The organism is Rhodoferax sp. U11-2br (assembly GCF_018619435.1).
Taxonomy (GTDB): domain Bacteria; phylum Pseudomonadota; class Gammaproteobacteria; order Burkholderiales; family Burkholderiaceae_C; genus Rhodoferax.
The window spans coordinates 57672-114822 of sequence record NZ_JAHFZF010000001.1 but is presented as its reverse complement, the minus strand read 5'-3'; the positions used below and the strand labels follow the sequence as shown (position 1 = coordinate 114822).

Here is a 57151-nt window from a genome sequence, read left to right as displayed (position 1 = left end):
CCAATAACGGTCCTTGTCGATGGAGAAGCCTACCCACAGCCCCTGTACCTGGTTGACGCTGCTGGCCACGATGGTGTCTGGCCCCAGGCGCGAGCGCAGTTGCTCGACCACATGGCGGTTCAGGTCGGTGGTGGCCAAGGTCTCGAACACATCGCGCGGTTCACGCAGGCGGATGGTCAGGTGCTCCTGATCCTTCATGGTCTTGAACAGGGACACCCGGGCAATCGCGTCCGAGTGCATCACCGCAGCACGGCTCAGGTTCACCACCGAGGCGATCTGGTCGGCTGTCTGCAGCGCACGGGGCTCAAACTCCATCTGCAGCAGGGTCTGGGTCCAGGCAATCACGCTGCCCAACAACAGCAACGCCAGCAGGAAAAAGGTGCGCCAGAACAGGCTCAGGGCGGGTTTGCGGGCACGCGCCGGGCCGCCGTCCAGTGGCACGGACGGGTTACTGGCCGTTGTCATCAGGAATGAACACGTAACCCACACCCCACACGGTCTGGATATAACGTGGCGCCGAGGCGTCGTGTTCGATGAGTTTGCGCAAGCGCGAGACCTGCACGTCCAGGCTGCGGTCAAAGGGCTCGAAGTCGCGTCCGCGGGCCAGTTGCGCCAGCTTTTCGCGCGACAGCGGTTGGCGCGGGTGCCGCACCAGGGCCTTGAGCATGGCGAACTCACCGGTGGTCAGTGCCAGCTCTTCATCACCCTTGTGCAGGGTGCGCGCGCCCATGTCGAAGCTGAACGGGCCAAAAGTGACCACTGCCTTGTCGGCCGAAGGTGAGCCCGGCGCCTCCACCGGCGGTCGCCGGCGCAGCACCGCGTGGATACGCGCCAACAACTCGCGCGGGTTGAAGGGTTTGCCGAGGTAGTCATCGGCGCCCACTTCCAGCCCGACGATGCGGTCGATGTCTTCACCCTTGGCCGTCAGCATGATGATCGGGGTGCGGTCATTGGCACCACGCAGGCGCCGACAGACCGACAGACCATCTTCACCGGGCATCATCAGGTCCAGCACGATCAGGTCCACCGGCTCGCGCCCGAGCACCCGGGTCAGGGCCCGGCCATCTTCGGCCAGCAGCACCTCGAAACCTTCTTGCGTCAGGTAGCGGCGCAGCAGGTCGCGGATGCGGGCATCATCATCAACCACCAGGATTTTGTCGACACGGGAATTTGCAGCCATACTACGATCCACTTGATTTGTATTTGTAACAGCCGCAATTGTTGCGTGCGTTGTCGCTGCGGAAGCCCTATTTGGCGCCGGATTCACACGCTGTTACAAATTCAGCATGCTTTTTACCCGTTCCGGGTTGTTTGTATATTGGGATAATCATCTTGAAAAATTCTTCAAAATTGGTAGCGTGCTGTGCTTTATTGACGTGGGCTAGCGCTTCTTTTTCTCAAATGGCGTCGGCGCCTTTGCCGATGCAGCGGGTGAGCCTGGCGGCACAGGCCAGTGTGCAGGTGGCGCAAGACCTGCTGACCATGTCGCTGAGCACCACACGGGAAGGCACCGACCCGCAGCTGGTGCAGTCTCAGCTCAAAAACGCCCTGGATACCGCCCTGACCCTGGCCAAAAAGGAGGCCCGCCCGGCCCAGATGACGGTGCGCACCGGTCGTTTTGGCCTGTCACCACGTTATGACCGCAATGGCAAGATCACCGGCTGGCAGGGCAGCACCGAGCTGGTGCTCGAAGGCCAGGACTTTGCCCGCATCAGTGAAACCGCCGGCAAACTCAGCACCCTGACGGTGTCTGGCGCCAGTTTTGGCCTGACCCAGGCTCAACGTCAGAGTGCCCAGGCGCAGGCGCAAGCCCAGGCAATTGCGCTGTTTCGCCAGCGCGCCACCGAGATTGCCAAGGCCTTTGACTTCAAGAGCTACAGCCTGGGGGAAGTCTCGGTCAACTATGACGAAGGTGGGCCGGTCTTCCAGCCGCAGATGAAGGCGGTGCGGGCTATGGCTGTTGAGGATGCCTCGGTGCCGGTGGAGGCGGGTATGGCCTCGGTGTCGGTCAATGTGTCTGGCTCAGTCCAGCTTCAATGAGTGTGGCGATAGGCCGGTTTGAGCGCCGGCGCATGTTGGGCCAGGGCGCGCAGGCCGAAGTATGGCTGTCGTTTGACCCCCGGCTTGAGCGCGAGGTGGCGATCAAGCTCATGAAACCGGCGGCCCAGCCCGACAACGGCCTGGTCACCCAGTGGCTGCAGGAGGCGCGCAGCGTCAGCCGCCTGACCCACACCAACATCGTGCCGGTGTTTGAGGCCGATGTGCAAGACAACCAACCTTACCTGGTGTTTGAGTATGTGCCGGGCCTGACGCTGGCCCAGCAACTGGCCCAGCACGGCGCCTTGCCGCCCGTGCAGGCGGTGGCGGTAATGCAGGATGTGCTGGCCGCTTTGGTGGCTGCCCACGCCAGCGGGGTGGTGCACCGCGACCTCAAACCGTCCAACGTGTTGCTGGACCGCAGTGGCCGCGCCCGTGTGATGGACTTTGGCATTGCGGCACGCATCAGCCAGCAGACGCTGGCCCAGGACCGGGTCGAGGTGGCCGGCACACCTGCCTACATGGCGCCCGAGGCGGTGCGTGGTGAGCACATCACCCCCTTGATGGATGTCTACAGCGCGGGCTTGCTGCTGGGTGAGTTGTTGTGGGGCCAACCGATCCGCGACAAAGCCAGGTTGCAGCAGACCCTGCAAAAAATCAGCATCGAGCCGCAGGCCTTCCCGCCGGATCTGATGGCGCGCCTGGACGACGGCTTGCGCTCGGCCTTGCTGACGGCCACCGCTGTGGCGGTGGACCAGCGTTACCCCAGTGCCCAGGCCTTTCTGGATGATCTGCTGGTCTGGTCGGGTCAGCACAAGGACAGCGCCGACAGCGAGTTGCCCACCCCCACCGGCAAGACCAGCAGCACGCTGGACTTCTTGTTGCGCCGCATGCGCAACAAAAGCGATTTTCCGGCGCTGTCCGAGTCGATTGGACGCATCCAGAGCATGGCCAGCTCGGACAAGGAAAGCATCAACAGCGTCACCAACGAGATCCTCAAGGATGTGGCGCTGACCAACAAGCTGCTGCGCCTGGTCAACAGCGTGCACTATTCACGCGGCAGCAGTGTGGGCACGGTGTCGCGTGCGGTCAGCCTGGTGGGGTTCAACGGCATCCGCAACATGGCCTTGAGCCTGGTGCTGCTGGAGCACATGCAGGACAAAGCCAACGCCCACCTGCTCAAAGAAGAGTTTTTGCGTGCGCTGATGGCTGGCGCCATTGCGGCCGCGCTGTGCCCCACCCAGACCGAAGGGGAGGACGCTTTTATTGGTGCGCTGTTCCAGAATCTGGGGCGCATGTTGTCGCAGTTTTATTTTCCAGAGGAAGCGCTGGCAGTGCGCCAGCTGGTGAGTGCACCACGTGACGCGATCAGCGAGGAGGCCGCCGCCACCCGGGTGCTGGGACTGAGTTACGAAGCGCTGGGCCTGGGCGTGTGCAAAGCCTGGGGCCTGCCCGAGAGCATCCAGCGTTGTGTGGTCAAGCCCACCGGAACGCCGCCCAGCCTGCCCATCAAGGACAGCCAGAGCCGTTTGCGCTGGAGCACCCGTGTCGCCAACGAGATGGCCGACGCGGTCTTGCACACCGATGCCAAGGTGGTGGATGTGCGCCTGGGCCAGGTGGCCAAGACCTATGGCCGGGCCTTGGGTATGAGCACCGAACAGCTCAACGCCGCCACGGCGGTGGCGCGCAGGAAGCTGCTGGAGCTGGCCCAAGCCATGGAGATCACCGTGCGCCCCGACTCCTTGGCTGCGCACCTGCTCGATCACAAGCTGGATGCTCTGCAGCAGGAGCCCGCCAACCTGGTGGTTGACCCCGAGGCCGACACCCTGAACGCCAACGCCTTGCATGCCACCCAGATCATGACCCAGCAGACGCTCACGCTGGTCAGCTCGGAGCCCACCGGCGCCATCCTGACGCTGGCCCAGCCCGGCGCCGACAGCCGGGCGCAGACCCTGACCGCCGGTGTGCAGGACATCACCAATGCCATGGTCGAAGACTTCAAGCTCAGCGATGTGCTGCGCATGATCATGGAGGCCATGTTCCGTGCGCTGGACCTCCACCGCATCGTGTTCTGCATGCGCGACCCCAGGACCGACACCCTCACGGGTCGTTTCGGGCTGGGCACGGGGGTGGAGGCGGTGGTGAAACAGTTCAATGTGCCGCTGCGCAGCAACGGCACGCCCGACCTGTTTGCCACCATTTGTCTCAAGGCAGCCGACACCCTGATCAGTGACGCCGCCGACCCCCGCATCGTGCAGCGCCTGCCTGCCTGGTACATCCAGGCCTACAACGCACCGACGTTTCTGGTGTTGCCGCTGGTGCTCAAGGGCAAACCTTTTGGTCTGATCTATGCCGACATGGCGCACAAGGGCGGCCTGCTGGTGGATGAAAAGGAACTCTCCTTGTTGCGCACGCTGCGCAACCAGGCGGTGATGGCGTTCAAGCAGTCGGCCTGATTGATAGCGATTTTGGCCTCTGGCCCTTTTATAGCAAGGGCCTATAGCTACACATGAAGGAGCAAACAGGTGTTGCCACCGATCCGTCTGATCCCCGAGCATGCGGCGCAGTACCGCGGCCTCATGCTGCAAGCCTATGCCCAGCACCCACAGGCGTTCAGCTCCAGTGTGGCCGAGCGCGCCGCTTTGCCCGTGAGCTGGTGGGTCAGGCGGCTGGAACCTACCGACGACGCCCCTGAGGTGGTGCTGGGGGTGTTTGATGCGCAAGAGCTGGTGGCGGTGGTGGGGGTGGGTTTTGAGGCACGCGACAAACTGCGCCACAAGGCCACCTTGTTTGGCATGTATGTGGCGCCCCAAGCGCGTCAGCGCGGGCTGGGTGCCGCCTTGGTACAGGCGGCGCTGGACTGCGCCCGTGCACGCCCAGGCATCCAATTGATGCAGCTCACCGTGACCCAAGGCAACCAGGCGGCGCAGGCGCTCTATGAACGATTTGGATTTGTGAGTTTTGGGTTGGAACCCATGGCGGCTGCGGTGGCGGACGGTTTTGTCAGCAAAAACCACATGTGGCGACCGTTGGCTGAATAAACCCTTGTTATGCACCATAAGTGTGCATTTTTCTCAGGGAAAACCCTCTTCACAGCGTGACAGGCTGCTAGACTTGGAAGGTTTAGCCGTCGGTTAAACCCTGCCATGCAATCTATCTTTTTGAGTGAAATGTCATGTTACGAGCAGACCGTGTGAGCAACCCCCTCCTGAAATCCAAAATCATGTCGGCAGAAGCCGCCGCTGCGCTGATACCGCCGGGCGCCAATGTGGGCATGAGTGGTTTTACGGGTTCCGGCTACCCCAAGCTGGTGCCGGGGGCGCTGGCGCGGCGCATGAAACAGGCACATGCAGCGGGTGAAGCCTTTCGCATCGGGCTGTGGACCGGTGCCAGCACCGCACCCGAGCTTGACGCGGTGTTGGCCGAGGCGCATGGCGTTGAAATGCGCCTGCCCTACCAGTCTGACGCCACCGTGCGCAAACAGATCAATGCTGGCGAAATGCAGTACACCGACCTGCACCTCTCGCACGTCGCGCAGCTGGTCTGGTACGGCTTTCTGGGCCACCTGGACGTGGCGGTGATCGAAGTGGCGGGCATCTTGCCCGACGGGCGACTGATTCCGTCGTCCTCGGTCGGCAACAACAAAACCTGGATCGACCAGGCCGACAAGATCATCCTCGAAGTCAATTCCATGCAGAACCTCGGCATGGAAGGCATGCACGACATTTATTACGGCACCCAGGTGCCGCCAGACCGCCAGCCGATCCCGCTGGTGCGTGCCAATGGCCGTATTGGTGAAGCCTACCTGCGTTGTGACCTGAACAAGGTGATTGCGGTGGTTGAAACCAACCAGCCCGACCGCAACACCCCGTTTGCCGCGCCCGATGAAACCTCGCAGCGTATTGCCAACCACGTCATCGATTTCCTCGGTGCAGAAGTCAAGGCCGGGCGACTGCCTGCCGACCTGCTGCCGCTGCAATCGGGTGTGGGCAACATCGCCAACGCGGTGCTGGCCGGGCTCAACAACGGCCCGTTCGAGAACCTGACTGCGTACACCGAGGTGCTGCAGGACGGCATGCTCGACATGTTGCGCTCGGGCAAGCTGGTCTCGGCCTCAGCCACCGCGATCTCGTTCAGCCCCGAGGCGATGAAAGACTTCAACGACAACATTGAGTTCTACAGCAAACGCATCGTGCTGCGCCCGCAAGAAATCAGCAACCACCCCGAGGTGGTGCGCCGCCTGGGTGTGATCGCGATGAACGCGATGATCGAGGCTGACATCTACGGCAACGTCAACTCCACCCATATCAAGGGCACCAGCATCATGAACGGCATTGGCGGCTCGGGCGACTTTGCCCGCAACGCCTTCCTGTCCTTTTTTGTGACGCCGTCCACCGCCAAGAATGGCGCTTTGTCGTGCATTGTGCCGATGGTGTCTCATGTGGACCACACCGAACACGATGTGCAGATCATCGTCACCGAGCAGGGCCTGGCGGATTTGCGTGGCCTGTCGCCCAAACAGCGTGCGCGCCTGATCATCGAAAAGTGTGCCCACCCCGACTACCGCCCGGCACTCACCGAGTACTACGAGCGTGCCCTGCGCGAGTCCCCCGGCAAACACACCCCACACCTGATGAACGAAGCCTTCAGCTGGCAGGACAACGCCGTGAAGGTGCTCAACACCGAATCTGCCTGATCTGAGGTGGCAGCGGAACTGGGGCGACGTCCCAGTCTTGTGTGCACATCTTGTGTTCTGTGATTTTGATAGCTTTCAGTCCTTTGTGCATAAGGGCTGGAGGCTTTTTTATGGAATACCTCAGAATGGTTATTGGGTGACCGCGTCACTGCGCCACCCAACCCCCATCCATGTTCCAGGCCACACCCCGCACGTTGTTGCCTGCGGGTGAGCAGAAAAACACCGCGAGTGCGCCCAATTCTTCGGGCGTGGTGAATGTTTTAGAGGGCTCTTTTTCGCCCAAGATCAGCGCAACCGCCTCGTCGTTGGAGAGGCCCAGCGACGCCGCTTTGGCATCCACCTGTTTTTGCACCAGCGGGGTCAGCACCCAGCCTGGGCAAATGGCATTGCAGGTGACGCCGCTGCTGGCGTTTTCCAGAGCGGTGACCTTGGTCAGGCCGACCAGGCCGTGTTTGGCGGCCACATAGGCGGACTTTTCGGCGGATGCGACCAGGCCGTGAACCGAGGCCAGGTTGATGATGCGGCCCCAGCCCGCCGCCTGCATGGCCGGCAGGGCCAGCCGGGTGGTATGGAAGGCGCTGCTGAGGTTGATGGCGATGATCGCATCCCAGCGCTCAGGTGGAAAACTCTCGATGCGCGACACATGCTGGATGCCGGCGTTGTTGACCAGGATGTCGACCCGGCCAAAACGCTGGGCAGCAAAACGCATCAAAGCTTCAATCTCTTCGGGGCGGCTCATGTCGGCGCCGTGGTAGGCCACCTGCACACCTAGGGCTGCCACCTCGGCTGTGGGACCGTCCACATCCCCAAAACCGTTCAGCACGATGTTGGCACCTTGCGCAGCGAGTGCCTTGGCAATACCCAGACCAATGCCGCTGGTGGAGCCGGTGACCAGGGCGGTTTTACCTGTGAGCATGGGAACTTCTCCGCAAAAAATAGATGGATTGGGGGCGACCAAAGCGGGGTGGCTGGCCGGATTGATTTAGGATGCAGTCATTATCCAGTGACGCCCCATCATGTCCAACCCCACCCTTGCATTTATCGATTGCCCCGACGCCCAGGGCAGCCACCGCATGGCTTATTGGCAATGGGGCAACCTGGCCAGCCGCCATGTGGTGCTGTGTGTGCATGGACTGACGCGCCAGGGCCGCGACTTTGACACGCTGGCGCAGGCGCTGTGTGAACAGGCGGGTGGCGACATCCGCGTGGTGTGCCCGGATGTGGCGGGCCGCGGCCAGAGCGACTGGCTCAAAGACCCGCAGGGCTACCAGCTGCCGTTTTATGCGGCTGACATGCTGGCCTTGCTGGCGCAGCTGCAGCCCACCCGGCTGGACTGGGTTGGCACCAGCATGGGTGGCTTGATTGGCCTGGTGGTGGCGGGCCAGCCCGACTTGCCGCCTTTTGCCAAGGTACACCGCTTGGTGCTCAACGATGTGGGGCCGGTGATCGAATGGCAAGCGCTGCAGCGTATTGGTCAGTACCTGGGCCAGGTGCCGGTGTTCGACACCGAGCAACAAGCCGCCGACGCGCTCTGGGCCATTGCCAGCAGCTTTGGCCCGCACACCTCTGAGCAATGGCTGGCCCTGACACGCCCGCAGATCAAACCGCTGGCAGATGGCTCTGGCCGACTCACCCTGCGTTACGACCCGGCGCTGGCCGAGCCGTTCAAGGCCATGACGCCTGAGTCTGCCGCCCAGGGTGAGGCGCTGCTGTGGCAGGCCTATGACCAGATCAGTGCACAGACGCTGCTGGTAAGCGGTGCTGAGTCCGACCTGCTCTCAGCGGCCACGGCGCAGGCCATGACACAGCGCGGCCCGAAAGCGCAACTGGTTGAATTTGCCGGTGTGGGCCACGCACCCACGTTTGTGCCGCAGCCGCAGGTGGATGCTGTGCTGTCTTTTTTGCTTGCCCCCGACCATTAGAGGCCACACCCAAGCCCCCCTTTTTTTGATACAGCGTTTTCATGAAAATTTCCGAGATTGAAGTGACCACCCCCGAGCGCTCTGCCCAAGCCGTGCTGCCGGTGGTGGCCGCCACCGCCCAGAGTCTGCCCGAGCACCCACAGGCCTTGGCGCGGGCCCGTGCCTTTGCCGAGCCGCTGCTGTCCTGCGAAGAACTTGACACCGGCGAAAACACCCTAGCCCATGCCGATGCGGTGGCCGTCATTCTGAAAAGTATCGGTGGCTCGGAAGCCATGCAGGCCGCCAGTTACCTGGTGTACGCCTGTGACCACCTGAACAAACCGCAAGAGGTGATTGCCAAGGCCTTTGGTGACAACTTTGCCGCGCTGGCCATGGAAACCACCAAGCTGGTGCGGGTGCAGCGCCAGGCGCGCATGGCCAAGGCCACCCGCCCGGCGGTGGTGGTGGACACTCCGGCGGCGCAACAGGCGGCCGCCGTGCAGACCGAAAACGTGCGCAAGATGCTGCTGGCGTTTTCGCGCGATTTGCGGGTGGTGATGTTGCGCCTGGCCTCGCGCCTGCAGACGCTGCGCTTTTTTGCCGCCACCAAGCGGCCCATACCCGAGGGCATTGCGGCCGAGTCGCTGCAGGTGTTTGCGCCGCTGGCGAACCGCCTGGGCATCTGGGAAATCAAGTGGGAGATGGAAGACCTGGCCTTCCGCTTTCTGGAGCCCGACACCTACAAACAGGTGGCCCGCTTGCTCGATGAAAAACGCGTCGAGCGCGAGGCCCATGTGGAACGCATGCGCAGCCAGCTGGAGGCTGACCTGAATGCCAACGGCATTGTGGCCAAGGTCTCGGGCCGGCCCAAACACATCTACAGCATTGTCAAAAAAATGCGTGGCAAGTCGCTCGGGTTCGAGAAGGTCTACGACGTGCGTGCGCTGCGTATCCTGGTGGCCAGTGTGCCCGAGTGTTATGGCGCCTTGAGTTGGGTGCACCACCATTTCACCCCGATCACCGAAGAGTTTGACGACTACATTGCCAAACCCAAGGTCAACGGTTACCAGTCCCTGCACACCGTGGTGCGTGACGCGGCCGGGCTGCCCACCGAGATCCAGATCCGCACCCAGGCCATGCACGACCATGCCGAAAACGGTGTGGCCGCGCACTGGGCCTACAAGGAAGCGGGCGCCAAGGGTTACGCGGGGGTGTCGGCCACCGGCGCCTACGACGCCAAGATTGCGGTGCTGCGCCAGCTGCTGGCCTGGGAACGCGATCTGTCCGGGGTGCAGACCCAGGACCTGCTGGATGACCGCATTTATGTGCTGACGCCCGATGCCAACATCGTTGAGCTGCCGCAGGGCGCCACCGTGGTGGACTTTGCCTACACCGTTCACACCGACCTGGGCCACCGCTGCCGGGGGGCTCGGGTGGACGGCGCCATGGTGCCCCTCAACACCGCGCTCAAAAACGGCCAGACGGTCGAAGTGACCGCTGCCAAAGAGGGCGGCCCCTCGCGTGACTGGCTCAACACCGAGCTGGGTTACCTGGTGAGCCACCGCGCCCGCACCAAGGTGCGCGCCTGGTTCAACGCCTTGGCCCTGAGTGAAACCATTGCCAAAGGCCGCGAGGCGGTTGAAAAGCTGCTGCAGCGCGAGGGCAAAACCGCGCTCAAACTCGACGATCTGGCGGTGCAGCTGGGTTTTGCCAACGCCACCGCGCTGTTTGAGGATGTGGGCAAGGATGAGTTTTCGCTGCGCGCCATCGAGCAGGTGTTGCGCCCACCCGAGGCACCGCAGTTTGATGCCAACGCCCCGGTGTTGCGCAAACCCCGCTCGGGTGACAACCCGACCAAGGGTGGGCTGCTGGTGGTGGGGGTAGATTCGCTCATGACCCAGATGGCCAAGTGTTGCAAACCGGCACCGCCGGACGCGATTTGTGGTTTTGTCACGCGTGGCAAAGGCGTCAGTGTGCACCGCAAGGACTGCAGCAACCTCAAGGAAATGGTGGCCAAAAATGGCGAGCGCCTGATCGAGGTGGAGTGGGGCGTGGCACGCGCCATGACCGGCTCGGTGTTCCCGGTGGATGTGGCCGTGCAGGCGCACGACCGCCAGGGCCTGCTGCGCGACATTTCCGAGGTCTTTACCAAAGAGAAGATGAACGTGATTGGGGTGCAGACCCAGTCCATCAAGGGCATTGCCTGGATGACCTTCACCGTGGAGGTGTCCGACTCAGGCCGCCTGAACAAGGTGTTGGGCCTGGTGGCCGAGCTGCCGGGTGTCAATTCGGCTCGTCGGAAATAATGTCATTTATGCCATTCAGCCCTTGATTGATAAGGGCTGATAGCTATCTATTTTGTAATACTCTGAACAAGCGTCATGGCCCACACTTTCCTCTGGCACGACTACGAGACCTTCGGTGTCAACACCCGCAGCGCCCGCCCGGCACAGTTTGCCGCGATCCGCACCGACGCCGATCTGAACCAGGTGGGTGAGCCGATCATGTTGTATTGCCAGCCGGCCAACGACTTTTTGCCGGATCCGCAGTCCTGCCTGATCACTGGCATCACGCCGCAGGAATGCCTGGAAAAAGGCCTGCCCGAACACCAGTTTGCGGCGCAGATTGAGCAGGCGCTGGCCTGGCCCGGCACCGTGGGTGTGGGTTACAACACCATCCGGTTTGACGACGAAATCACACGCTTCATGTTCTGGCGCAACCTGATCGACCCCTATGGACGTGAGTGGCAAAACGACTGCGGCCGCTGGGACATCCTGGACGTGGTGCGCACCGCCTACGCCCTGCGCCCCGAGGGCATCCAGTGGCCCAAAAACGCCGAGGGCAAACCCAGCTTCAAACTCACTGACCTCACGGCCGCCAACGGTCTGGTCCACGAAGCCGCCCACGATGCGCTGAGCGACGTACACGCAACAATAGCCCTGGCTCGGCTGATCAAAACCGCGCAACCACGCTTGTTTGACTTCTGCTTTGGTCTGCACAAAAAAGACCGGGTGCTGGCCGAGCTGGGTTTGCCCAGCACCCCCGCCAACGCACGGCCGTTCTGGCATGTCTCAGGCATGTTCTCACCTGAGCGCGGCTGCCTGGCGTTGATGTGGCCGCTGGCCATGCACCCGGGCAACAAAAACGAGCTGCTGGCCTGGGACCTGTCGCAAGACCCGAGCGAATTGGCCAGCCTGAACGCCGCACAAATCCAGCAACGCCTGTTCACCCGCAGCGCCGACTTGCCCGAAGGTGTGTTGCGCCTGCCGATCAAGTCGGTGCATATCAACAAATCACCGATGGTGATGGGCAACCTTAAGGTGCTCAGCGAGCCGATGGCGCAGCGCTGGGGCATCGATGTGGCGGCCCAACTCGCCAACGCTGCAGTCGCACGCGACCTGCCCGACATGAGCGCGATCTGGGCCGAGGTGTTCAAACGCGATGCCGCTGGCCCGGTGGACGTGGACCAAGACCTGTACGGCGGTTTCATCGGCAATGCCGACCGCCGCCGCCTCAACGACCTGCGCCAAAACAGCCCCGAACAACTTGCCCAAGCCCGCCCGGCCTTTGACGATGCCCGGCTGACCGAGCTGTTGTGGCGTTACCGCGCGCGCAACTTCCCGGCCAGTTTGTCGGCGGACGAGGCCGCTGCCTGGGAAGCCCACCGCGCCGCCCGGCTGCTCGAAGGTGAGGGCGGGGCACTCACCTTGACCGCGCTGTTTGACCAGCTCGACCAACTGGCCGAGACGGCCGATGAGCGCGGTGAAGCCGTGTTGGGTGCGCTGTACGACTACGCGGAGATGGTGGCGCCTCAGGTCGATTGACAGCGCCGTGAGCGCTGGCGGACGCCAAAAGCCCCAGGTTAATGGTTTGGCACCGTTGGTTTGCTCTCCACATAGGCCCAGAAATCATCTGTGACTTCGTACTGCGGAAACGCCGTTTTGTGTTGTTCGGCCAGATAGTGCAGGGCCATCAGGATGTCCGCCGGAAAACCCCGGCGGGTGCCATTGCGGGTGCCGTGTAACAGCCCCTCCATGTAGGCCACGAAGTTGCTGTGCCCCCAATAAGCTGTGAGCTTGTCACCGATATGCGGGAAGACCTGGGCCACGGTACGGTACTGCGGGTTGTTGTTGAGCACGGTGAACCTCCTTCCGGTAGTGGCCGCAACAGGCAGCGCCTGCATGCCATGGATGACCAAACAATGTATAGCTGTCAGCCCTTGCTTGTAAAGGGCTACAGGCCAAAAAGCGGATGAAGTGAAGTGCTGCAGGTGTACCTGGCGAGTGCTCAAGTGCTTGTTGTCCGGTCGACTTGTGGGGAAGCGGGCGTTTGCACGCTGCAGGTCATTTCCTGCTATCCGCTATTTGGGGAATGCTGCGTAAGGCTGATTGCAGACTTTTGCACCGATCCGCTGATGTCAGGCCTCACTTAGATCCATGTCGACTCTGCCGCCGAATGAGGCAGAAAAAGTAAACACGGGCGCCGCCTTTGGCTCACCAGCTAGGGTGTGTTGTTTTTGGCGCCGTAATCGGTGCAATTCGCAAGCGTGGTTGTAGCTCTGACCGTTTTCAACTTCAATGTCGGAAAGCGATCCTGACAGGGGTTGAATGGGCTCATAAAACACGTCATGCAGAAAATTTTCAAAAAATATACAATATTATTAAATATTGATGTTTTGTGATTTTAGAAGGAGCGGTGTACGTATGGATCAGACAGCGGCAGCGCCTCGCAACGCACTTGACGCCTCCAGCGTGCCATCGGGTTCGCAGAACCTGGATGTGAGCGAGTTCCTGAGCTTCCAGCTCGGAGAGGAAGAACACGGCATTGAAATCTTGCGGGGGCAGGAAAGCCGCTCCTGTGAACGCCCCACCCGTGTGGTCAACGCGCCCAAGCACATCTTTGGGGGTGCTCAACCGGCATGGGGTGATCGTGCCGAGTGAGTGCATGCGCATCAAGTTCAATGTGAACCCAATGGACGCCAAGCGAAATCGGTGTTTTCCCAACAGTAACGCCACCCAACACGAACATCAATGGGAGCCGACATGACGATAAGACAACACACCGTGTTTCAAAATTTAAGCGTGAAAACCAGGTTTTCCGCCTTAGCTGTGATGTGCATGATCGCGATGGCTATTGCCTCCTTGATCGGTTTATGGAGCGCGGCAAGACTGACGACATTGAGCGAGCGGGTCTTTGTGTCCAAGGATGTGGTCGCTGACATCTTGCCACCACCGATGTACCTGATTGAGATGCGCCTGGTGGTCTCGCGCGTGTTTGAGAAAACGTTGACCCCAGCAGCGGCCGCCCTGGAAGTCGAGCGTCTGGCCAAGGAGTACAACGCTCGGGTTGTGTACTGGACCAGCAATCCGCCCTATGGCTTGGAGAAGCAGCTTCTCGGAGCGCAGCACGCGACTGCTCAACAATTTATCGCTGCGGTGAAAGCGGTGGTAGCCAAAGCGGGTGCCCGCGGACTCGATGAGTTTCAAAGCGAGTTGCTTCAACTGGAAGAACTTTATGAAAAACACCGTGCCGGTGTTGATGCAACGGTGGCCGAAAGTACCAAGTTTGCGGCCATTGAAAGTGACAGTTTCACCAGAGTGGTGAGCCAGAGTCGGTGGTGGTTGTTGATGACCTTGGTGGTGACGGTGACCGTGGTGGTGGTGCTGTTTACCGTGACGATACTGTCCATCACCCGCCCCTTGAGTTCGACCGTTCATGAGATCAGGAAATTGGCCGAAGGCGACATGTCTGTGGCGGTCCCACCGGGGGCGGCGGACGAGATTGGCGCGATTTCATCGGCGCTGAGTGGCATGCAGAGCAACTGGGTCCAGATCGTCGCGAAGGTGCGCCGGGGCTCCGAGAGCCTGGCCACAGCCAGCGCCGAGATCGCTCAGGGCAACAGCGATTTATCGGCACGAACCGAGAGCCAGGCCAGTGCGTTGGAACAAACGGCGACGTCTCTGGAAGAATTGAGCGCCACCGTCAAACAAAATGCCGCCAGCGCACGAGAGGCCAATCAACTGGCACTTAGCGCCTCAAGCGTCGCCGGCAAAGGCGGCGCGGTGGTTGCCCAGGTGGTCGAAACCATGAAGGGCATCAATGAAAGCTCCAAAAAAATCGGCGACATCACCAGCGTCATCGACAGCATCGCCTTTCAGACCAACATCCTGGCCTTGAACGCCGCCGTCGAAGCGGCCCGTGCGGGAGAACAAGGTCGTGGCTTTGCCGTTGTGGCCTCTGAAGTGCGCTCCCTGGCCGGACGCAGCGCAGAAGCTGCCAAGGAAATCAAGAATCTGATAAACGCCAGCGTCGAGCGCGTTGACCTCGGCAGTGCACTGGCCGATCAGGCCGGTGTCACCATGTCCGAGGTTGTCAGCGCCATTCGTCGTGTGACCGACATCATGGGCGAAATCAGCTCGGCAAGCTCTGAACAGGCCGCAGGCGTGGCTCAAGTGGGTGCAGCAGTCAGCCAAATGGACCAGGCGACGCAGCAAAACGCATCGCTGGTGGAGCAGATGGCCGCTGCCGCCAGCAGTCTCAAAGCCCAAGCGCAAGAGTTGGTGTTGATGGTGGCTGTCTTCAAGCTCGGCGGCGACCAGAAGTACCACCCAGTCGCATAACGTGCGGCAGAGCGCTTTCACAGCGCAAAAAAACAAACCGCCGCCTTGCCTGTACTTGGTCGTGCGATCAGTGGTAGTGGGGATTGGGCGACCTTCTGATACGGACAAGCAGAATTGGCATCAATCCAGCCAGGCCAGGCTCCTGCACTTGCGCATGGCTGACATTGGTGGGCTCAGGTGACGCTGTTGACCGGTCCCCCACAGCCAGTTCAACTTGCAGATAAAAATACTAAATCAATAGCTACCATCCCTTATAAATAAAGGGCTGGTAGCCAAAAAGACCATTGACTTACTGCGTGCCAAAGATCCGGTCACCGGCGTCACCCAGACCTGGCAGGATGTAGCCGTGGTCGTTGAGCTGGCGGTCGATGGCTGCTGTGAAGATCTGCACATCGGGGTGGGCTTCGCGCAGGGCCTTGACACCTTCGGGGCAGGTCAGCAGGCAGACAAACTTGATGGAACGCGGCTGCAGCGCCTTGACGCGGGTGATGGCGGCAATGGCCGAGTGGCCGGTGGCCAGCATCGGGTCAACCACAATCACGTCGCGCTCGGGCATGTCCTTGGGCATCTTGAAGTAATACTCCACCGCCTGCAGCGTGGCCGGGTCGCGATACAGGCCGATGTGGCCCACGCGCGCGCCGGGCACCACCGCCAGAAAACCCTCCAGCAGCCCGTTGCCCGCACGCAGGATGGAGGCCAGTGCCAGCTTCTTGCCGTCGATCATGGTGGCGGTCATGGTTTCCAGCGGGGTCTCGACCTCCACATCTTGGGTGGGCATGTCGCGGGTCACCTCATAAGCCATCAGCATCGCCAGCTCATTGAGCAGGGTACGGAAACTGGTGGTGCTGGCGTCTTTGCGGCGCATCAGGGTGAGTTTGTGCTGCACCAGCGGGTGCTTGATCACGTGAACGAAAGGATCGGATGTCGTCATGAATTGCTTTCCTGCATTTATCTTTTGGAACCGCCAAAGATACCACCCAAAACACCCCGAATGATCTGGCGACCCACTTCGCGGCCAATCGAACTCGCCGCACTTTTGAAAAGTTGTTCACCCGCCGAGGTGCGCCGGCCATTGCCACCGCCCAGCAGGCTGCCCAGGCCGGAGCCCAGGCTGTCGAGCAGGCCGCCGGGCTCGGCGGCGGGGGCCTCAGCAGCGCCTGTTTTGTCTGCGCCGTTTTTGGCGGCGGCGTTGGTCCGTTCGGCAGAGCGGCCTTTGAGCTTTTCAAAGGCCGACTCGCGGTCCAGCGTTTTTTCGTAAACCCCGGCGACGATGGATTCGGCCAGCAGGGTCTGGCGCTGCTCGGGGGTGATCGGGCCAATCTGGCTCGCGGGTGGCAGCACAAACACCCGCTCTGTGGGGCTTGGGCGGCCTTTGTCGTCCAGGCAACTCACCAGTGCTTCACCCACGGCCAGTTCGGTGATGGCCGCGCTGATGTCCAGGCCGGGGTTCGGGCGCATGGTGTCGGCGGCCGACTTGACGGCTTTCTGGTCACGCGGCGTGAAGGCCCGCAGTGCGTGTTGAACCCGGTTGCCCAGTTGCGCCAGCACACTGTCGGGGATGTCGAGCGGGTTTTGTGTCACAAAGTACACACCGACGCCTTTGGAGCGCACCAGCCTCACCACCAGCTCGATGCGTTCGATCAGCACCTTGGGTGCGTCGTTAAACAGCAGGTGGGCTTCGTCGAAGAAGAACACCAGCTTAGGTTTGTCCAGGTCACCCACTTCGGGCAGGTTCTCGAACAGTTCACTGAGCATCCACAGCAAAAAGGTGCTGTACAGGCGCGGTGAGTTCATCAGTTTGTCGGCGGCCAGCACATTGATGATGCCGCGCCCGGCGCTGTCGGTCTGCATGAAGTCGTCGATGTTGAGCATCGGCTCGCCAAAGAACTTGTCACCGCCTTGGGTTTCGATCTGCATCAGGCCGCGCTGAATGGCGCCAATGCTGGCGGCGCTGATGTTGCCGTATTCGGTGGTGAAGCTCGACGCGTTGTCACCCACGTGCTGGCACATCGCGCGCAGGTCTTTCATGTCCAGCAGCAGCAAACCCGCGTCGTCGGCGATCTTGAACACCAGTTGCAACACCCCGGCCTGGGTGTCGTTCAGATTGAGCATGCGCGCGAGCAGCAGCGGGCCCAGGTCGCTCACGGTGGCGCGCACCGGGTGGCCCTGTTCACCAAATACGTCCCACAGGGTGGTTGAGAACGCTGCGTATTCTGGAGCATCCAGCCCTCGTTCTGCAAGGACTTTAGCCAGTTTTGGCGTGGAACTGCCGGGGCGCGAGATGCCGGTCAAGTCGCCCTTGATGTCGGCCATAAACACCGGCACACCGAGTTTGGCAAACCCTTCAGCCAGGGTTTGCAGGGTGATGGTTTTGCCGGTGCCGGTGGCGCCGGTGATCAGCCCGTGGCGATTGGCCTTGTCGGGCTGCAGGAAACACTGGGTCTGCCCGTGCTGGGCGATCAGGATGGGTTCAGGCATATCGGACTCAAAAAGTACAATCGAGCCAATAGCGTAACGAATTTTCAAAGGAATTCCCGTGGCAGGACACAGTAAATGGGCCAATATTCAGCACCGCAAAGGCCGTCAGGACGAGAAGCGCGGCAAGATCTGGACGCGCATCATCCGTGAGATCACCGTGGCTGCGCGCTCCGGTGGCGGTGACTTGTCCGCCAACCCGCGTCTGCGTTTGGCCATTGACCGCGCCAAGGCGGCCAACATGCCGGCCGACCGCATCAAATACAACATCGACAAAGCCACCGGTTCGCTCGACGGCATCAGCTACGAGGAAATCCGTTACGAGGGTTACGGCATTGGTGGCGCGGCGATCATTGTTGACACCATGACCGACAACAAGGTGCGCACCGTGGCCGAGGTGCGGCATGCGTTCTCCAAGTTTGGCGGCAACATGGGCACCGAGGGTTCGGTGGCGTTCCAGTTCAAACACTGTGGCCAGATCATTTTTGCGCCCGGTGTGAGTGAAGACAAGGTGATGGAAGTGGCGCTGGAAGCCGGTGCCGATGATGTGATCACTGACGAGGACGGCGCCATTGAGGTGATCACCCCGGTGGCAGACTTTGAAGCCATCAAGGACGCGCTGGTGGCCGCTGGTCTGACCCCCGCTGATGCCGAGGTGACCATGCGGCCCGAAAACCCGATCGAGGTCACAGGCGACGAGGCAGCGCGCATGCAGAAGCTGCTCGACGCGATTGAAGACCTGGATGATGTACAAGCGGTGTACCACAACGCCCAACTCGACACCCAAGACTTATGAAAATCCTCGTCATTGGCGGCGGTGGCCGCGAACACGCCCTCGCCTGGAAACTGGCCCAGTCGCCCAAAACCCACAAAATCTACGTGGCACCGGGCAATGGCGGCACCGCGCTGGACCCGCAGTTCGAGAATGTGGACATTACCGACATTCAGCAGCTGCGTGAATGGGCGCTGGCCCAGAAGATCGCCCTGACGGTGGTGGGCCCCGAGGGGCCGCTGGCCGCTGGCGTGGTCGACGAGTTCCGCAAACACGGTCTGCGTGTGTTTGGCCCGACCCAGGCCGCAGCCCAGCTGGAAAGCTCCAAGGCGTTTTCCAAAGCTTTCATGAAGCGCCACGCCATTCCCACGGCCGAGTTTGAGACCTTTTCTGACCCGGTGCTGGCCCATGCCTACATCGACAAGATGGGTGCACCTATCGTTGTCAAGGCCGATGGCCTGGCTGCTGGCAAAGGGGTGGTGGTGGCCTCCAACCTGGCCGAGGCGCACGCGGCGGTGGACTTCATGCTGCTGGACAACACCCTGGGGGTGAGCCACAACGCCGGTGGCGCGCGGGTGGTCATCGAGGAGTTTCTGGCCGGAGAAGAGGCCAGCTTCATCGTGATGGTGGACGGCAAAAACGTGTTGCCACTGGCCACCAGCCAGGACCACAAACGCCTGCTCAATGGTGATCTGGGCCCCAACACCGGTGGCATGGGTGCGTATTCCCCCGCACCCATCGTCACGCCCGATGTGCATGCCCGCGCCATGCGCGAGATCATCCTGCCAACCATTCGCGGCATGGAAAAGGATGGCATCCCGTTCTCGGGCTTTTTGTACGCGGGCCTGATGATCGATGCCCAGGGCAAACCCAAAACGCTGGAGTTCAACTGCCGCATGGGTGACCCGGAAACCCAGCCCATCATGATGCGCCTGAAGACCGATCTGGTGGACGTGATGCTGGCCGCCACCGAACCCGGCCCACACGGCAAGCTCGACCAGATCGAGCTGGAGTGGGACCGCCGCACCGCCCTGGGTGTGGTGTTGGCCGCCCACGGCTACCCTATGCAGCCGCGCAAAGGTGATGCCATTACCGGCATTCCCAAAGAAGTGGAGGACGCCTGTGTGTTCCATGCGGGCAGCACCCTGGTGGATGGGCAATTGCAAACCTCTGGCGGACGTGTGCTCTGCGTGACGGTGCTGGCCGACAACGTGCGCCTGGCCCAGCAGCGTGCTTACGAGGTGGCCGCAGGTATTCGCTTTGATGGCATGCAATACCGCACCGACATTGGGTACCGTGCTATCAAAGGTACAGCTGCATGACAGCCGAGGTGAGCCAGCCGGGGGATGTGACAGCGCAGGTCAGCAACTACCTGCGTGGCCTGCAGGCGCGTATCACCAGCGCCATCAGTGAGATCGACGGCAGCGCCTTCCTGACCGATGCCTGGCACAAGGAGCCTGGCGACAAGTTGCAAGGGCAGGGCATCACCCAGATTTTGGAAAACGGCCCGGTGTTCGAACGTGCGGGTTGCGGTTTTTCGCATGTGCGTGGCCCAAGCCTGCCGCCCTCGGCCACGCAGCACCGGCCCGGTCTGGTGGGGGTTCCGTTTGAGGCCATGGGGGTGTCGCTGGTGTTCCACCCGCGCAACCCCTACGTGCCCACGGTGCACATGAACGTGCGCATGATCTCGGCCACCGCCAGCGATGGTTCGGTGGTGTGCTGGTTTGGCGGTGGCATGGACCTGACGCCGTATTACGGTTTTGAGGAAGATGCGGTGTTTTTCCACCAGAGCTGCAAGACGGCTTTGACCCCGTTTGGGGACGACAAATACCCGCGTTTCAAGACCTGGTGCGACGACTACTTCTGCAACAAACACCGGGGTGAGCAGCGTGGTGTGGGCGGCGTGTTTTTTGACGATTTCCAGGAGCTGGGCTTTGAGCGCAGCCTGGCCATGATGCAGTCGGTGGCGGACAGTTTTCTGGGTGCTTACCTGCCGATCGTCTTGCGCCGCAAGGACACGCCCTATGGTGAGCGTGAACGCAACTTCCAGCTCTACCGACGCGGCCGCTATGTGGAGTTCAACCTGGTGTGGGACCGGGGCACCCACTTTGGCCTGCAGTCGGGTGGCCGCACCGAGTCGATTTTGCTCTCGATGCCGCCGCTGGTGAGTTGGTCTTACAACCAGGTACACGCGCCGGGTTCGCCTGAGGCCGCGTTGACAGAGCAGTTTCTGGTACGTCGGGAGTGGCTCTGAGCTCGTCTGGCGTGGCGCCCAAACGCATCGGTATCCTGGGCGGCTCATTTGACCCGCCGCACCTAGCGCATGTGGCGTTGGGGCAGGCCGCCGTGGTCCAGCTGGATCTTGACGGTTTGTGTGTGGTGCCCACCGGCCAGGCCTGGCACAAAGCCCGGGTGCTGACCGACGCCACCCACCGCCTGGCCATGACGCAGCTGGCGTTTGCAGGCATCTCTCAAGCCTGGGTCGATCCGCGTGAAACCCAACGCGCCGGGCCCAGTTATACCATCGACACCCTGCGTGAGTTGTGTGCCGAGTTCAGCCAGGCCGAGTTGTTCCTGATCATCGGCGCCGATCAGGCGCAAGCGCTGACGACTTGGCAGTCGTGGCAGGAGATTTTGCAATCAGCTACAATATGTGTAGCTGATCGCCCAGATCTAACGAGGGTCAGGGCCGTGTTTGATGCAGAAAAGGCGTATCCCGAGCGTTTTTTCCACCTGCAAATGCCATCGATGGCCATCAGCGCAACCGACATCCGCTCTGCCATTTCTACCCACCAAAACGTGACGGCACTGGTGGGCGAGAGCGTTGCGCGTTATATTGCCGACCACCACCTTTACCTATCCTCTTGATGACTACCAAAACCACCACCCCGACCGCTGCCAAACGCGCCGCCAAAACCCCCGCCAAATCGGCTGCCAAGACCACCGCGAAAGCGGCCAGCCAGGCGCTGACGCCGCTGGAAGCCGAAGAGCGCCAACGCGCCGTTACCAAACCAGCGGTCAAACCCGTGGACAAGTCCGAGGCCAAGGCGGATGGCAAAAAGAACGTGCAAAAACTGCAACGTGCGATTGTGGACGGCCTCGAAGACGTCAAGGCGCAGGAGATTGTGGTGTTTGACACCGAAGAGTTGTCCTCGCTGTTTGAGCGGGTGATCATCGCCTCGGGTTCGTCCAACCGGCAAACCAAGGCGCTGGCCATGAGTGTGGTGGATGCGGTGCGTGACGCCGGTTTCACCAAACCGAGGGTTGAGGGTGAAGCCAACGGTGAGTGGATCATTGTGGACTGTGGCCAGGCCGTGGTGCATGTGATGCAGCCCAGCTACCGCACTTATTACAACCTCGAAGAGTTGTGGGGTGAAAAACCGGTGCGCCTGAAGCTCGGTGCCGCCAAGCCGGTGGTGGCCAAGGCCGTCAAGGCGCCCGCCGCACCGACCCAGCCGGCTCGTGCCGCCAAACCCGAGACCAGCTTGCGCCGCTCCAGCGCCGCCAAGAAGGGGGTGGAAGACGCCTTCCCCTCCAAAGCTCAGCTCAGAAAGCAGGAAGAGGTCAAGGCAGCTGCTGCGAAAAAAGTAGCTGCCAAAGCTTCACCCACAAGGGCTAGAGGCGCAAAAGATGCTGAGACTGTGGCCAAACCCCGGATCAAGACCCTGGTGGTGAACGCGCCGAGCAAGCCCGCTGCCAAAAAATCTGCGGCCAAGTCTGCGCCCGCCAAACGGGCCGCCAAACCCGCTTCGCGCAAAGCCTGAGTGTGCGGCTGCTGATAGTTGCGGTAGGTCAGCGTGTGCCCGACTGGGCACAAACCGCCTGGGACGATTACGCCAAACGCTTTCCGTTCGAGATCAAGCTCGAACTCAAGGCGGTCAAAACAGAGCCACGCGCCTCCAAGTCGCTGGAAACCATTTACGCCGCTGAGCGCGCCCGTATTGAGGCCGCGATTCCGAAAGGCTGTCGCATTGTGGCGCTGGACGAACGTGGCACCACGCTGACCACCATGGCGCTGGCCGGCAAGCTCAAAGACTGGCAGCTGTCAGGCGGTGATGTGGCACTGGTGATTGGTGGCCCGGACGGGCTGGACCCGGCGTTCCGGCAGGCGGCGCATGAGCGGATTCGTTTGTCAGACTTGACGCTGCCCCACGCCATGGTGCGGGTGCTGCTGGTGGAGCAGCTCTACCGCGCTTGGTCGATCAACGCCAACCACCCGTACCACAGGGAATAGTCAGACATGAAGCCATTCGTTTACCTGGCCTCCCAAAGCCCGCGGCGCAGGCAGCTGCTGGAGCAGCTTGGCGTGGCCTATGAGTTGCTCTTGCCTGATGCGGATGAAGACGCAGAAGCCCTGGAAGCAGCCCTGCCGCGTGAGGCGCCGCTGGCCTATGTGCAGCGTGTCACCCAGCTCAAGCTCGACGCGGCCTTGGCACGGCTGAAAAAGCGTGGCCTGCCAGCCGCGCCCGTGTTGTGCTCGGACACCACGGTGGCGCTGGGCCGGGTGATTCTGGGCAAGCCGCAAGACGATGCCGACGCGGTGCGTATCTTGCGTGCCCTGTCGGGCAAAACCCACCGTGTGCTCACAGCGGTGGTAATCGGCACCGAGCAACAGCGTGAGCAGGCGGTGTCGATCTCCAAAGTGACTTTTGCCACCATGAGTGATGCGCAGATCCAGGCCTATGTGGACAGTGTAGAACCGATGGGCAAGGCGGGGGCTTATGGGGTGCAGGGCAGGGTGGCGGCACACATTGCCCACATCAGCGGCAGTTACAGCGGCATCATGGGTTTGCCGATGTTTGAGACCAACACCTTGTTGCAAGGTTTCGGACTGGGCCGTTAGGCCGCGAGGCGTTACAGTCTGCCCCCTATGCAAGAAGATATTCTGATCAATTGGGCGCCGCAGGAGACGCGTGTGGCCATTGTCGAGGGCGGTGCGCTGCAGGAGTTGCACGTCGAGCGCTCGCTCGAGCGCGGCCTGGTGAGCAATGTCTACCTGGGCAAGGTGGTGCGAGTGCTGCCAGGCATGCAGTCGGCCTTCATCGACATTGGTCTGGAGCGTGCTGCGTTTTTGCATGTGGCCGATGTCTGGCACCCACCTGCCGAGGGTGAAACCATCTCCAACGCACGTGCGGCAGCTTCGCAGATTCCGATTGAAAAACAGGTGTTTGAGGGCCAGAGCCTGATGGTGCAGGTGATCAAGGACCCGATTGGCACCAAGGGCGCGCGCCTGTCCACCCAGATCAGCATTGCCGGGCGCATGCTGGTGTTTTTGCCGCAGGACGACCACATTGGTGTGTCGCAGAAGATACCGACCGAGCAGCGCGAGAGTTTGCGCCAGCGGGTGCAGTCGCTGGTGGGGGACATGGGCGGCGGCTTCATCCTGCGCACCAACGCCGAGGATGCCAGCGATCAGGAACTGGCTGACGACATCGCCTACCTGCGCAAAGCCTGGAAACGCATCCGTGAGGCCGCCACCAAGCTGCCTGCCAGCTCCTTGTTGCACCAGGATTTGAGCCTGATGCAGCGGGTGCTGCGCGACATGGTGGGTGAACGCACCGTCTCTATCCGGGTGGACTCGCTGGAGCAGTTTGAAGCCTTGAAAGCCTTTGGTGTGGAGTTCATGCCGGCTGCGGCGCAAAAGCTGCAGCACTACAAGGGTGAACGGCCGATTTTTGATTTGCACTCGATTGACGAAGACATCGCCAAGGCGTTGGGTCGGCGGGTGGAGCTGAAGTCGGGCGGTTATCTGATCGTGGACCAGACCGAGGCTCTCACCACGGTGGATGTCAACACCGGCGGTTTTGTCGGCGCCCGCAACTTTGATGACACCATCTTCAGAACCAACCTGGAAGCTGCACAAGCCATTGCCCGGCAACTGCGTCTGCGTAACCTGGGCGGCATCATTGTGGTGGACTTCATCGACATGGAGCGTGAGGAACACCGCCAGGCGGTGTTGACCGAAATGCGCAAGCAGTTGGCGCGTGACCGCGTCAAAACCATGTGTGGCGGCTTTTCGCAGCTGGGTCTGGTGGAGATGACACGCAAGCGCACCCGCGAGTCCCTGGCGCACATGTTGTGTGAACCCTGTCCGTTGTGCCAAGGCAAAGGCATTGTCAAAACGCCGCGCAGTGTGGCCTACGATATTTTTCGCGAGATTTTGCGTGAGGCACGCCAGTTCAACCCCAAGGAGTTCCGGGTGGTGGCCTCCCCCAAGGTCATCGAGCTGTTTCTGGACGAGGAGAGTCAGCATCTGGCGGGCCTGAGCGAGTTCATCGGCAAACCGGTGTCGCTGCAAAGCGAAGGTGCCATGGGCCAGGAGCAGTACGATATTGTGTTGCTGTGAGGCCGGTAAGTCGGTTTCTTGCGTGGTGCTAACGCAGAATCAAAGCCACAGGCTATACCGGGAATAATGACGTGACTATTTTAATAATCTCATATTTGGAATGAGTAATAAGTTGCCTATTTTGTTCAGGGTGTATTATTGGATTTTTTTGGCATATTTTTCAATCCTGCCACTTGCCAACACCACAGGATTAAGAAATATTTTCCTGTTTACCCTTGTTTGTTTATTTTTTTACTTCATTTTTTCCAGAACTTTGCTACTTGGAAAAGATTTAGAGCTACATGAGATTCCTGCATCTCTTATTTTTTGGTGTTGTTTTTTAGTTTTTTTCCCACTATGGGCTGAACAATCAGATCTAGCTTGGAAAAATCTCGGAGGGCAATGGGGGCAGTCTATTTTTGCTTGGTGTGTTGGTATTGGTGCTGCAAAAATTCTCGGCCCACGGGGGCCAAGTCTTTGGGGTTTGGCTATTGCCAGCACTTTACCTATTTTCATTCACCTGTCGCTGACATTACTGGCATGGTCAGGTGCATTAGGCGTCAATATTCCTGACACCATATCCATTGATGAGATATGGAGTTGTCTAATCCAGGCTTTTGATTTCTCTTCGCGTGAAGATCTTGTACCGCATAACTTTCCATGGGGGTTTCGTGGATACGATCCCATGCATGGGAATCTGGGCTATGCAGCTTGTCAGGCCATCGTGTTGTTTGTGGTTTGTTCTGTTGTAGCCTGGCAGAAAGGTCAACAATTTAGGTTTTGGATTGCTGCGATCGGTATCACGCTTTGTTTTTTGAGCGTATTGATTGCCAGTTCAAGGGGAGCTGTATTTTTTGGAGTGATTATGCTGACGGGGGCATTTTTTTCTATATTGCTAAGAAATATAAGGAAACGAACTAAAAATCGAAAATCCTGTTCTGGAAGGTGTGTTTTTAAGGCATTTTTTGGTGTTCTAATTTTGCTAGCTTTTTTTGCAACATTTGCAGCAAAGATTGTGAATAATGATGTAAGGTGGAGGGGGGTGGTTGATAAGATATCTGTAGGATTTGATATCGAAAATCCTATAGATTTTCTATGTAATGGTTTGTCGGTGGTTGATCAAGAAAAAATTATATATAAATACAAAGATAAGTTGCCGTCATACTCCGAGGAGTTGATTTCAAGTTTGAACTCAGATGGAGGGCGAGTTGTTTTGACGCGCGCAGGATTCTCCTTGATAGCTGAGAATTTGCGCGGTATAGATGGTTCAAGATCAACTTATGAGAGGCTTATTGAGAAAAAATGTGGTCATCCGCCGGTGATGCATTTTGCGCACACACATCAAGCTTGGATGGACATTGTTTTGGCACTGGGGTTGGTTGGTGCGATATTGCTTGGATGGGTTTTTATCTCTTTTATGCTTAAAGGCTGGCATGGCATCATGGGGCACTCCTTTGATGCCTGGGCATTTGCATTGTTTTTGATGAGTTTGTTCTGGATTCTCAGAGGATTTATGGATTCCGTTTACCGAGAGCATTATTTGCAAATGCAAGCAGCGGTTATCTCTTATTTGTATTTTAAACAATCCAAATCTAGTAATTCTTAATGACTGATGTGTTATCTTTTAGAGAATAAATGGTAAAAATTCTTATTTCTTCTTGCTAATCTGATTTTTAACTTTTCTTTGATTGTGCGTTTGAATGACGTTTTGTAGCTTACGCCGGTGCCACCACCAACTCCGCAAATAATTGGAGGTTCATTAAGTAGGCATGCTTCTATTTTATTTTTTTGAATAGATTCAAGAAAGCACTCTTCTAAACCATGCCCTATATCTTTTTTGATGTTTAAATGAGAATTTATAAAAAATTCTTCATAAGCACTAATGCTGGCTATATAAAATCGAGTGTCAATGTATTTTAGTTTTATGGGTCTGAATAGGGAAAAGGTATTAACGAAAACGCCTTTGAAAAGAAGATTCCCATTCCATGCAGACAGGCACTTAAGATAGTTTTTCACCCAGAGTTTGGATGTGCATTTTGCGAAGCAACCGGCCTTTGATATAGACTCTGAGCGAGCTAATGCATATTTAACGATTTCTCCTTCGCCAAAACCGCGTCCATATTTGCTTACCATGTCTTTGTTGTTTTCAAAGAAAATGCATTCTGTTTTTGAGTTGGGAAATTTTTTTGTAATAAGTGGGGTGAAATCAAAACCGGAGCCGTCACATAAAATAATTTGTAAGCTGGAGTCAATGGCGAGCCATTCCCTGACCGACTCAAGTGCAAACGCTATTCTTTTTTCGGTATCAGTAAGTTTTACACTTGTATCATGTGCGATGACACTTGAAGTTAATAGTATTGGAATGCTATTTGCTTTCAAAGAAGTATGCCTTAATTTTCTTGTTGTGGATTTTTAATATTTTCTGAAAAATATTACGGAAATTTGATAAATTTCATTTTGAGTAGCTCTAATTTTGTGAATTACTTTTTCATCCAGAGTGACTTCCAAATTCTTTTCTTTTTTTTGATAAGGTCCAATCCAAAATCCCAGTTTGATTGTTTAATTATTCCTAAATAATTTTGAGAAATCACTTCTTCGGTTTCGCCAATCTCTTTGCTTTCGTCATATTGCTGTTTGTAATGAAATACTTTAAAAAGAGGTTCTATTGGCATTAAACGAACTGGAGAGTATTTTAGCAATGCTTCGCCATACAATAGCATTTCGTTGGGATACTCTTGAATAAGATTTGAAAAACTGTAATTCCTTGTTGCTATGTATTTTTCATCTAATGCTTTCCAAACTAAAGATGAGCATATGATGGGTAACGGTCCAAAATCATACACTCGCCCCGATCGATCAAAGCGCTGTTGGCCTTGAATACGATCTTTCATAAAATCATTTCTGATTTTATGCTTGCCATGACGAGCAGCAAAGTTGAGAAGATCTCTTCCTTCATGCATGACGGTATAAGGTGTTTCTTTGTCATACATAAAGTCTTTGTGTGCGAAAGGCTTAATAAAATATGCATCTGAGTCAATCATTACATAATTTTGACAAAGTCCCAAACGCCAGAATTCCGACTTGATGACCTGTTGTAGAAGGTTGCCTGGCATCTCATGCATTAAATCAATGGAGTGCTTTGGATTTGCCTGCAAGATCTCTTCATCTTGAATTAGCGTATAAGTTAATCCGGTAAGTTTATTTCGAAACAGGTCTATATCCGTTGCCGGTACAGATATATAGAACGGGATGTGGTCAGTATTATACTTTTGCACACTTTTGGTTAGTTCTACAACGCGAAGAACATCATTTTTATAAGATTTGCAAAAGAGTACCAAATTCTTCATATCAATGCTGCCCGTGTCGCTTTGAATCTCTTTGTGGAGTCAGATTATCCACCAAGGTCACTATTTTGGACACTGCGTCTTCCACAGTGAATGGAGTCGATTTTGGATTGTCTGGAAGCTCACTGGTTTCCCAATTATTGAGTTTTTCTAATAGTTTGTTTTGTAAATCGACAACATCAAGAGCGTTAACTACAGTGTGCTGTCGCTCATTAAGAATATTTTCTAACTGAGCGTTTCTCCAAATCAAACCAAGTATCGGCCGTTTAGCCCAAAGATATTCAAATAGTTTTGATGGAATGTATTCTTCGCAGAAGGGGTCGCTTCCATGCAACAGCAGAAGCACATCTGAGCGGCGCATTGCTTCCAGTACCTGTTGTCTCCCGCTTTTTCCAGTGGCTAAATCTGTTTCTAAGCGGCCATGCTCTACGACAATGCCGGGTAGAGGAAAACGGGTTAAAGCTTCTCTTGAAACCGAGTCTAGTTTAGAGCTGTATATATCTATCTGGACTTTGTTGCCGTACTGCGGATCTTTTTCCAATACTCCATGCAAAGCTTCAATAAAGACTGCAAGATTTCTCGTCTCAGCCAATGAGCCGCAGTGGGTAAAATGTAGACGCTCTTTCTTTTTGTACACGGCGTCTTGAAAATCAGGAGCTGCCACACCCGGTATGATCATGTGACCCCTTGAGCCAAGGTCAGGATTGCGTTCACTTGCCCTAGCTAGGGCCATCTCGGTAAACCACCACGCAACCGAAGCATGTTTGCAGATTTTTTGTTCAAGATATTTGGCCCAGCCGTAAGCCATCCGTGAGTTTCGCCATTCGCCATGAATCATTGGATCGTGAAGTTCGGCGATCCACGGGATGTGATAACGACGAGCTAGCAGAAAGCCTGCGAGATGGGCAGAATTGGCCCCACCAGTAGAATAAATTATCGTCGGATTATGTTTTCGGATCAGTGCCGCCCCCTTGATATAAGCCATGACGAACCAGGACCACTGACTTTCCAGATGAATGAATGTGCGTTCAAGTAGATAGAAAGGTAGCAGTACCAAAGAAAATAGCCCTCTGACAATCTTGAAGGCGAGTGGGTTGCGGAGATACTTCTTTAAAATATGCCGCATGTCAAACTTCAATCCAGAGGGTGCTATAGCCGATACTTGATGATGTTCGATGAAAATATCTTTTGTTCCAGTTTGGGCGCTAACCACAATCGGGGTAATACCCTGTTGTATCAGGAATGGAATTTTATCGGTTATGGTTTGGCTAGCTGCACGACCGTCCATATTAAAAGCGTGGGAAAGTATCAGCCATTTTCCACGGCTTTTGTTCAGCTGAATAGTTTTTGTCATATCGTTATCATGCATTAAGGTGCGGTGTGTTGGCAGGCGGGCCTGCCAAGCAGACCGCCATTGCCGCCAGAACTTCATCTTCTGTAATCTCTAGCATGCAGGGACTCGCAGTTTGTCCACTGTCGTCGCATCCTGCCTTGCCGCAAGGGACACATTCTCGGTCTTTTTGAACGACAACGATATTTCCTCGTTGTAGCCTGCCTCGCTGCTGTGGACATACCTGATCTGGAGAGCCAGGGTTGTACCAAGGGAACCAACGCGAGATAAATGTCGGGCCGTATAGGGCGACCATGGGTATGCCGACGCTTGCTGCTAAGTGACTGATGGCGGTATCCAGACCGAGATAACATTTGGCGCGCTTGAGCAAGCAGGTCATCTGATTGATGGATAGATCACCCGCAATAAGCGTTGGTTGGTGACGGCACAAAAGCGCAGCATTGGCAAGCCCTGCCTTCTCCTCTGCTGAAGGTGATGATGTCCAAACTGGATGCAGGCCATATCGCTCGACAATTGCATCACTGACTGCTGCAAATCTTTCTGGCCGCCAGTATTTGTAGATCCATCGGGCAAAAGGATGAACCACGAAGTAGGGAGTGTTCACACCACGTTCATTGAGAATGCTGTTGACTCTGGCTTCATCTGCGCTGTCCCAAAAAACATCGACTGTCAGATGCGTATAAGGTATTTGTAGTGCTTTGGCAATAACTCCGCAGTGATGTACGACAGGAATATCTTCCGGAAAGACAAGCGAGTGGGTAAGTAGCAGCCGTTGCCATATGTTTTTTAGTGAGTTGCCTTTGTTGCGAAATCCGATCCGCGTGACTCTTCCTGCTAGCAGTACTGCAATATTTCCTCTGTCAGATGAATTCATGTTGATGGCCAAATCATAGCTTCGGAAAATTTGACCTAGGTACCCATCATTTTTTCTGCTGTTTTCAACGTAGATAACTGTTCGTACACGTTGATCTTTTTCTAGGAATTCACCGGTTCCTCGATTGACTAAAATATCTATAGTGGCTTCAGGGTATGCTTGTCTGAGCAAGGCAATGAGGGGGGTCGTCAATATGACATCACCAATCAGACGAATATTGGCGATGAGTATATTTTTTGGAGAGGATGTCATTATTTTTGCTTTTAGTCGCTAGGATTGAGTATGCTCGGCCTCACAAATATATAAACGTCAACATATTGCTGGTGCAAAAATGGGTTATTGTGTCAATCCTGCTGGCTCGGGGCTCAGTATGCAAATGCCTGCTTTTTGCGGGAAACCGCTGTGTTGATCGCTGCACATGTATTGGGCTTAGGTGTCGTTCAGAAGGCTAGCTTTTGTCACTGTCGTGCAACAGCCAACTATTTGCTTTTACATCTGAATCTGGTTCAGATTGGCGTAATAGCCGTCGGCAGAGATCAGTTCAGCGTGCGTGCCAGATTCAACGATACAGCCTTTGTCCAGCACCATGATACGGTCTGAGTTTTCGATGGTGCTTAGTCTGTGGGCAATCACGAGCGTTGTACGGTTTTTCATTAACACCGCCAATGCCGCTTGGACTTGACGCTCTGACTCTGTATCGAGTGCTGATGTGGCTTCGTCGAGAATAAGAATGGGTGCATCCTTGAGCAAGGCACGTGCTATGGCGATACGTTGGCGTTGGCCTCCAGAGAGTTTGGCGCCGTCTTCACCGATCAGCGTGGACAGTCCTTCGGGCAACTGCTGAATAAATTCCCAAGCGTTCGCCGCTATAGCTGCTGCAATCACTTTGTCGCGGTCGCAATGGTTGCTTAGTCCAAAGGCAATATTGGCCTCAATCGTGTCGTTAAAAAGCACAATGTCTTGACTGACCAAAGCAATGTTTTGTCGCAGACTTTCCAATGTCAGCTCAAGGATGTTGATGCCGTCAATGCGAATTTGTCCGGCGGTTGGACTGTAAAAGCGTGGTATCAGTGCGCTGACGGTGGTTTTACCTCCTCCAGACGCTCCAACCAAAGCCACTGTTTGTCCTGCGTTCACGCTAAAACTGATGTTGTTCAGTGCGAGCCGTTCGGCGCCAGGGTAGCTGAAAGTCACATGCTCAAAAACGATATCTCCTTTTGCCTCAATGAGTTTTTTATCACCCGTGTCTGTTTCTGTGTTTTGGTCAAGCAGTGCAAAGACGCTCTCACACGCAGCTAGTCCACGTTGCAAAATTGGGCTGATGCTGGTTAACTGTTTGATGGGAGATATCAGCAACAACATGGCGGTGATGAACGATACAAAACCGCCCGCTGAAGTACTGGCTTGACCAGTGGTTTGGCTCAGTGCCAAGTAGGCGATCAAGGCAACGGCTAGAGATGCTGAAAGATGGGTGATGGGCGTCATCGCTGAAGCTGGCAATGCCTCACGCATCATGGATCTGCGAAAACGCTCTGTGTTTTTGAAGAAGCGTTCGGTTTGCTGGGTTTGGCCACCAAATATCTTGATGATTTTGTGTGCGGAAGCGGTTTCTTCAATGGTGTGCGACATCGAGCGGATCGCTTCAAAACTTGAACGACTGGCAGCACGTATGCGTTTGCTAAATCCTTTCACGATGACTGCAATCAAGGGGCCAATGGCCAGTGTGATCAGTGTCAGTTTCCAGTCCAGATACAGAAGATAAACCAGTAGTGCCACACCTGTCAGGGATTCCCGTACAGCGGTTACCAGGACACTTGTCGCAGCAAGATTGACGTTGTCAGCATCGTACAAAATACGAGAAATCAGTTTGCCTGATGATTGGTCATGGAAAGCTTGTGTTGGCAAAAAAAGGATTTTGTTGAACATCTCGCGTCGCAGGTCTGTGACTAGATGTGTAGAAGTCCATGTCATCAAGTAACTGGTACAAAAAGTCAGTATGCCTCGGATGAAAAACAACGCTACGATTCCGAGTGGAATGAGCCAGATCAGTCTTTTGTCTGGTGTCTGGAACCCGTTGTCCAGCAGGTATTTCATGATGGCAGGGAATACCGGTTCGGTAGCAGCTGTGCATACCATGCCTAAAACAGCCAGGCCAAACGCCTTCCAGTACGGGCGGAGATAGGTCAAGAGCCTGGCATAGAGCGCGCGACTACTTTGCGGAGCGGGGTTAGACATGAAGTGACTGATTGAACGCCTGGTGCATCCATTGCGGATTCACGCAGAGCCTCCTGAAACGGCGAGGCAGTTATTATCAGTTGAACTCTGTCACCTCCAAGAATGTCTATGCGTCTTTCAGTTGTTGTCGTCACCCGCAATGAGCAACTTAACATCGAATCCTGTCTGCGGTCTGTTGAATTTGCTGATGAGCTTGTGGTGGTGGACAACACGAGTTCTGACCAGACTGCTGACTTGGCGCGTCAACGGGGTGCAAAGGTGGCTGTGACTCCAGATTGGCCTGGTTTTGGCCCGCAGAAAAATCGAGCGCTGGATCTGGCAACCGGGGATTGGGTGTTGTCTCTGGACGCCGATGAGCGTGTTACACCTGAACTTCGTCAGGAAATTTTGACGGTGATTGCTAGAGCCGATGCTGCAGACTGTTACAGCATTCCTCGCTCATCCTGGTTTTGTGGCCGTTTCATTCGACACTCTGGCTGGACCCCAGACTATGTGGATCGTCTGTTCAAGCGGGGTTCTGCCCGTTTTTCCGATGATCTGGTGCATGAAAGGCTGGTTCATCGGGGGCAATCGCAACCGCTTAAAAATGCATTGCTTCACTATAGCCACCGCAGTTTCTCGGATGTTTTGACCAAGATTGATCGCTATTCCACAGCCTCTGCACAACAGGCTTGGGGTCGGGGCAAGCGATCCTCCGTATGGGGGGCCGTCGGGCATGGTTTGTGGGCCTTTGTCCGGACCTATGTTTTCAAGGCTGGATTTCTGGATGGTGGTCATGGGCTAGCATTGGCCATCGCCAACGCGGAAGGCAGCTATTACCGACACATCAAACTCTGGCAACTGGCACAGCCAGCTAATCAGTGATCGCGCATGATCTTCAACATTGTTGAGCCCACGCTAAACAGCTACACGGGGCATTGTTACAGTTTGGTTGAGGCCATTGCCAAAACGGCTCCTGCAGAACACATCCGTATCTGGTCGGGGAAAGAGATCGGGCAGTTTTGGACATCTCGCGGGGAGATCCGGCCGTATTTTTCTCGTTCTTTGCGAAAAATCCAAAGTTTTTTTCTCTACAAACGTCTCCTGGATCAGCCGGGGAAAATTCTGCTTTCCACTGCGGGCACCACTGATCTGGTGCTCCTGAATTGGGCGGCTAAAGCTCAGATTCCACCTGACAAGGTGTATGTGTATGTGCACTGGCTGGGCACCAAGGCGTCCAAAGCCGGGAAGCTGGCAGCCATTGCTCGGAGCCAGCCATATATTGAGGTTTTGTGTACAACCGAGACCACCACCGTTTTTTTCAAAGAACTTGGTTTTCGAGCCACCACAGTGGCCTATCCGCATGTGATTGATCGGCCTCAGAGACAAACTTTGTCAGGGTTTCGACACTTGTTGTTTGCGGGCGCAGCGCGGATGGACAAAGGCTTCAGCCGGATTGCCGATTTGGTGGATGACTTGGCGCACAGTCAGGGCACCTTGCCCTTCTGGATTCAAACCTCTGCGACGCACCAAGCCAAACATGGCCCGGACATCTTGACCCACATTGAGCGCCTCAAGCAGTCCAACTATCCACAACTGACGCTGCTCAGCGAGACACTTTCACCTCAAGACTACCGTGCGCTGTTTTTCGGAGGGATCAGCATACAGGCCTATGCAGAAGTTGATTTTCAGGATCGGGTGAGTGGTGTGACTCTGGATGCCCTGACCGCAGGTTGCCCGGTGGTGGTCACAGCCAACACGTGGCTGGGACGTATTGTTTTGGAGCACAATGCAGGGGTGACAACCAGCGATCTATCACCATATGGCCTGCGGCGAGCCATTGAAGAAATTGTGCGTGACTACGATGCATTTTCCCGGCGTGCCTTTCAAGCAGGCCAGATACTCCAAAATCAGCATTCCACAGCCGCCATGATGCAGGCCATATTCCACAAAGAGCGCCGAAGCGCTGTGTAAACTGAAATCCTGGGCCTGTGCGCTGACGTTTCGCAATCTATCCAAAGAAGTGACCTACTGCATGCGATTTCCTTTTGTTTCAACCTTGTTTTGCTTCCTGTTGGCATTGTTTAGCTTGCCTTCTTTGGCGCAGTTCCGCGTTGAAGTCTCCGGCGTGGGCTTGACCCAAGTCCCGATCACGGTGGCGCCTTTTAAGGGCCAAGCCACCGCCATTGCAAAGATTTCCGAGATTGTTCAGGCAGATTTGGAGCGCAGCGGGCAGTTTCGGGCTGTGGCGGCGACCCATGGCGCGCTGGATGAGGTGTCTTTGCCGGATTTGTCCGTCTTTCGCCGCGCAGGTTCTGATGCGGTGGTATCCGGCAGCGTGAGCACCTTGGCTGATGGTCGTGTTGATGTTCGCTTTCGGCTGTGGGATGTGGTCAAGGAGCAAGACCTGGGTGGTCAGAGTTTTGCCGTTAGTGCCGCTGACGCCCGTCTGGCTGCGCATCGGGTGGCTGATTACGTTTATGAAAAACTGACAGGTGACAAAGGCGCTTTTTCGACACGTATTGCGTATGTCACCAAATCTGGGCCGCGTTACCAGCTGTGGGTCGCTGATGCCGACGGAGAAAATGCCCAGTCTGCGTTGGCCAGCCCTGAGCCCATCATTTCTCCAGCTTGGTCACCTGATGGCAACCAGTTGGCTTATGTGTCCTTTGAGTCGCGCAAACCGGTGATTTATGTTCACAACGTGAGTTCAGGCAAGCGCCGCTTGATTGCCAACTTCAAAGGCTCCAACAGTGCGCCAGCCTGGTCGCCTGATGGCAAGACGCTGGCCGTGACCTTGAGCCGCGACGGTGGTTCCCAATTGTTTTTGCTGAGTGCGACCGGTGGTGAGCCGCGTCGCTTGATTCAATCCAACAGCATCGATACCGAACCGGTTTTTTCGCCAGATGGGCGCAGCATATATTTTGTCAGTGACCGTGGTGGTTCGCCGCAGATTTACAAGGTGGGTGTGAATGGTCTGGGCGTCGAGCGCGTCACATTCACCGGGGCTTACAACATTTCTCCGTCCATCAGCCAGGACGGACGTTGGATGGCTTATATTTCACGCACAGGCGGTGCTTTCAGGCTGCATCTGTTGGATATTGACAGTGGCAATGTGCGCGTGTTGTCTGATACGGCTGCAGACGAGAGTCCCAGCTTTGCACCCAATAGCAAAATGGTGGTTTACGCGACCCAGTCCCAGGGCAGAGAGGCTTTGATGACGACCACTTTGGACGGCAAGGTGAAGGCCCGGCTGAACGGTCAGAATGGTGATATTCGCGAGCCGCATTGGGGCCCATTTTTGAATTGATGATTTTTTAGGAGAGTTTGATGAAACGGTTGGTCTTGTCTTTTGTTGTGAGTGCCTTTTTGGTTGGATGCGGTTCGACAGTGCCGTTGAATGATGTACCGGTTTCTGATGCCACGGCCAACCCCGTGTCAGGTAGTGGGGGTGACAACAGCGCCTCAGGTGTCAAGAGTGGTGGTGTCACCCCCGTGGATCTTGGTGCGAATGGTGCCCAGGGTGGGCTGCCGTCGGCCAAGAGAATCATCTATTTTGATTACGACAGTTTTGTCATTCGCCCAGAATTCCAAGCATTGATTGCAGAAAATGCCAAAGTCATTTTGAGTCAGTCTGGTCGCAAGGTGGCTATTGAAGGTCACACCGACGAGACAGGTGGCCGCGAATACAACTTGGCATTGGGTCAAAAGCGTGCTGAGGCTGTTGTTGGTGCGTTGAGTGTGCTTGGTGTGCCCAGCAGTCAGCTTGAAGCTGTGAGTTTTGGCAAGGAGAAGCCAGCGGTGGTCGGCAACGATGAGTCTGCCTATGCCAAAAACCGCCGGGCTGAAATCCGCTATCAATGACTTGGGTGCGTGTGATGCAGCTGCGTTTCCCGAAAGCTCACCTTGTTTTTGTGGTTGGTGTGTTGCTTGCCACTTGGGCACACGCTGGTCTTTTCGAAGACGATGAGGCGCGCAAGGCCATTCTGGATTTGCGCCAGCGTGTTGAGAAGCTCAGGGCGGATGCTGACCAGATTCAAACCAGCAGCAAGGATGAGAATGCCGGATTGGGGCGTGGCTTGCTGGAATTGCAGAGGCAAATTGAGCTGTTGCGCGCAGACCTAGCGTCTTTGCGTGGCGTCAATGAGAAGCTGGCCAAAGACTTGGCAGATCTTCAGCAACGTGACAAGGATGAGACGCAAAGCCTGTCGGAGCGTTTGTCCAAGCTGGAGCCCGCAAAGGTCAGCGTGGATGGTGTGGAGTTTGTTGTGACACCTGCTGAGAAGCGTGACTATGAAGCCGCGCTTGCGGTTTTCAGAAAAGGTGACTTTGTCAATGCGCAAAGCCAGTTCTCGGGATTCCTGTCGCGTTACCCCGGCAGTGGTTATGCGCTGACGGCCTTGTTCTGGCTGGGCAATGCGCAATACGCCACACGTGATTACAAAGAGGCGATCGTCAATTTCCGCTCTTTGATTGCCAAAAATCCGGAGCATCTTCGTGCACCGGAAGCCGTCTTGTCGGTAGCCAATTGCCAGTTGGAGCTGAAGGACAGCAAGGGTGCGCGGACCACTTTGACCAATCTGATCAAAGCCTATCCGCAGTCCGAGGCGGCGGTAGCCGCCAAAGAGCGACTGGCTTCGCTGAAATAGCGCACTTAACTTCCTTGCTTCGCAACGTGGAAGATCGTCGATTTGCTGGTTTGGACCGGCTTTTTGGGGTGACTGGCGCTCAGAAGGTGAGGCAGTCACATGTTGTGGTCGTCGGGGTGGGTGGCGTGGGCTCCTGGGCAGCTGAGTCCTTGGCCCGAAGTGGCGTTGGCAAATTGACGTTGATCGATCTTGACCATGTGGCAGAGTCCAACATCAACCGGCAGATTCACGCGACAGAGGCCAGCTTAGGGCAAGCCAAAGTGATGGCGATGCGTGACAGGATCCATACTTTTTTCCCAGACTGCCAGGTGAATTGCATCGATGAGTTTGCAACACCGTCCAATTGGTCTCAGCTGTTGCCTGCGGGCGTTGATGCGGTCATTGATGCCTGCGATCAGTGGCATGTCAAAACCGTCATGGCGAACTGGGCCATACGACAGCGGGTGATCTTTGTTGCCTCTGGTGCAGCAGGTGGCAAGAGACAAGCGCATCTGACAAGCATGGATGATTTGTCCAAAGTGACGCACGATCCTTTGTTGTCGAAAGTGCGTTATCAGCTTCGCAAAAACCATGGCGCAGCGCGTGAAGGTAAAAAAATTGGCCTGGCCTGTGTGTTCAGTCGTGAACCGGTAGCTCCTCCTGACGCATCGTGCGGCATCGTTGGCGATGGTTCACTCAACTGTCACGGTTTCGGGTCATTGGTCACCGTCACAGCCACGTTTGGACAATGTGCTGCCGGTTATGTACTGAACCAATTGGCAGATAAAAAAACCAGTTGACCACAACGGTTGGTGTTACCGGTGGTCGTGCATGTCGCCTGACAGAAGTGTCACGATCCCTGGATTGACGGCTTGGACTGCTTGAATCAGGGCATGGGCCACATCCTTGGCCAGCACGGCACGGTAGTTCACAGGAAGAAGAGGGCGCAGCCGACGAGCCAGCCACAAGCCAAGTCCTTCAACACCACGCTTGGGTTGGCCCAGGGCGGCCCTGTTGCCGTTCAGCAATGAGGGGCGTGCAATCACCAAGCTCTTCAACCCCAACTGCTTCAGGGCAAGTTCCATCTCACCTTTGATCCGGTTGTAGAACACAGGAGACTTGGCATCTGCGCCCATGGCACTGACAACACCAAATCGTTTGGCACCTGCCGCCTGTGCAGCCAGTACAACAGCCACAACGGCATCCAAGTCGATGGCTTTGAAAGCTGATTGACTACCGGCCAACTTGAGGGTGGTCTTTAAGGCGACATAACACTCATTTACTTTGGGAAGGTTTGGCAACCCCGCAAAGTCGACCACTTGGTGGTGCAATTTGAGGTGCTTGAGCGGCAAGGGCTGGCGACAACACGGTTTAGAGTCGCATGACCCAGTTTAATAGCTCCTCGACCTGCGCTCGAACCATGGGCCTAAACCTTTGCTGTGTGCTCGCTGTCTTCCCAAGGCAAAACGTCACAGCCACAGTCTGCTACGCCTGCGTCTGACTTTACTGGAACGTTGACAGCTGCTGGCAGGTTAAATTTCGGCTTTGTCAGCAGTGAATTGCCGCCTGATCCATCCATGGCAGCGTCTAGGTTCGGAATCCACCGCGTAAACGGCGAGAGATCAGCAACATCGACGATGTACCAACACTTCTTGACTGCATCCCAGCGAGCCCCCAGTGCTTTGACGGCGTCTTTTTCTGCAAACGGTGTAACCAGATTGATTCTCATAGCGGAATTATCTGCACAGGCCGGAACTTACTTCAGCGCTTCCTCAAACTCAGCCAGTTCCTTGCCGATGGAGGCGTATTTCTTCGACTTGGCACGGTTGTCAGCCCAATTGAGCACGGCGCCCTCCAGGTCCTCTTTAAAGTGAGCAAGTGCCGATTCTTTGATCGAGTTGGTTGCGCCACTTGACCAGAGGTCAATGAGGGCCGACAGACCATTGTCAAAGTCTTCAAACGTTTCAAGATGAATCCACTGGCCGTTTTTGTCAAACATCGTTTTCCTTTGGTAAATGTTTCAGTGTAGGTGGTGCGCAGCAGAAACAGAGCGTTGGCATTCCTCAGCGCTATGTCATCCACCTTGCATGTCACCGGACAGGAGTCTTACGACCCCTGGCTTGGCCGACTGGACCGCATAGATCAGAGCATGAGCCACATCCTTGGCCAGAATGGCACGGTAGTTCGCCGGCACAAGAGGCCGCAGTATGCGCATCAGCATCAGGCCCAAAGCCTCACCACCACGCTCGGGCTGGCTCAGGGCAGCCCTGTTGCCATCTAATAAGGATGGGCGGGCTATCACTAGGCTTTGCATGCCCAAGCTGGCAAGGGCAAATTCCATCTCGCCTTTGACGCGGTTGTAGAAAACTCGGGATTTCGGGTTAGCACCCATGGCACTGACAACCCCCAACTTGGTAACTCCTGCTATCTTTGCCGCCTTGGCGACGGCCACAACAGCATCTAGGTCGACCGTTTTGAACGCTTCTTGACTACCAGCAACCTTGATGCTCGTACCCAGTGCGATATAGCACTCATCCACCTTGGGAAGGGCAGGTATCGCAGAGAAATCGACCACGTGGTTTTGGAGTTTGGGGTGTTTGAGTGCAAGCGGTCGGCGACCGAGACAGTGAACGGACTCGACGGTCCGGTCAGCCAGCAGCAAGGCGACGATTTCCCTTCCAATGAGACCCGTGGCGCCAGCCACCAAAACCACACGACCTTGATCCGTCGCCATATTCACCCCCTGTTTCACTTCTTGACTCCATCCTTGACGGAGCGTATCAAATTCGCCTCCGAAGTCTTTGGGATGGGTGTGCAAATCCGTCCGGCATTCACGTAAACAAAGCATCATCAAATGCAGATGGTCGTGACAGAGGCTTCGGCATGGGTAGCCACAATGCCCCAAGGGTGGAAATTGAGCAATTGACTACCCGAACAATGTGGCGCAGAATTTCTTCGTAACCGAGTCCCCAACCTCGGTATAGGAGACATGCTGATGATCAAGGACCACACTGACGCTCACACATGACTGACGGTTTGCCGTCATTACGCTTCCCATACATGAGGAAGCAACAAAGGGTTAGGGTTCGACAGGAGCCCAGCCCTTTTTTGTTGTGGCTACGGTCCACCTGATGCGGCTGCAATTGCTACGGTCAATGCGTCGCTGCCAACGAACTGGTAGTTGATTCAGGTTAGATTCCTGACCAGCAATCTTCCTATACGCCATACCGAATACCCGATCACCAATCCCGCACAGTCGGCGATCCAGTCTTGCCAATCGCCTTGCCGCCAGCCGGTCAATCCCTGCACAACCTCAATACCAGCACCAAACAGAGCCAAGCCCAACATCACCCTCGGCAGGCGTCCCGGATAAGCCATCAGGCCCAGGAACGCCAACCCTGCAAAACCCAATGCGTGTTGTGCCTTGTCCCAGAAATGGAATGCCGAAGGGACTTGCTCTGAAGGGACCAGTGACAGCCAAAGGGTGATCAGAACCAGAGTCCAGAACGATGCCTTCCAGAGCAGACTACTCGTCATCGTCTGAATCCGGTATCACGGCATCGGCGACAGCACCGACCGCCTTGGCAGTAACTTTGACCCCGGTGGCAACGACTGTCACCGCAGCATCTGCAACAGCCACCACGGCACAGCCCTGCAAGGAAAAAATGATGCTACCGACCAGGGCCAGTTTGAACGTGCTGAATGGGAAAGAGGGACTGTCAGGCGGTGTTTTCATGGAAATTCATATGCAGAAGCAAAGCTGCCGAACCGATGCAGAGCCAGAGGCGCTGCAATAGACCCATCCGGACAAAAAAAAGCCCTGGTGATTTCTCACAAGGGCTTTATTCGTTTGGATTTTTTTGGCTCCTCGACCTGGGCTCGAACCAGGGACCTACGGATTAACAGTCCGGCGCTCTACCAACTGAGCTATCGAGGAATAAGCCTTAGATTATAGACAGAAGTTTTTGCTGTTCCGGCTGCGCGGCAGATAAAAAATATGATTCTTGTTGCTGTTGATTGCCAGGATGCGCGTGACTATGGCATAATACAGGGCTTGTCTACAACGACAAGGGCGGTTAGCTCAGGGGTAGAGCACAGCATTCACACTGCTGGGGTCGGAGGTTCGAAGCCTCCACCGCCCACCATGAATACCCAAAGACATCAAGGACTCGGCAGAAATGCCAAGTCCTTTTTTCATGGCCGGTGTTTGTTACGTGCTTTGAACGGTCAGACTCTTGGTGGCAGGGCTGGTGATCAGCTTGGACCGTGCAGCTTCAGCCGCGTATCAGCCACTTTGGCACACGCTACCCACACACAAAAGACAAGACGCTATTCAGACCATAGCTGCTCACCCTTGTATTCAAAGGGCTAGAGGTCTTTTCTTCTCATCGATCCGAGTTCCAGCACCGTGGTGCTGGATTTGCCCGGTGGCGTCAAGTACTTGAGCGCCAGGCGGTAGCTGTCCAGGTCAAAGGCCAGCACCTCGGTACGGGTTTGCAGGGCATCGGTCAATTCTTCGTCGCTGCGCACCGTGGCCAGGTGGCACCATTGGTCAAAGATGTGGATGTCGGCTTGACCGGTGTGTGGGTTGTGTTCACGCAGGCCCACCGGTCCGCCAAACGGCCAGACGCGCAATTTGTTGGCGCTCAGTGCCAGCTGCAGGCGCAGTTGGTGGCGCTCAGGTGTTTCCTCGCCGCAGCACACGCCTTTGCAGTGGCCGATCTGATGCGCAAAACAGCGCCCTTTGCCGGATTCCAGACCCAGTGCCTGTGGGCACAGCTGGTGTTGCTCGGCCAGCTCGCGCAGGCTGCTTAAAGCCTGGTTTTTCGAGCGATAGGGGCCGTACAGCTGGCCAAACTGTTGCGGGCTCAGCTCGGCGCCGCGCACCAGAGTCAGCAGCGGGCGGGCATTCGGGTTGGCGTCCAGCCGCCAGGCGCAGAGGTTGTTCTCACGGCGCAACTGGCGGTTGTGCAGCGGTTGGTGCTGTTTGACCAGGCGGGCTTCGAGCAGCAACGCGCCCACTTCACCTGCGGTCTCGATCCACTCGATGCGGCGGATTTCCTGGGCGATACGCATCTCACGTGGCTCGCGGTTGCAGGCAGAGAAGTGCGACATGACACGGCTGCGCAATTTGACACTTTTGCCCACGTAGATTGGCAGTGCGCTCTCGCCGTAAAACAGGTAGACCCCCGGGCCTTCGGGGATGTCGGCCACGTTGGTGTCAAGTTGCGGTGGCAGCGCGGCGCTGCCTTGTAACAGTACCTGCGCCTGGCGTTGCAGATGGTCGGCGCCAAACTGCTGGGTGACCTGCGCCAGCCAGGTTTGCATCACCAGCACGTCGCCCAAAGCGCGGTGGCGTGATTCGGTGCTGATGCCGTGGCGCTGCATGATGGCGTCCAGCCCGTGGCCTTTGACGCCAGGGTAGAGCAGACGTGACAGGCGCACGGTACACAGGGTCTTGCTGCGCAGGGCCACGTCCAAACGCGCCAGGGCGTGCAGCAAGAAGCCGTGGTCAAAGCGCACGTTGTGCGCCACCAGCACCGCACCGTCCAGCAGTTTCAGCAGTTGGGGTGCCACCTCGTCAAAGCGGGGTGCATCGGCCACCATCGCGTTGCTGATGCCGGTGAGTTGTTCGATGAAGCTGGAGATATGGACGCCCGGGTTGACCAGGGTGCTCCAGCGTGCCACTTCCACGCCGTGCTCCACACGCACCGCGGCAATCTCGGTGATCTGATCACGTTGTGCGTTGCCGCCGGTGGTTTCCAGGTCAAGCAGGACGTAACAAGGCAACATGGGGTATTAAAAAGAATAGCTTTCAGCCCTTGTTGTATAAGGGCTAGAGCCAGAAAACGTTAACAAAACATCAGCGCCAGCCAGGCCGGGTCGTCCAGGATGCTGGTGACAAAGTAGCTGCCAGCGCGGTAAAACCACAGCTCGGCGCTGGCCAGTAGCTCAGGTGATATCAAAGACATGGATCGAGAACTGACCCGCACGCTGGTCGGCAAAAAACCGCTTGAGGGTTTCGCCCACGGTGCGAAAAGCGATCTCGTCCCAAGGCACCTCGTCTTCGGTGAACAGGCGAGCCTCAATGGTCTCAAAGCCGGGATCAAACTGGTCGCTGAGCAAGCGCGCCCGGTAAAACAGGTGGACCTGGCCAACCCGGGCGATGTTCACCAAGGAGAAAAACTCGCCCATCTCGAACTGGGCACCGGCTTCTTCGAGCGTCTCGCGGGCCGCGCCTTCGGCCACGGTTTCGTTGAGTTCCATGAACCCTGCGGGCAGCGTCCACTTGCCAAAACGAGGCTCGATGTTGCGTTTGCACAGCAGTACCTTGTTATCCCAGACGGGGATGGTGCCAACCACGTTGAGCGGGTTGTCGTAGTGCACCGTGTGGCAGGCCGGGCAGACGGCGCGTATTTTGGTGTCGCCGTCGTCCGGGATGCGGTACTCCACCGCGTGGCCACATTTTCGGCAATGTTGGAGGGGGGGACGATGCATGTTGCCAGTGTAATTTGAAACCATGCCAGCCTTGTGACAGCGCAGCATGGGCCAGTGCTTTCAACCCACTTTGTCACACCACCTGCAGCGTGATGGGGCTCAGCCCGCTGATGCTGGCCTGCAAGCGGTCACCCTGCACCACAGCCGCCACGCCTGCCGGGGTGCCGGTGTAGATCAGATCGCCGGGCTGCAGGACCCAGGCGGTGGAGAGTTGTGCGATGGTCTCGGCCACGTTCCAGATCATCTGGCTGATTTGGCTGCTCTGACGCGCCACACCGTTGACCTGCAGGCTGATGTCTGCGCTGTGGATGTCCGGGACCGCGTTGGCGGCTGTGATTGGCCCGATCGGCGCCGAAAAATCGAAGCCTTTGCCAATGCACCAGGGGCGTCCCTGCTTTTTCATGTCGTTTTGCAGGTCGCGCCGGGTCATGTCCAGCCCCACGGCGTAACCAAAGATGTGGCCCAGCGCCTGCTCAACCGGGATGTTCTGGCCACCGGTGCCCATCGCCACCACCAGCTCGACCTCATGGTGCAGGTTGCTGGTCAGGCTGGGGTAGGGCAGTTGGGCAGTCTGGCCCGGCTGGCAGACCAGCACAGCGTCCGCGGGTTTCATGAAGAAAAACGGCGGTTCGCGGTTGAGCTGGCCCATCTCTTTGGCGTGGTCTTCATAGTTGCGCGCCACGCAGTAGATGCGGTGCACCGGAAACTGGGCATCGCTGCCGGTCACCGGCATGGTCACGGCGGCAGCCGGCGGGAAAATAAAGTTCATGGTGCTCTCTTTTTGGTTGCTGTAAGCGCTTGGAATACGAGGGCTTCAGGCCGATTTAGCCACCAGATCAAAGTGCTGCACCACCGGCGCACTGGCGAAAAACGGCCCGACGATGGCACGCCATTCACCAAAAGCGGGCGACTCGCGAAAACCCACGGTGTGGTCTTCGAGTGTGGTCCAGAAGATCTGCAACACATAACGGTTGGGGTTCTCGATGCAGCGGTTCACCTTGAAACCTTCAAAACCTTTGGCATGGGCAATGACGGTGCTCAGGCCGCGCTGGATGGCCTCTTCAAACGCGGCGTTGTGTTGCGGGTGGATCGTGATGTCAGCGAGTTCGAGGATCATGGTGGTGCCTATTAATCAATATTGATAGCGGTTGACCCTTTTCCAATAAGGGCTGAAGGGTGATTTGGTGAGTGGTTCTCGGTGAACAGACCCATTCTAGTCACCCCCACCGGTGTCCACAGGGCCACTGTTATCCTTGCCCCATGCACAACACCACGTTTATCCCTGGCAAAGACGCCGCCCTTGAGTCCACCATCAGCACGCTGCAAGGCAAGCTGCAGCAACTGGGCTTCCACATTGAAGAGCGCAGCTGGCTCAACCCGGTGGAGGGCATCTGGTCGGTCCACATCCGCGACCGCGACTGCCCGCTGCTATTCACCAACGGCAAAGGCGCGAGCCGCTTGGCTTGCCTGGCCAGCGCCCTGGGTGAGTTTGTCGAACGCCTGTCCACCAACTATTTCTGGACCCACTTTTACCTTGGGCCGGATGTGGCCAACCGCGATTTTGTCCACTACCCGCAGGAACGTTGGTTTGCCCTGCCCGAAGACGGCAGCTGGCCCACCACGCTGCTGACGCCCGAGCTGCAGGCGCTCTACAACCCGCAAGGCGACATCGAGGCTGAGCGCCTGGTGGAGTTCAACTCCGGCAACGAGGAACGTGGCATCTGCGCCATCCCCTACGTGCGTGAGTCTGACGGCGCCATCGTCTATTTTCCGGTCAACATCATTGGCAACCTGTATGTCAGCAACGGCATGTCGGCGGGCAACACCCAGATGGAAGCGCGCACCCAGGCGCTGTCCGAGATTTTTGAGCGCGCCATCAAGGCACGCATCATCAGCGAAGGCATTTGCCTGCCCGATGTGCCTGAAGAAGTGATAGCACGCTACCCACGTATTGCCAAGGGCATCGCGGCTTTGCGTGAGGCCGGTTTTGGCATCCTGGTGAAAGACGCCTCATTAGGTGGTCAGTACCCGGTGATGAATGTGACCCTGCTCAACCCGCAAGACCAGGGCTGTTTTGCCAGCTTTGGCGCGCACCCGCGTTTTGAGGTGGCGCTGGAGCGCGCCTTGACCGAGCTACTGCAAGGCCGTGCGCTCGATGCCTTGTCGGGCTTTCCCGCACCGGGCTTTGACCTGGACGAGACCGCCAGCTCCACCAACATTGAAATTCACTTTGTGGATTCGAGCGGCGTGATCCACTGGAAGTTTCTGGGCAACCAGCCTGATTTTGAATTTGTCGACTGGAACTTCAGCAGCACCACCGCTGAGGATTACGCCTGGTGCGTACAGCGCCTGCACGCCGATGGCCATGACATCTATGTGGCCGATTTCACCCACCTGGGTGTCTACGCCTGCCGCATCCTGGTGCCGGGCCTGTCTGAGATTTACCCGATCGACGACCTGGAGTTCGAGAACAACAGCATTGCCAACCCGACCCGCGAAGCCATCCTGAACCTGAGCGACCTGGACGACGAAGAGTGCGCCGATTTGCTGGAAACCCTCAACGACTCCAACCTGGCCGACCACCGCCCGGTGCCCGCGTTGATTGGCCTGGCGGCCGACGCAGGCTCGTTCTGGGCCGACCTGCGCCTGGGTGAACTTAAGACCCTGCTGGCCCTGGCCGTGGGTGACGAGGCCGCCACACTGGAAGGCTGTGAGTGGATACTGAACTTTGACCAGCTCAACCCCCAGCGCAAACCGATCTACGCCTGCATCCAGAATCTGATCCACCTGGCCGACATGGGCGACAGCGGCCCGTACCTGGACGCACTGGAACTCTTGTACGGCGCCGGCCCCTTGGCCCAGGCGCATGCGCTGATCATGCAGGAAGACCGCTTCATGGGCCTGAGCGCGCCCGGCCTGGCGCTCGAAGGCTGTGAGATGCACCACCAACTGCTCAAAGCCTATGACAAGGTCCACGCCGCGCACTGACTGGCTGACACCGGACTGGCCCGCGCCAGCCGGTGTGCATGCGATATGCACCACCCGCATGGGTGGCGTTTCCCACGCGCCTTATGACAGCCTGAATCTGGGCGACCATGTGGGCGACGACCAGGCCCATGTGGCCAGCAACCGGGCTATCCTGCAACAGGCCATCGTTGCCAAGCCGGTGTTTCTGAACCAGGTCCATGGCACCGAGGTGCTGCGCCTGGATGCGACCACCCCCAACGCCAGCGTCGCCGACGCCTGCCTGACCGATCAGCTTGGCATCGCCTGCACCATCATGGTGGCGGACTGTTTGCCGGTGCTCTTTTGCAGTACCGATGGCGCCTGGGTGGGCGCAGCACATGCCGGTTGGCGCGGTCTGGCCGGGAACGTTGGTGTTGGTGTACTGGAACAGACTTGTAAGGATTTTCGTGCGCTAGCCCTTATGCATCAAGGGCAAGCAGATACAGAAGTCATAGCGTGGCTGGGCCCGTGTATTGGCCCGCAGGCGTTTGAGGTGGGGGATGAAGTGCGTGCCGCCTTCGTGGAACAAAACACCGAGGCCGAGCAGATGTTTACACCGCTGGGTGGCAGCAAATGGCTGGCCAGTCTGGCTGGGCTGGCGCGTCAACGGCTGTCAGCCTTGGGCATCACCCGGGTCTTTGGCAACGACGGCAGTGCCGACTGGTGCACCGTGACGCAGTCCTCACGGTTCTTTTCGCACCGGCGCGACCGGGTCAGCGGTCGGCTGGCGGTCTGCATCTGGCGCGACACCTGAGGCCTGCGCCTGCGCTTCTGCGCTGGCGGCCACCCGCTCGGCTTGTTCTCTGGCCTTGATGGCACGTTTGCGGCCCGGCGTGCCCATCAGGTACACCACCAGGCCAACTGGCAGCAGTCCATAAAACACAAAGGTGATGACCGCGCCGAGCACGGTGCCGTTGCTGTTGGTGGCTTCGGCCAGCGCCATCATCAGCGCCACATACAGCCATGCAATGGGAACAAGGTACATGGCGTGATTTTGACTAGTTTTTCCCCCCACCCAATTTGTGCATACCTAAGTTGGCATGCGTTCTGTGCGTGACGGTTTAAGGCAGCGCCAGGTTTAGGCGCATTGCACAACCCGCAATTCCAGCGCATAGAACCTGAGATAATGCGAACCTTTCTCAATTAAGGTCTTTCCCAGGTCGACCAAAGCCGAGCACTCAAAGCCAAGCTGCCTGGGTACTGGCGTTTTTTCCCCACATTGGCCTATCCGTGTTCGAGCACTACTACCGTGAGCTGTTGAGCTTTCTTGCACGCAAGGTGGGCGACCGCGAGATCGCAGCAGATCTCACGCAGGAGAGTTTTGCCCGCGTGTATGCCGCATCAGGCAAGAGCCCCGTCACAGAACCTCGTGCGTTGCTTTATGCGATTGCGCGCAATCTTGTGACGGATCACTACCGTCGCGCCAGCGTGCGCGCCGAAGTGGAAATCGACCGCACACCTGGGGGGCTGGGAGAGTCGGATGCCAGCATGGGGCCTGAGTCGATGGAGCCCGAGGCCAGGTTCTCGGGTCGTCAGCGGTTGGCTGCCATCGAACAGGTATTGGCCGAACTGCCTCCTCGACCTCGGCAGGCCTTCGTTTTTTACAAACTCGATGGTATGAGCCGGACCGAAGTTGCAGAAAAAATGGTTATCAGCGTCAAGACGGTGGAGACACACTTGGAAGTGGCCATGCAGGCTTGTCTGGCGCGACTGCAGGTCCTGGATTGCAAGCTACCAGCATCCAAACAGTCAGACAGAAGCCCCCGGTTTCCCCAATGATTGTCTTTTTTTTCACTGTTCCACGGCCTCACCATCCGGCATGGCGTGTGCTCGTGCGTCTACATACATAAGAAAACTTGCCACCGCATGATGTCTGCCACCGTCACCGATGAAGTCTCGCGCCAGCACCAGGAGCTGGTTCGCTGGTTCATGCGCCGCCACGACGCGCAGCCTCCTTCACCCTGGACCGCAGAAGACGAGCACGTCTTTCAGCAATGGTTTTCCGTACCCGCCAACCAACAGGCCTACAAGCAATGGCAGGCCGACTGGGCACTGATCGACACCATGCCCCAGGTCTCAGTCGAACGCCTGCGCGCCATGGTGGTGGCAGACTTGGCTGAGGCGCACCGCGTGAGCCGCAAAGCAGGTAGATCTCAACCCATTCCCCAGCGTCGTCGGCTGCTGACCCAAGGCCTAGCCTTTGCTGGCATGGCGGGCATGACCTTTGGCGTCGGTTGGCTGGGCTGGCGGCATATCCAGGCGCAGCCGGTGTTCGAGCAGGCCTTCAACAGCCGCAAGGGCCAGCAGATCGAAGCCAGGTTGCCCGACAGCTCCTCGCTGCGCCTGGACACCGCGACGGCGCTTCAAGTCACCTTCTTTCGGGGCCGACGTGAAGTGCATCTGGTGCAGGGCCAGGCTTTTTTCTCGGTGGCACCCGATGCCGCAAGGCCATTTGTTGTCGAAGCGGGGGGGGCTGTTGTCACCGTGTTGGGCACCCGGTTCTCCGTGCGCTACACACCAGACATGCCTGGCCGGGACGGTGTGGAGGTGGCGGTGGAGCAAGGCAAGGTGCGCGTGACCCGTGTGCGAGGTGCACATGACCAACCGACCGGGGGTGCCGCCGATGTTGAAACTTTCGACCTCACCGGTGGGCAGATATTGGTTCTGCCTGCTGACGGAACAAGTCCTGTCCTGCGCACCGTGTCAGGCGTTGATGTGGCCGCGTGGCGGAACATGCCTTTGAGTTTCAGCGACATATCGTTGTCTGAAGCCGTGGCCGAGATGGCGCGCTACGCGGATCTTGGCATCGCTGTCATCGACCCCGCAGTGGCCAATCTGCGTCTGAGCGGCACCTTCGACCCGCGCGACGCTGTTGCCACCCGACATCTATTGGCAAACGCCTTGCCGGTCCGCCTGGTGGACGGTGCACGAGGTGTGGAAGTGCGGCCACTTCGCTGAACGGTCCAGTTGGTGCAGGGACCCCTGGTCGTCCATGACGCACCGGCGCCAAGCACCCGTCTTGGCATCAGCGAGCGGGTTTGATTCCCCGCCACATTTGTACATTCGAAAAAAACTTCAGAACCCATCCGGCAATTGCAGGTGTGCTGCGTCTACACAAATAAGAATCATTCTTAATGTTGTTTTTCTGGAGTACTCATGAGTCGTTTTTTTCCTCGTCCTGCCCCGCTGGCTCTGGCCGTTTGCTTCGCCCTTGGTTGTAGCTCCTTGTGGGCCCAGACCCACTCGGATGCATTGCAAGATACCAGCCCGCGCCAGATCAGCATCACAGCCCAGCCGCTGGGTGAGGCTCTGAATGCCTGGGCACGGCAGACCGGCACGCAATTGGCGGTACCTCAGGTGTTGGTGGCAGGCAAGGCTGCACCGGCAGTGTCCGGTCGCCTCACGCCCCGGCAGGCCTTGGATCGCCTGCTGGTCGGCAGTGGTCTGGTGGCGCATGTGGACGGCAATGCCGTGACGATCAAGGCACGGCCCGATGCGAGCAGCGAGACCACCCTGGTACCCGTGGTCGTGACGGCCAGCGCTGATCACAGCGGAACCAGCGAAGGTTCGGGCTCTTACAAGGCGTCGTACACCAACACAGCCACTAAACTCGCGCTCTCGCCACGCGAAACCCCGCAGACGGTGACCGTGGTCACGCGCCAGCAAATGGACGATTTCTCGATGACGTCGGTGGACGATGCGCTGAAAGCCACCAGCGGAGTCTTGGTTGCTGACCGCGGCAACAATGGCAGCCTCTACTACAGCCGTGGTTTCGAGTTGCAGTCGCAATATGACGGCATTCCAAATCCTACAGGCATAAGTGACTGGAACGACAACCCCCAGATTGACAATGCTTTTCTTGATCGGGTGGAAGTGCTTCAGGGGGCTTCGGGTTTGTTGAGTGGCGCCGGTAACCCCGGCGGCACGATCAACCTGGTCCGTAAACGGCCCACCGAATCCTTCCAAGGGCAGGCCGAAGTGCAGTTGGGTTCATGGGATCAGCGCCGGGTTGTTGGGGATGTGTCGGGACCGCTGGTGGAGTCGGGCCGTATTCGGGGGCGACTGGTGGCTGTGGCTGAAGACAGCGACTCGTTTGTGGACTATGTTTACAAAGATCGGCGCGGCGCGTATGGCATTGTCGAAGTCGACTTGACGGAAACAACCACGCTCAGCGGCAGTGTTCAGTACCAGAAGCAGACGGGCCGGAATCATTTTGGCGTGCCATTTGCTGCAGATGGCAGTGACGCCAGCCTGGATCGATCTTCCTTCTTTGGTGATGCCAATAACCAGACGACCAAGGAATACACGCTTTACACCGTGGAACTGGCACAAAAACTCGCGGCGGGTTGGCAGTTTAAGGCCGCCTACAGCCATGGCCGGACCGATGGCGATATCCAGAACTACAGTTACATCTCGGGCGACCTCGATACAACAACAGGGGAAGGCATGACCCTGGAGCGGGAGAAGAGCTTTCAACGACAAATTACGACCCATGCCATGGATGTTTACGCCTCTGGCCCCGTGGATTTCTGGGGGCGCCAGCACGAACTTGCCTTTGGTTTTAACGGATCCAGTAAACGCTTTAGCTATCAAGGGTCGGGCAACGCCGCCTCCACCTCGATCAACGTTTACACGTTTGATCCTGCGGCACTCGGCGAGGTTGCCGACGGCACCGGCTATGCCGGTGGATCAAAAATCACGCAAACGGGCGTCTATGGGGTGGGGCGCTTCAGCTTGGCCGACCCACTGAAATTGATTGTCGGTGCCCGTGTCAGCAATTACGAGGACAAAGACTTGACGACCGGCATTGCCAGCCAAAAGGAGAGTGGCGTCCTGACACCCTACGCCGGGCTGATTTACGACCTCAACAAGCAATACTCGGCCTACGTCAGTTATTCGGACATTTTTACGCCACAAAGCAGCAAGAGCGCCGATGGCAACGCACTCAAACCGGTGCTTGGTTCCAATTACGAAGTGGGCATCAAGGGGGAATTACTCGACAAGCGTCTGAACGTCGCTGCGGCGGTCTTTCGGCTGGAACAGACCAATCTTGCCAAGCTTGATGAGTCTGTGGCTTACAGCGCATCAAACGTGTGCGGCGGCTATTGCTACACCGCGTCGGACAAGGTGCTCAGCCAGGGCCTGGATTTGAGCGCGAATGGTGAAATTCAGCTGGGCTGGAACATCAGTGCAGGCTACACCTACGTGAGCAGCAAATACGCCTCGGGCAGCAACCAGGGGCAGTCTTACATGACCCACCTTCCCCAGCACAGTGTGCGCTTTGCGTCCAATTACAAACTTCCAGGAACCGCTTGGACGCTTGGCGGCAATGTGAGTGTGTACAGCAAAACCTACCTTGAAGGAACAAGCGAAGTTTCCGGCAATCCTTACACAATTCGCCAAAGCGGGTTTTCACTGATTGGTTTGAACGCCAAATACCAGATCGACCCCAAGACGGAACTGACCTTCGCAGTCAGCAACCTGTTTGATCGAACCTATCGTGCCTACCTCGAAAGCAGAGACTATTCCACCTTTGGTGAACCACGGAAGTTGTCGCTCAACCTGAAACACCATTTTTGATGGATGTGATGCTCATTGCATAAACGCAGTGAATTCAGTCGCTTCACGGGTGACACCCCGGCTGTCGATTCTGGAACGTGTCGTGGCCGCCATCGTCGGCGGCTACGCCTTTGGTTGGGGTCTGATCGGCCTGGCTCTGGTCTGCCTTGGTGCGTTCGGCATGCCGTTCGATGAAGCTGAACATCTGCGCAACATCCTCGCAGTGCTCCTTTATCTCGCGACATTCCTGTGGGCCTTCGCGGCCCGCAGCCTGGTGCGGCTGTCGGCTGTTCGGCTTGACGGTGCTGCACTCATGGCAGGCCTTGCTTCGCTGTTGCAGGCCTGAGGGTCAGCAGGGTTTTGCGTAAACGAACCATCCAACGCAGGCGCGAGCCTGCATGTCCGCAAACACAATGACAACCAAAAAACACGACGTTCCCGAAGAACTGCCGGCCAGCCCGTTGGCCGATTACAAAACGCCTTAAGAACTGATAGGCGAGAACGGCCTGCTCAAGCAGCTGACAAAGCGGCTGGTGGAGAAGGCCCGCAAGGGTGAGTTCGGTGAGTTGCCCATCGAAGTACCCCGTGACCGCAAGGGCAGCTTTGAGCCCCAACTCATCCCCAAGCACCAGACCCACTGGGCAGGCTTTGACGACAAGATCATGTCCCTGTACGCCCGTGGTGTGACGGTGCGCGAGATCCGGAGCCACTTGGAGGAGATGTACGGCACCGAGGTTTCGGCCAGCCTGATCTCATTCGTGACCGACGCCGTGGCCGACGAAGTCAAGGCGGTGTATCTAGCCATCGGCATCACCATGGCCGGTGAGTCTGCACTATGTGTCTTGGACGCGCTGGAAGGAGATGGCTAGCGACCTGCGCGGCATCTATACGGCGGCCACGGCCGAGCGGGCAGAGCTGATGCTCGGTGAATTCGAGGATCGCTGGGATGCCCAGTATCTGCCCATTGGCCAGTCCTGGCGCCGGAACTGGAGTCGCCTGAAGCCGTTCTTTGACTACACGCCGGAGATCAGGAGGGTGATTTACACAACTAATGCCATCGAGTCGGTGAGCATGAGTCATGCGTAAGCTGACCAAGAACCGGGGTTCCTTCCCAAGTGATGATGCGTTAACCAAACTGTTTTATCTGGCCCTGCGCAACATCAGTCAGAAATGGACGATGCCTATCAGGGATTGGAAGGCTGCCCTGACGCGATTTACTATTCAGTTTGGAGATCGCATCTCCGTCAACTGATGTCCGCCCCGTTTACACAAAAATTCGGACACCGCTCGTAGCGGCTCACAATATGAAAACCCCGGCTTTGCAGGGGGATGGTTACTAAACCACAGCCTGTGCAGGCTGTAAGACACATGAATCTTCATCTGGATTTGCCCACCGTTATCCTGGTCTACAACACCTCCCTGGTGGCAGGGGCCTTGAGCATCGTCCACATCCGCCGTCATTCCTGCAGGCCCCAGGGCTTGGCGTATCTGGCGGCTGCGTACCTTTTGCTGGCCCTGGGGTCGGCGGTGGCCTGGAGCGGTGAAAACGCCGTGTTGCCCGCATGGATATGGACCCATGGCAGTCTGCTGTTGGGCGTGGGCGGCTACATCTGCTTCTGGGTGGGGGTACGCCAGTTTAGTGGTCGCTGGCGTGTGCGCTGGCGTGTCATGTGGATGCTGCTGGCGGCTGTTCTGATGGTGGGCGTTGTCACCGGTTTCCCCTTGCAGAACCTCACCCGGGCGGGGGTATTCCATGGGGCAGCGGCGCTGGTGCTGGCGGTGTGTACCTTTGACACCTTGCGCGACCGCCGTCATGAACCCCTGCCATCACGCACGCTGCTGGCCGCTTTGCTGGCATTGAGTGGCGGCATCTATGCTCTGCGGTTGGTGTACATCGTGACAGGTACCGCCGGATCGGACGGATTTGCCTGGGCTTTTTATGTGCAGATGTTCTGTCACTTTGGCATCGCGCTGGCTGTGGCCACCCTGTCCAACGAGCGCGCAGAAGTCCGATTGGAGTTGGCGGCATTGACCGACCCCTTGACCGGCACGGGAAACCGGCGTTGGCTGGCGCAACGCCTGCCGCTTGTGTTGCCTGCCCACAGCGCCATTGCTCAGCTGGATATCGACCGTTTCAAACAGATCAATGATCACCACGGCCATGCTGCGGGTGACCAGGTGTTGGTCGCCTTTGCCCGGTGTCTGCAGGAAGAGTTGCGCAGCTCGGACTTGCTGGCACGTGTGGGCGGGGAGGAGTTCGTGATCTACCTTCCTGTTGTGGCAGAAGCCGAGGCCTTGGCCATTGCCCGGCGCTTGTGTGAGAAGGTGGCTGCTTTGCGCATCGAGCACGACGGTCTGCCGATCCCGGTGACCGTCAGCATCGGCCTGGCCTGGGTGCACGGTGCGGACCTCGCTGCCAAGGCCTGGCTCCAGAAAGCGGACGCTGCCTTGTACAGCGCCAAGCGTGCGGGGCGCAACCGGGTGGTCGTGGCCGCAGCCTAACCCTGCTTGGGGTGTGGGTCTTTTGAGCTGTTTGTCAGCTTGCCGAATGCCTTCTTCCAGCATACTAGGGTTTTGTCATCAACCTGGCTGAGAAAGGGTAACCCATGAAAGAAGAGACACAGCAACAATGGTTGCAAACGGCGCAGCAGTTCCAGCAATCCATGGTTGACACCTGGGGCAAGGCCTTTGAGTCGTTCAAGAACATGGACCTGGGCCAGGCCGGTGCCAAGCTGATGGCGCCCACAACCAAGCCGCCAACCGTCTCTTTCTCGCCAGACAAGCTGCAGGAGTTGCAGCAACAGTTTCTCAAGGATGCGACCGAGCTCTGGAGCAACAGCTTCAAAGGCGAGCATGTGCTCAAAGACCGGCGTTTTGCCGATCCGGCCTGGGCCGCCAACCCGATGGCGGCTTTTACCGCTGCGGCGTATCTGCTCAATGCCAAGACACTGGCTGCCATGGCCGAAGCGGTGGACACCGATGACAAAACCCGTGCCCGCATCCGCTTCACGGTAGAGCAACTTACCGCCGCAGCCGCCCCTAGCAACTTCATGGCGCTCAACGCCGAAGCGCAGAAAAAGGCGCTGGAAACCAATGGCGAGAGCATCAGCAAAGGCCTGCAAAACCTGCTGCACGACATGCAGCAAGGCCACATCTCGATGACTGACGAGAGCCTGTTCCATGTGGGCAAAAACGTTGCTACCACCGAAGGTGCGGTGGTGTTTGAGAACGAGCTGTTCCAGCTGATCGAATACAAACCTCTGACCGACAAGGTCTACGAGAAACCCTTCCTGCTGGTGCCGCCTTGTATCAACAAGTTCTACATCCTGGACCTGCAGCCGGAGAACTCGGTGGTGCGATATGCGGTAGCGCAGGGTCACCGCACCTTCCTGGTTAGCTGGCGTAACCCCGACGCCTCCCTGGCCAAAGCCACCTGGGACGACTACATTGAGAACGCGGTCATCAAGGCCATCACGGTGACGCAGGAGGTGTCTGGCGCCAAAACCATCAACGCGCTGGGCTTTTGTGTGGGCGGCACCATGCTGGGCACGGCATTGGCGGTGCTGGCCGCGCGTGGTGAAAAGCCGGTGGCCAGTGCCACCTTCCTGACCTCGATGCTGGATTTTTCCGACACCGGTGTGCTGGACCTGTTCATTGACGAGGCGTTTGTCAAATACCGCGAACTGGAAATGGGCAAGGGCGGCTTGATGAAGGGTGGTGATTTGGCCACCACCTTCAGCTTTTTGCGACCCAACGATCTGGTCTGGAACTATGTGGTGGGCAACTACCTCAAGGGTGAAACACCGCCACCGTTTGATCTGCTGTACTGGAACAGCGACAGCACCAACCTGCCAGGCCCGTTTTACGCCTGGTACCTGCGCAACACCTATTTGGAAAACAAACTCACCAAGCCGGGGCAGGCCACGGTGTGTGGGCAAAAGGTGGATCTGGGCAAGGTCGATATGCCGGTGTACATCTACGGCTCGCGCGAGGACCACATCGTGCCGATCAACGGTGCCTACGCCACCACGCAATACCTGCCGGGTAAAAAGCGTTTTGTCATGGGGGCTTCGGGCCACATTGCCGGGGTGATCAACCCACCGGCCAAAAACAAGCGTTGTTACTGGGTGCGTGATGACGACAAGTTGCCCAAGACCCACGACGAGTGGATGCAAGGCGCGGTGGAACACCCTGGCAGCTGGTGGACCGACTGGTCGACCTGGTTGGCAGCCCAGGCGGGTAAACAAATCGCCGCACCCAAGACCTACGGCAAGGGCAAACACAAGGTGATTGAGCCCGCGCCCGGTCGGTATGTGCTGGCCAAGGCCTGACCCCACTTTTTGGACGTTCTTTTTTCTAACTACAACTCTGGAAGCAGCATGGAAGACATCGTTATCGTTTCGGCAGCGCGTACCGCAGTGGGCAAGTTTGGTGGTTCTCTGGCCAAGGTGGCCGCGCCCGAGTTGGGCAGCATCGTGATCCGTGAGGTCTTGGCACGTGCCAAGCTTTCGCCCGATCAGGTGGGGGAGGTCATCATGGGCCAGGTGCTGGCGGCTGGCCAGGGGCAAAACCCGGCGCGCCAGGCCACGTTGAAGGCGGGCCTGAGCCAAGAAACTCCGGCGCTGACGATCAATGCGGTGTGTGGCTCGGGGCTCAAGGCGGTCATGCTGGCAGCACAAGCCGTGGCCTGGGGTGACAGCGACATCGTGATCGCCGGTGGCCAGGAAAACATGAGCGCCAGCCCGCACGTGCTGCAAGGCAGCCGCGACGGCCAGCGCATGGGTGATTGGAAGATGATCGACTCGATGATTGTGGACGGCCTGTGGGACGTCTACAACAACTACCACATGG

General features: G+C 57.4%; 55 protein-coding genes, 2 tRNA genes and 1 pseudogene (2 of these 58 only partly in view). 35 read left to right on the top strand and 23 right to left on the bottom strand.

Features of this window, described 5'->3' with window-relative positions; genetic code table 11:
- Positions 1-465 carry the 5' end (the start) of a sensor histidine kinase gene (locus KKO72_RS00525; RefSeq protein WP_214934286.1) on the bottom strand. Its footprint begins 930 nt before the window's first position, so the window shows 465 of its 1395 coding nt (coding positions 1-465); the start codon lies at positions 463-465; its stop codon lies off the left edge, out of view.
- On the bottom strand, positions 449-1180 hold the full coding sequence (ompR, locus tag KKO72_RS00520; RefSeq protein ID WP_078365865.1) for a two-component system response regulator OmpR: 732 nt from the start codon (positions 1178-1180) through the stop codon (positions 449-451). The genes KKO72_RS00525 and ompR overlap by 17 nt, the downstream gene beginning before the upstream one ends.
- 221 nt (positions 1181-1401) lie before the next feature.
- On the opposite strand from ompR, the gene KKO72_RS00515 reads away from it, so the two are divergent.
- The 4 genes from KKO72_RS00515 (at position 1402) to KKO72_RS00500 (ending at position 6733) form a co-directional block, all read left to right on the top strand.
- The gene (locus tag KKO72_RS00515; protein ID WP_214934283.1) at positions 1402-2040 is read left to right on the top strand and encodes an SIMPL domain-containing protein; all 639 of its coding nucleotides are present in this window, start codon (positions 1402-1404) and stop codon (positions 2038-2040) included.
- Complete coding sequence (locus KKO72_RS00510; protein ID WP_214934280.1) at positions 2037-4493, top strand: serine/threonine protein kinase; 2457 nt, start codon at positions 2037-2039, stop codon at positions 4491-4493. Before KKO72_RS00515 ends, KKO72_RS00510 begins: the two co-directional genes overlap by 4 nt.
- A gap of 69 nt (positions 4494-4562) precedes the next feature.
- Positions 4563-5078: an N-acetyltransferase family protein gene (locus KKO72_RS00505; protein ID WP_371736791.1), complete on the top strand. Its 516-nt coding sequence runs from the start codon at positions 4563-4565 to the stop codon at positions 5076-5078.
- 134 nt (positions 5079-5212) lie between these two features.
- Positions 5213-6733 (top strand): acetyl-CoA hydrolase/transferase family protein, encoded by a 1521-nt coding sequence (locus KKO72_RS00500; protein ID WP_214934277.1) that lies wholly within the window; start codon positions 5213-5215, stop codon positions 6731-6733.
- Positions 6734-6878: 145 nt separating this feature from the next.
- Here KKO72_RS00500 and KKO72_RS00495 read toward each other — a convergent pair whose 3' ends face one another.
- Complete coding sequence (locus KKO72_RS00495; RefSeq protein WP_214934274.1) at positions 6879-7649, bottom strand: 3-hydroxybutyrate dehydrogenase; 771 nt, start codon at positions 7647-7649, stop codon at positions 6879-6881.
- Positions 7650-7749: 100 nt separating this feature from the next.
- Here KKO72_RS00495 and KKO72_RS00490 point away from each other — a divergent pair, with 100 nt between their 5' ends.
- The 3 genes from KKO72_RS00490 to sbcB all read left to right on the top strand — a co-directional run bounded on the left by KKO72_RS00490 (position 7750) and on the right by sbcB (position 12458).
- Entirely contained in the window at positions 7750-8655 is a 906-nt protein-coding gene (locus KKO72_RS00490) for an alpha/beta fold hydrolase (RefSeq protein WP_214934271.1), read from the top strand.
- A 41-nt stretch (positions 8656-8696) separates the two neighbouring features.
- Positions 8697-10940, top strand: coding sequence for a bifunctional (p)ppGpp synthetase/guanosine-3',5'-bis(diphosphate) 3'-pyrophosphohydrolase (locus KKO72_RS00485; RefSeq protein WP_214934269.1), 2244 nt, complete (start codon positions 8697-8699; stop codon positions 10938-10940).
- A 75-nt stretch (positions 10941-11015) separates the two neighbouring features.
- Complete coding sequence (gene sbcB, locus KKO72_RS00480; RefSeq protein ID WP_214934267.1) at positions 11016-12458, top strand: exodeoxyribonuclease I; 1443 nt, start codon at positions 11016-11018, stop codon at positions 12456-12458.
- Positions 12459-12496: 38 nt separating this feature from the next.
- Here the strand turns inward: sbcB and KKO72_RS00475 are convergent, their stop codons facing one another.
- A complete protein-coding gene (locus KKO72_RS00475) occupies positions 12497-12772 on the bottom strand; it encodes a hypothetical protein (RefSeq protein WP_214934264.1) in 276 nt (91 codons plus the stop codon).
- Positions 12773-13337: 565 nt separating this feature from the next.
- Between KKO72_RS00475 and KKO72_RS00470 the strand changes: the two genes are divergently transcribed.
- Together KKO72_RS00470 and KKO72_RS00465 are read left to right on the top strand one after the other, a co-directional pair.
- A complete protein-coding gene (locus tag KKO72_RS00470; protein ID WP_214934262.1) occupies positions 13338-13574 on the top strand; it encodes a hypothetical protein in 237 nt (78 codons plus the stop codon).
- 177 nt (positions 13575-13751) lie between these two features.
- Positions 13752-15254 (top strand): methyl-accepting chemotaxis protein, encoded by a 1503-nt coding sequence (locus KKO72_RS00465; RefSeq protein WP_251140357.1) that lies wholly within the window; start codon positions 13752-13754, stop codon positions 15252-15254.
- A gap of 289 nt (positions 15255-15543) precedes the next feature.
- On the opposite strand, the gene upp is transcribed toward KKO72_RS00465, so the two are convergent.
- Positions 15544-16185 carry a uracil phosphoribosyltransferase gene (upp, locus tag KKO72_RS00460; protein WP_180126591.1) on the bottom strand — a complete coding sequence of 214 codons (642 nt, stop codon included), beginning with the start codon at positions 16183-16185 and terminating at the stop codon, positions 15544-15546.
- Between the two features lie 17 nt (positions 16186-16202).
- Positions 16203-17732, bottom strand: coding sequence for a helicase HerA-like domain-containing protein (locus tag KKO72_RS00455; protein ID WP_214934257.1), 1530 nt, complete (start codon positions 17730-17732; stop codon positions 16203-16205).
- A 58-nt stretch (positions 17733-17790) separates the two neighbouring features.
- On the opposite strand from KKO72_RS00455, the gene KKO72_RS00450 reads away from it, so the two are divergent.
- From KKO72_RS00450 to KKO72_RS00410, 9 genes are all read left to right on the top strand, one after another.
- The gene (locus KKO72_RS00450; RefSeq protein WP_078365851.1) at positions 17791-18525 is read left to right on the top strand and encodes a YebC/PmpR family DNA-binding transcriptional regulator; all 735 of its coding nucleotides are present in this window, start codon (positions 17791-17793) and stop codon (positions 18523-18525) included.
- Positions 18522-19823, top strand: coding sequence for a phosphoribosylamine--glycine ligase (purD, locus tag KKO72_RS00445; RefSeq protein WP_214934254.1), 1302 nt, complete (start codon positions 18522-18524; stop codon positions 19821-19823). The genes KKO72_RS00450 and purD overlap by 4 nt, the downstream gene beginning before the upstream one ends.
- The gene (gene hemF, locus KKO72_RS00440) at positions 19820-20755 is read left to right on the top strand and encodes an oxygen-dependent coproporphyrinogen oxidase (protein WP_214934251.1); all 936 of its coding nucleotides are present in this window, start codon (positions 19820-19822) and stop codon (positions 20753-20755) included. The genes purD and hemF overlap by 4 nt, the downstream gene beginning before the upstream one ends.
- Entirely contained in the window at positions 20746-21369 is a 624-nt protein-coding gene (nadD, locus tag KKO72_RS00435) for a nicotinate-nucleotide adenylyltransferase (protein ID WP_371736790.1), read from the top strand. Before hemF ends, nadD begins: the two co-directional genes overlap by 10 nt.
- Entirely contained in the window at positions 21369-22265 is an 897-nt protein-coding gene (gene rsfS, locus KKO72_RS00430; protein WP_214934247.1) for a ribosome silencing factor, read from the top strand. The genes nadD and rsfS overlap by 1 nt, the downstream gene beginning before the upstream one ends.
- A 2-nt stretch (positions 22266-22267) precedes the next feature.
- On the top strand, positions 22268-22735 hold the full coding sequence (rlmH, locus tag KKO72_RS00425; RefSeq protein WP_078365847.1) for a 23S rRNA (pseudouridine(1915)-N(3))-methyltransferase RlmH: 468 nt from the start codon (positions 22268-22270) through the stop codon (positions 22733-22735).
- Positions 22736-22741: 6 nt separating this feature from the next.
- On the top strand, positions 22742-23344 hold the full coding sequence (locus tag KKO72_RS00420) for a nucleoside triphosphate pyrophosphatase (protein ID WP_214934244.1): 603 nt from the start codon (positions 22742-22744) through the stop codon (positions 23342-23344).
- 27 nt (positions 23345-23371) lie between these two features.
- Complete coding sequence (gene rng, locus KKO72_RS00415; RefSeq protein ID WP_078365845.1) at positions 23372-24847, top strand: ribonuclease G; 1476 nt, start codon at positions 23372-23374, stop codon at positions 24845-24847.
- A gap of 112 nt (positions 24848-24959) precedes the next feature.
- A complete protein-coding gene (locus tag KKO72_RS00410; protein WP_214934241.1) occupies positions 24960-26432 on the top strand; it encodes an O-antigen ligase in 1473 nt (490 codons plus the stop codon).
- 11 nt (positions 26433-26443) lie between these two features.
- Here KKO72_RS00410 and KKO72_RS00405 read toward each other — a convergent pair whose 3' ends face one another.
- The 5 genes from KKO72_RS00405 to msbA form a co-directional block, all read right to left on the bottom strand.
- A complete protein-coding gene (locus KKO72_RS00405; protein ID WP_214934238.1) occupies positions 26444-27205 on the bottom strand; it encodes a hypothetical protein in 762 nt (253 codons plus the stop codon).
- 101 nt (positions 27206-27306) lie between these two features.
- Entirely contained in the window at positions 27307-28173 is an 867-nt protein-coding gene (locus tag KKO72_RS00400; RefSeq protein ID WP_214934235.1) for a DUF6492 family protein, read from the bottom strand.
- 1 nt (position 28174) lies between these two features.
- Complete coding sequence (locus tag KKO72_RS00395) at positions 28175-29602, bottom strand: hypothetical protein (RefSeq protein ID WP_214934232.1); 1428 nt, start codon at positions 29600-29602, stop codon at positions 28175-28177.
- The gene (locus KKO72_RS00390; RefSeq protein WP_214934229.1) at positions 29532-30647 is read right to left on the bottom strand and encodes a glycosyltransferase family 9 protein; all 1116 of its coding nucleotides are present in this window, start codon (positions 30645-30647) and stop codon (positions 29532-29534) included. The genes KKO72_RS00395 and KKO72_RS00390 overlap by 71 nt, the downstream gene beginning before the upstream one ends.
- A gap of 237 nt (positions 30648-30884) precedes the next feature.
- Positions 30885-32630, bottom strand: a complete 1746-nt coding sequence (gene msbA / locus KKO72_RS00385; RefSeq protein WP_214934226.1) for a lipid A export permease/ATP-binding protein MsbA — start codon at positions 32628-32630, stop codon at positions 30885-30887.
- 108 nt (positions 32631-32738) lie between these two features.
- On the opposite strand from msbA, the gene KKO72_RS00380 reads away from it, so the two are divergent.
- The 6 genes from KKO72_RS00380 (at position 32739) to KKO72_RS00355 (ending at position 38037) form a co-directional block, all read left to right on the top strand.
- Positions 32739-33494: a glycosyltransferase family 2 protein gene (locus tag KKO72_RS00380; RefSeq protein WP_214934223.1), complete on the top strand. Its 756-nt coding sequence runs from the start codon at positions 32739-32741 to the stop codon at positions 33492-33494.
- Positions 33495-33500: 6 nt separating this feature from the next.
- Positions 33501-34583 carry a hypothetical protein gene (locus tag KKO72_RS00375; protein ID WP_214934220.1) on the top strand — a complete coding sequence of 361 codons (1083 nt, stop codon included), beginning with the start codon at positions 33501-33503 and terminating at the stop codon, positions 34581-34583.
- A gap of 61 nt (positions 34584-34644) precedes the next feature.
- Complete coding sequence (gene tolB / locus KKO72_RS00370) at positions 34645-35919, top strand: Tol-Pal system beta propeller repeat protein TolB (protein WP_214934206.1); 1275 nt, start codon at positions 34645-34647, stop codon at positions 35917-35919.
- A 20-nt stretch (positions 35920-35939) separates the two neighbouring features.
- Positions 35940-36473: a peptidoglycan-associated lipoprotein Pal gene (gene pal, locus KKO72_RS00365; RefSeq protein ID WP_214934203.1), complete on the top strand. Its 534-nt coding sequence runs from the start codon at positions 35940-35942 to the stop codon at positions 36471-36473.
- Complete coding sequence (gene ybgF, locus KKO72_RS00360; RefSeq protein ID WP_371736789.1) at positions 36470-37258, top strand: tol-pal system protein YbgF; 789 nt, start codon at positions 36470-36472, stop codon at positions 37256-37258. Before pal ends, ybgF begins: the two co-directional genes overlap by 4 nt.
- Positions 37255-38037, top strand: a complete 783-nt coding sequence (locus KKO72_RS00355; protein WP_214934682.1) for a ThiF family adenylyltransferase — start codon at positions 37255-37257, stop codon at positions 38035-38037. Before ybgF ends, KKO72_RS00355 begins: the two co-directional genes overlap by 4 nt.
- Before the next feature lie 15 nt (positions 38038-38052).
- On the opposite strand, the gene KKO72_RS00350 is transcribed toward KKO72_RS00355, so the two are convergent.
- The 7 genes from KKO72_RS00350 to KKO72_RS00320 form a co-directional block, all read right to left on the bottom strand.
- Positions 38053-38568, bottom strand: a complete 516-nt coding sequence (locus tag KKO72_RS00350; protein WP_214934200.1) for an epimerase — start codon at positions 38566-38568, stop codon at positions 38053-38055.
- A 95-nt stretch (positions 38569-38663) separates the two neighbouring features.
- Positions 38664-38966 (bottom strand): DUF5710 domain-containing protein, encoded by a 303-nt coding sequence (locus KKO72_RS00345; protein WP_214934198.1) that lies wholly within the window; start codon positions 38964-38966, stop codon positions 38664-38666.
- A 27-nt stretch (positions 38967-38993) separates the two neighbouring features.
- Positions 38994-39236 carry a hypothetical protein gene (locus KKO72_RS00340; RefSeq protein ID WP_214934195.1) on the bottom strand — a complete coding sequence of 81 codons (243 nt, stop codon included), beginning with the start codon at positions 39234-39236 and terminating at the stop codon, positions 38994-38996.
- A 75-nt stretch (positions 39237-39311) separates the two neighbouring features.
- A complete protein-coding gene (locus KKO72_RS00335; RefSeq protein WP_371736788.1) occupies positions 39312-40055 on the bottom strand; it encodes an NAD(P)H-binding protein in 744 nt (247 codons plus the stop codon).
- A gap of 368 nt (positions 40056-40423) precedes the next feature.
- Positions 40424-40774 carry a VanZ family protein gene (locus KKO72_RS00330; RefSeq protein WP_214934192.1) on the bottom strand — a complete coding sequence of 117 codons (351 nt, stop codon included), beginning with the start codon at positions 40772-40774 and terminating at the stop codon, positions 40424-40426.
- Positions 40764-40973, bottom strand: coding sequence for an NF038104 family lipoprotein (locus KKO72_RS00325; RefSeq protein WP_214934189.1), 210 nt, complete (start codon positions 40971-40973; stop codon positions 40764-40766). The genes KKO72_RS00330 and KKO72_RS00325 overlap by 11 nt, the downstream gene beginning before the upstream one ends.
- Positions 40974-41098: 125 nt before the next feature.
- Positions 41099-41174, bottom strand: a tRNA-Asn gene (locus KKO72_RS00320).
- 133 nt (positions 41175-41307) lie between these two features.
- Between KKO72_RS00320 and KKO72_RS00315 the strand changes: the two genes are divergently transcribed.
- A tRNA-Val gene (locus tag KKO72_RS00315) sits at positions 41308-41382 on the top strand.
- Positions 41383-41605: 223 nt separating this feature from the next.
- Here the strand turns inward: KKO72_RS00315 and KKO72_RS00310 are convergent.
- From KKO72_RS00310 to KKO72_RS00295, 4 genes are all read right to left on the bottom strand, one after another.
- Complete coding sequence (locus KKO72_RS00310; RefSeq protein ID WP_214934187.1) at positions 41606-43030, bottom strand: exonuclease domain-containing protein; 1425 nt, start codon at positions 43028-43030, stop codon at positions 41606-41608.
- Between the two features lie 159 nt (positions 43031-43189).
- A complete protein-coding gene (locus KKO72_RS00305) occupies positions 43190-43735 on the bottom strand; it encodes an NUDIX hydrolase (protein ID WP_078366731.1) in 546 nt (181 codons plus the stop codon).
- A gap of 73 nt (positions 43736-43808) precedes the next feature.
- Entirely contained in the window at positions 43809-44504 is a 696-nt protein-coding gene (locus KKO72_RS00300) for a fumarylacetoacetate hydrolase family protein (protein ID WP_214934184.1), read from the bottom strand.
- A 45-nt stretch (positions 44505-44549) separates the two neighbouring features.
- A complete protein-coding gene (locus KKO72_RS00295) occupies positions 44550-44852 on the bottom strand; it encodes an antibiotic biosynthesis monooxygenase (protein WP_214934182.1) in 303 nt (100 codons plus the stop codon).
- A 143-nt stretch (positions 44853-44995) separates the two neighbouring features.
- Between KKO72_RS00295 and ycaO the strand changes: the two genes are divergently transcribed.
- Entirely contained in the window at positions 44996-46723 is a 1728-nt protein-coding gene (gene ycaO / locus KKO72_RS00290) for a 30S ribosomal protein S12 methylthiotransferase accessory factor YcaO (protein ID WP_214934179.1), read from the top strand.
- A complete protein-coding gene (pgeF, locus tag KKO72_RS00285) occupies positions 46698-47495 on the top strand; it encodes a peptidoglycan editing factor PgeF (RefSeq protein ID WP_214934176.1) in 798 nt (265 codons plus the stop codon). Before ycaO ends, pgeF begins: the two co-directional genes overlap by 26 nt.
- Here the strand turns inward: pgeF and KKO72_RS00280 are convergent.
- Complete coding sequence (locus tag KKO72_RS00280; protein WP_214934173.1) at positions 47424-47726, bottom strand: hypothetical protein; 303 nt, start codon at positions 47724-47726, stop codon at positions 47424-47426. The two genes, pgeF and KKO72_RS00280, sit on opposite strands and share 72 nt — an antisense overlap.
- A 245-nt stretch (positions 47727-47971) precedes the next feature.
- Here KKO72_RS00280 and KKO72_RS00275 point away from each other — a divergent pair, with 245 nt between their 5' ends.
- From KKO72_RS00275 to KKO72_RS00240, 8 genes and pseudogenes are all read left to right on the top strand, one after another.
- Positions 47972-48520: a sigma-70 family RNA polymerase sigma factor gene (locus KKO72_RS00275; protein WP_214934170.1), complete on the top strand. Its 549-nt coding sequence runs from the start codon at positions 47972-47974 to the stop codon at positions 48518-48520.
- Positions 48521-48607: 87 nt separating this feature from the next.
- Entirely contained in the window at positions 48608-49699 is a 1092-nt protein-coding gene (locus KKO72_RS00270; protein WP_214934167.1) for a FecR family protein, read from the top strand.
- Between the two features lie 198 nt (positions 49700-49897).
- Positions 49898-52321: a TonB-dependent siderophore receptor gene (locus tag KKO72_RS00265; RefSeq protein ID WP_214934164.1), complete on the top strand. Its 2424-nt coding sequence runs from the start codon at positions 49898-49900 to the stop codon at positions 52319-52321.
- An 82-nt stretch (positions 52322-52403) separates the two neighbouring features.
- Positions 52404-52646, top strand: coding sequence for an iron uptake protein (locus tag KKO72_RS00260; RefSeq protein ID WP_371736787.1), 243 nt, complete (start codon positions 52404-52406; stop codon positions 52644-52646).
- Between the two features lie 142 nt (positions 52647-52788).
- Positions 52789-53552 (top strand): annotated as a pseudogene (locus KKO72_RS00255) (transposase).
- Positions 53553-53668: 116 nt separating this feature from the next.
- Positions 53669-54802 carry a GGDEF domain-containing protein gene (locus KKO72_RS00250; RefSeq protein ID WP_214934161.1) on the top strand — a complete coding sequence of 378 codons (1134 nt, stop codon included), beginning with the start codon at positions 53669-53671 and terminating at the stop codon, positions 54800-54802.
- A 104-nt stretch (positions 54803-54906) separates the two neighbouring features.
- Positions 54907-56631, top strand: a complete 1725-nt coding sequence (gene phaC / locus KKO72_RS00245) for a class I poly(R)-hydroxyalkanoic acid synthase (protein WP_214934159.1) — start codon at positions 54907-54909, stop codon at positions 56629-56631.
- A 48-nt stretch (positions 56632-56679) separates the two neighbouring features.
- On the top strand, positions 56680-57151 hold the beginning of the coding sequence (locus KKO72_RS00240) for an acetyl-CoA C-acetyltransferase (RefSeq protein WP_214934157.1). 707 nt of this gene lie beyond the right edge of the window; the window shows 472 of its 1179 coding nt (coding positions 1-472); the start codon lies at positions 56680-56682; its stop codon lies off the right edge, out of view.

Excerpts from the sequence above, each read along its gene's own strand:
- ompR (WP_078365865.1), bottom strand. The coding sequence starts at position 1,180 with ATGGCTGCAAATTCCCGTGTCGACAAAATCCTGGTGGTTGATGATGAT.
- rsfS (WP_214934247.1), top strand. The coding sequence starts at position 21,369 with ATGACTACCAAAACCACCACCCCGACCGCTGCCAAACGCGCCGCCAAA.
- KKO72_RS00465 (WP_251140357.1), top strand. The coding sequence starts at position 13,752 with ATGATCGCGATGGCTATTGCCTCCTTGATCGGTTTATGGAGCGCGGCA.
- KKO72_RS00485 (WP_214934269.1), top strand. The coding sequence starts at position 8,697 with ATGAAAATTTCCGAGATTGAAGTGACCACCCCCGAGCGCTCTGCCCAA.
- tolB (WP_214934206.1), top strand. The coding sequence starts at position 34,645 with ATGCGATTTCCTTTTGTTTCAACCTTGTTTTGCTTCCTGTTGGCATTG.
- KKO72_RS00305 (WP_078366731.1), bottom strand. The coding sequence starts at position 43,735 with ATGCATCGTCCCCCCCTCCAACATTGCCGAAAATGTGGCCACGCGGTG.
- KKO72_RS00345 (WP_214934198.1), bottom strand. The coding sequence starts at position 38,966 with ATGAGAATCAATCTGGTTACACCGTTTGCAGAAAAAGACGCCGTCAAA.
- KKO72_RS00375 (WP_214934220.1), top strand. The coding sequence starts at position 33,501 with ATGATCTTCAACATTGTTGAGCCCACGCTAAACAGCTACACGGGGCAT.
- KKO72_RS00515 (WP_214934283.1), top strand. The coding sequence starts at position 1,402 with ATGGCGTCGGCGCCTTTGCCGATGCAGCGGGTGAGCCTGGCGGCACAG.
- KKO72_RS00325 (WP_214934189.1), bottom strand. The coding sequence starts at position 40,973 with ATGAAAACACCGCCTGACAGTCCCTCTTTCCCATTCAGCACGTTCAAA.
- rng (WP_078365845.1), top strand. The coding sequence starts at position 23,372 with ATGCAAGAAGATATTCTGATCAATTGGGCGCCGCAGGAGACGCGTGTG.
- ycaO (WP_214934179.1), top strand. The coding sequence starts at position 44,996 with ATGCACAACACCACGTTTATCCCTGGCAAAGACGCCGCCCTTGAGTCC.
- KKO72_RS00380 (WP_214934223.1), top strand. The coding sequence starts at position 32,739 with ATGCGTCTTTCAGTTGTTGTCGTCACCCGCAATGAGCAACTTAACATC.
- KKO72_RS00295 (WP_214934182.1), bottom strand. The coding sequence starts at position 44,852 with ATGATCCTCGAACTCGCTGACATCACGATCCACCCGCAACACAACGCC.
- KKO72_RS00340 (WP_214934195.1), bottom strand. The coding sequence starts at position 39,236 with ATGTTTGACAAAAACGGCCAGTGGATTCATCTTGAAACGTTTGAAGAC.
- KKO72_RS00500 (WP_214934277.1), top strand. The coding sequence starts at position 5,213 with ATGTTACGAGCAGACCGTGTGAGCAACCCCCTCCTGAAATCCAAAATC.
- KKO72_RS00490 (WP_214934271.1), top strand. The coding sequence starts at position 7,750 with ATGTCCAACCCCACCCTTGCATTTATCGATTGCCCCGACGCCCAGGGC.
- KKO72_RS00250 (WP_214934161.1), top strand. The coding sequence starts at position 53,669 with ATGAATCTTCATCTGGATTTGCCCACCGTTATCCTGGTCTACAACACC.
- KKO72_RS00270 (WP_214934167.1), top strand. The coding sequence starts at position 48,608 with ATGATGTCTGCCACCGTCACCGATGAAGTCTCGCGCCAGCACCAGGAG.
- KKO72_RS00495 (WP_214934274.1), bottom strand. The coding sequence starts at position 7,649 with ATGCTCACAGGTAAAACCGCCCTGGTCACCGGCTCCACCAGCGGCATT.
- KKO72_RS00330 (WP_214934192.1), bottom strand. The coding sequence starts at position 40,774 with ATGACGAGTAGTCTGCTCTGGAAGGCATCGTTCTGGACTCTGGTTCTG.
- pal (WP_214934203.1), top strand. The coding sequence starts at position 35,940 with ATGAAACGGTTGGTCTTGTCTTTTGTTGTGAGTGCCTTTTTGGTTGGA.
- phaC (WP_214934159.1), top strand. The coding sequence starts at position 54,907 with ATGAAAGAAGAGACACAGCAACAATGGTTGCAAACGGCGCAGCAGTTC.
- KKO72_RS00455 (WP_214934257.1), bottom strand. The coding sequence starts at position 17,732 with ATGCCTGAACCCATCCTGATCGCCCAGCACGGGCAGACCCAGTGTTTC.
- KKO72_RS00470 (WP_214934262.1), top strand. The coding sequence starts at position 13,338 with ATGGATCAGACAGCGGCAGCGCCTCGCAACGCACTTGACGCCTCCAGC.
- KKO72_RS00420 (WP_214934244.1), top strand. The coding sequence starts at position 22,742 with ATGAAGCCATTCGTTTACCTGGCCTCCCAAAGCCCGCGGCGCAGGCAG.
- hemF (WP_214934251.1), top strand. The coding sequence starts at position 19,820 with ATGACAGCCGAGGTGAGCCAGCCGGGGGATGTGACAGCGCAGGTCAGC.
- sbcB (WP_214934267.1), top strand. The coding sequence starts at position 11,016 with ATGGCCCACACTTTCCTCTGGCACGACTACGAGACCTTCGGTGTCAAC.
- KKO72_RS00265 (WP_214934164.1), top strand. The coding sequence starts at position 49,898 with ATGAGTCGTTTTTTTCCTCGTCCTGCCCCGCTGGCTCTGGCCGTTTGC.
- purD (WP_214934254.1), top strand. The coding sequence starts at position 18,522 with ATGAAAATCCTCGTCATTGGCGGCGGTGGCCGCGAACACGCCCTCGCC.
- KKO72_RS00400 (WP_214934235.1), bottom strand. The coding sequence starts at position 28,173 with ATGAAGAATTTGGTACTCTTTTGCAAATCTTATAAAAATGATGTTCTT.
- KKO72_RS00395 (WP_214934232.1), bottom strand. The coding sequence starts at position 29,602 with ATGAAGTTCTGGCGGCAATGGCGGTCTGCTTGGCAGGCCCGCCTGCCA.
- KKO72_RS00300 (WP_214934184.1), bottom strand. The coding sequence starts at position 44,504 with ATGAACTTTATTTTCCCGCCGGCTGCCGCCGTGACCATGCCGGTGACC.
- msbA (WP_214934226.1), bottom strand. The coding sequence starts at position 32,630 with ATGTCTAACCCCGCTCCGCAAAGTAGTCGCGCGCTCTATGCCAGGCTC.
- pgeF (WP_214934176.1), top strand. The coding sequence starts at position 46,698 with ATGACAAGGTCCACGCCGCGCACTGACTGGCTGACACCGGACTGGCCC.
- upp (WP_180126591.1), bottom strand. The coding sequence starts at position 16,185 with ATGACGACATCCGATCCTTTCGTTCACGTGATCAAGCACCCGCTGGTG.
- KKO72_RS00310 (WP_214934187.1), bottom strand. The coding sequence starts at position 43,030 with ATGTTGCCTTGTTACGTCCTGCTTGACCTGGAAACCACCGGCGGCAAC.
- ybgF (WP_371736789.1), top strand. The coding sequence starts at position 36,470 with ATGACTTGGGTGCGTGTGATGCAGCTGCGTTTCCCGAAAGCTCACCTT.
- KKO72_RS00510 (WP_214934280.1), top strand. The coding sequence starts at position 2,037 with ATGAGTGTGGCGATAGGCCGGTTTGAGCGCCGGCGCATGTTGGGCCAG.
- KKO72_RS00280 (WP_214934173.1), bottom strand. The coding sequence starts at position 47,726 with ATGTACCTTGTTCCCATTGCATGGCTGTATGTGGCGCTGATGATGGCG.
- KKO72_RS00390 (WP_214934229.1), bottom strand. The coding sequence starts at position 30,647 with ATGACATCCTCTCCAAAAAATATACTCATCGCCAATATTCGTCTGATT.